Source organism: Serratia sp. HMSC15F11 (genome assembly GCF_001808215.1).
In the GTDB taxonomy this organism is placed as follows: domain Bacteria; phylum Pseudomonadota; class Gammaproteobacteria; order Enterobacterales; family Enterobacteriaceae; genus Serratia; species Serratia nevei.
The window spans coordinates 162,356-214,168 of record NZ_KV792465.1 but is presented as its reverse complement, the minus strand read 5'-3'; the positions used below and the strand labels follow the sequence as shown (position 1 = coordinate 214,168).

The following is a 51,813-nucleotide window of genomic DNA, read 5'->3' as shown; positions in this document are numbered from 1 at the left end:
TAATGTCTTCATAAGCCACATGAGGACATCCCTATGAAGAAGCGTTTACCAGCTCTGCCGTTTTGCTAAGTCGGGCTGAAATCACGGGCTGTCGGGACGCCTATAAGGTATATGAGCAGAATAGGAATTAATCATCTCGGCGGCGTCAGTCCGGAGGCCTTGAACAGGCCTCGTCGTGAGGACAGAATTTGTCTGCTGTCGTGGGTCAGTCCATAAGTCCACCGTTAGTCAAATCACGTGGGAGCGAACACAAACCCATTGAGCTCAATGTCTTCCTTCAACAATTGGTTAAGTAACCCGACGTTAATGAGTCTGGAAAGGTTAATCATACCAATGAGATCCGCGTCTTCATAAAAAGACTGTATCTGGGCAATCATCCCCTCAGGTTCCAGGAAACGCTCGCCCCCAACCATTGCATTACAGGCCTCATGTACTAGATAAAAATCATCGTAGGATAAGCTCCGGTACAGCATGCCGAGGGTGAAACCTGAAGATTCACCATGGAAAAAAGGCACTTTTTTACGTCTGGCAAAGGATTCTCCGACAGTAGGTTGGAGCCCTCGCCTCACAATCTCTTTATCTAATAGCAGAGTCTTCCGTAGAGAGTCAGGAATACTCATTGATAGCTTTATCAGTGAGTTAGATAAAAACGGGACGCGATTTTCAATAGAAAAAAGAGAAGATATCCGATCCTCGTTATGCAAGTTATAGTCATGAAGATCGCGGAGTTTTACTTTTTGATAAAATGACCAGTAGTCTTCGCTTCCAAGAAGGCTTTTGGCTGAAACAAAGGCTGAGTCAAAGAGTTTGTAGTCACTCAGTTCCTGCCAAGCTTTTAGGTTCATACATCCGGGAGATTCCAGGTCGTATTTTTCTTTCAAATAACGCAGAGAGTCTTCGACGCTCTGCCAAGGTTCATTATCATCAAATACAAATGATTGAGTATAGCCGCCAAACAGCTCATCGCTACCGTTACCCGATAGCACTACGCACACATCCGGAGTATGTTGTTTAATGTAAGAATAGATGCATGCCTTATAGATCTGTTCTGCGCCAAAATAGGGGCTTTCACTTGCCCACAGCAATGTTTTCCAATCTTTTGTGGGGACCGTTATTTGCGAGTCGACATAAACCTTATGCAACGGGACACCAAACTTTTCTGCTGCAGCAATGGCTCCGCTGGCATCTCCTGACTCTTCAGTGCCGGGCGACATAAGTGTATATGCAACCACATTAGCATCCTTTAGGGCGGCCAGTACTCCAATAGAGTCTATCCCCCCGCTGAGCAAGATTCCTGTGCGGCCGGAAGGCGAAAGTTGCTGGCGGCAACTGGCGTCAAAAGCTTTCGAGAATTCGGAAATAAAAAACTCTGGTGTCGTCAGCGATACGATGCTCTCCGGTATGTGGGAACTGTAGCGGATAATTTCAATATGCCCGGTTGACGTATTGTATTTCAGCATGCTTCCTGGAGGAACTGCTTTTACTTGTGAGAATACGTTACGGTATTTTAATGAATCATAACCGACATCGCCACGCAACCATGGATCATTTAGCATTTCAGCACAATCAATTATTTTCTCTTGAATAAACGGCAATATTCCCTTCGCCTCTGAGGAGAAGAAAAAGTCCCCCTTATCATCCACACTGTAAAACAAAGGTTTAATTCCAAGCGGATCTCTTATTAGAGATATTTCATTTTTCACCTTGTCATAAATAACAATAGAAAACATTCCTTCTAACTGTTCGGCAAATCGGTCACCATAGTAGTCATAAAGTGCAGGGATCATCGCACAGTCAGAATCATTTTGATAAAAAAAATCCGGGTGACGAGTTATTAATTCCTGATAATTATATATTTCAGCATTCGCAAATGAAATAACATTACCACTTTCATCTACCAAAGGTTGTGAACCATTATTTTTTGAAACAATAGATAATCGATTGAAAATGGCGGAAAAGCCTTCACAATTATACTGAGTGGTTTCATCGGGACCTCTAAATTTATATTTCTTCGCCGATACCAACAACTCTCGAACATATCTGGATGGAAATTTTGAATAGTACCCTATAATTCCACACATATTCTATTATCCTTTGGCGAAGGTTGCTACTTCCTTACCATCACTATGTTCGATAGTAAGGTGGATGCCAAATAACGCGGCATGATGATGAGCTAGATAGGATACATAGCTATAATAAACATTGATATCGACATCATAAAAGTAAAAAGCATCAGGTATATGGTTCTTATCTATCATATATAAACATGAAATCACTGAAATTGAATGTGTGGTTTCCACCATTTCTACGTCACTGTAGAGAAGACTACGTCCCTCGGAAAAATGCTTGGCATATTCTGAAATACTCGGTGCCTGCCCATTAAATAAGAAAATATCATAACCTCTTTCCTTTGCCTGTTCTGTAATCCATAGTGAAAGTTGTTCTGGCGTCATGGAGAATCTTCTGGCAATCGCGATAAGCATTACGGTATATGAAATGATAGCTTCACTGCGTGGGTCAAAATCAGAAATAGATTTTTTTTCTGTCATGATAGATAACTCATGTATTTTCTGAAAGCATAGTTAAGAGCTTGGTAATTGTCAAAAACCTCACCATAACTGCTGTGGTAATTATCGATAGTGAGTTTCTTTATAGCACGAACAACAATCTCACTAATTTCCTCTGAATTATATACATCCCCACTGGATATATATTCACGCAAGTCGGTCTCTTTGATAATTTCTTTTTTGAGTGCATCAAGAATAACTTCGAGCTTTGTAGGAACTGAATACGTGATATTTACCGCTAGGGTATCCATATCAGAGCAGGTAGCATGCCACCATCCACGGGGAACAAATAAAACACTCCCTGGTTTGAGAACCACTTCAGTCGCCTGCTTAAAGAAATTCGACGGAGGCTCCCCATGCCAGTACTGCTTCATTTCTGTAGATAAGTTAGGATAGTCTTTTAAATCAAGGTGCTCAAGAGGACGAATAGCATTTTCATTGGGCATAAAATACCATTTTTTTTCCCCGTGAATTTGGAAAACAAAATTCACGTAGGAATCAAAATGAGGTACGAGCCCCCCCTGTTTGTGCGCGGCGTAAATGATAGCCTTATGAAATACATTCTCGGGCAATGACAAAGTTTTTTTTAGCCTTTTCCCAATCTTATACAACTTTTCATAGGCCAAATCAGCAAAATCAAACTCCAGTGCTGCGCCTTCTAAATAAAGTTTAGCAGCCTTGTTTACATTAACCATTAAGCGATCCGACAGCCCTTCCGTGGTTTCCAACAAGTTTTTTCCGTAACACATGACCGGAAATTTATAATCCTGCAGAACGGTGTCTAAGGAAAATTCTCTGGGAAGACAGAGGAAGCTGAGTACATCATCTAACTCTGCATGTGACACGCGGTAATTCTTATCTGGCCAGCAGTTTTCAATAAAGTCACGTAGCCCGTTCACTCCAAATATAAATCTATTATCATTGACCACAACGTTCATTTTAATGTCCTCTGCAAGTTGGTATTTTCTGCCGCTCGCAACATCTGAAATAGGCAGATCGTAACCACAGAAAATATTGTTCCATCTATAGCTACCGCGATACCTGCGGAATATATATCAGAAAGAACAGTTAACATTTTTGCACCAACTGCGGCACCGAGGAAGCTGATAAGAATAAAACTTGAGAAAATAGCCCCTTTATATCTATCTTCCGTATTGTTTTGAATAATCAGACGAGTCATAGAGAACCCAATGCTTGTCCCAGCCCCCCATAAAACTCCAGCAACTAAACAAACATGAGGAGACTGCGCGAGACCGAACAAAATCACACCACAGCCACAAATAAACCAACCGATAACATAAAAAAAACTGTGGTTGGTTATTTTCAGCTTTCGTAAAAAAAAGAAACCGGTGACCAGCCCACCTAATGACCAAGCTATCTGCATACCCGCAATATAAAAATCATTACTGTTCTCTAGTTCCTTGACGTGTAGGGCAACACCGCCAATGAAAACGGCCATTGAACATAAGCCAATCATAAAATAAGTGATGCTCATCAGCAGTATCGTTTTATTGATTGTAATTTCTCTTAGTGCTTCTAACATGACTTTTTTATATTTTGGCTTTGTAGAGACCAAATTTACTTTCTCAGGAATCAAAGAAAGGAAAATGAGCCCCATAACACAAAGTACAAGTGCGATACTAAGGTAGGTTTTTGTGCTGTCGCTAATTAGTATATAAGATAACAATGAGCCTGTCAGGCCGAAGAAATAGTTCAATGTTGTTGTATTAATTGTCAGGTTTTTTATTCTGCCAACACTAATGTCAGGGATAATACTATCCAAGGTTGGTTTAATGAAACCAGTACCAAAACCGAATAGAACACTGTACACATAGACGTTTAGTATAGATAACGTAGAGGACAAATTAAAACTAAGTGACACGACAGAAGCTGAAAGCATTAAAAAACCAAAAACAGCAAGTTTTTTTGCACTAACAATATGACTAATAAATCCTGCAACGATAATTCCGATTACGATAGAAATATAAAACATAGAGAAAGCATCGGACGTCCTATTCATAATCCCTGAGCCTAAATACACGATAAGCCAAGGAAGAAAGTAGGCGTTAGCTGTCTCCATAAAATACCAGCATGAGCTATATCTATAATAGTTTTTTTCGTTATTGGTTAACATAGGGCTTCCTGTAAATTAGCTCCCATAATGTTGGCCGAGGACTGTCGATGATGAGCTGGTAGTCGTAATTGATGTAGTCAATACCAGCAACAAGCTCTTCTTCACTGAAATCGACAGGTCGAAGTTCATACGTACTCATGTTGGCGCATGCTAGGAACTGCTCAATAGTGGAGGTCTCGATACTCTCTTCGATCGCTTTTTTTACAATTTCCCTGTAAGAGTATTCATCCAGCTGTTGTTGAAACTGGGGCAGTAATGCTTTTACATCTGAATAGGAATCGACTAAGTAAAGCCCCCCCCCTTCCTTCAGTATGCGGACACATTCCTTCAGCCCCTGAATTGGGTCTTCCCAGTGATGAAAGCAGGAATAGGAAAAAACCAAGTCGAAGCATGCATCGGGATAAGGCAAGGAATGTACATCTCCTTGTACCAGTTTTACACGATCGCTCAAGTCATGAGAGGCGATCTTCTTGTTGGCAAGTGCAAGCATAAAGGGGTTAATATCTAAGCCATCAATTTGGCCGACATTCTTTTTCGCAAAAAATACTGTCAGATCGCCAGGGCCAATACCCAAATCGAGAGTTCTATTGACGTTACACTCGGTGAACAGTCGTTGCATTCTCTCCGCCAGCATCGGGTAGATGTGGAGCTGATATTTTTGGACAAACTCGTTGTATTTCAGGCAGGCGTTTTGACTAAGCATGTTCAGTTTCTCAATGTCGCATCTTCAATAATTTCTTCTTCTTGCATCTCCTGGATGAGATTTTCGACATCAGATATTATATCTGAAATGTTGGCGTCATACTCCCTAGACAGTGCATCAACTATCTGCATGTTACTAAGCCCATTAGTTATTTTCTTGAAAATAAACGCTGCAGTGGAGTTCAATGCAAAATCTGGTTCAATAATGATTGACTCGTTCACCTCTTTCCAGCTAACTCCTTCTGAAATAACAAAAAACCTCTCTTGCATTACGAAATCCTTTTATTAAACTGTAAACTTACCTCATGTGATAAAAGGGGTGCCAGTTGCCCCCCCTTTTATTTTTCTTCTTAAATCAATGACCGCCAACGGATACTGAGCGACGGATTTGAACTAAGCGTGGTTTAGCATAAGTCTTTTTCATTGCTCTATTCCTTTTGAAAGTAAATTGATATAGTCACCTGTATCACAACATTTTGTTAACAGGTCATTAATGTTTAGCAAGGATAATGTTTTCCTGCAAGTTTTTTTTTAAAACATTACAATTCATATGCAACCACCTGTTTTATATGCTTTTTTTTGAAAACCATTAAAATCATTTCAACATAAAACATTACAGTTAGGAAACCATTATGCTAAGAACTAATCTACTTGAAGATAATTCATGCCCAATTTTGAAATCTCTTATCTTGGAACATTGCGGCGGGGATTCAATGGTCGTACATGGAGAGGAGGTTATTCTCTCCTCACTTCCTGTTTTTGTATGTAGCGAAGGTAATAAGATTTGCGGGTTTTGTGTTTTTAAAGAGGATAAAGAAAGCATTGAAATAATTGCAATTAATGCATTAATATCAAGAAAAGGAATTGGTCTGACACTCATCGATGAAGTCAAACGCTATGCTGTAGCTCATGGTAAGATGGAAATAAAACTCACGACAACGAATGAAAATTTAGGAGCCATCGTTTTTTACAAAAAGATGGGTTTTAATTTGTATTCTGTAGATGTAGATGCCGTTACTAAAGCCAGGATGATAAAACCCTCAATCCCGTTATTCAGCGAAGAAGGAGTATTAATAAAAGATGAGCTACACTTTTCGTTTGCATTCAACAATAAACCCAATCATATCAAATAGATTTTTCTCCATCACTTGTTAGGGTGCAATTAAATACGAATTTAACAGGCGCCTCCAATAATTTATGGAGTATCCCTAGTACGTAGCCCTCCTAAACTTTAATCCTAATGCCATGATTTTTTGAACCACTACACCATCATGGCGATACTTCTGGCCTAGCAGAACTACTACACTAAATGATTTATCCAGAGTTGTAATTTCCCCGCCCCCCGAAAATATGCCTTGGTGTTGATGCATGTATTCTGGTCACTGCCTCTAGAAGGGGGGGATTTGAGCATCCAATGAGTTCAGCAGATTAATAATTCCGTATTGGGCGGCCCTGCCGTTCGACTAACTCACCTTCATACCACGCGACACTTCTGCAGCCAGTCTGCCCCACATTCCTCATTCAAAATCAGGTTGGATTGTATTCCCCGCTTAGTGCTACGTTTGTGTAGCGTATGCTCATGCGCTTTCAGCGTTTGCGGCACCGCTTAGCCTAACGCCCGTGCTTATAGCCTTGTGGCGGCCATACACAACAGATAGACGTGATACAGTTAGCGACGCGGATTCGGTAGAGGGATGTGGGCATTGCCGAACATCATGCCCTCTAAGGTGCCAATCACGCCCAAATTGTCACAAACATCGACCATAGGATCGGTATGCTGTTGATGTTCAGGACTTCCGCCGAACTATGCTGCGCCAGAAGCAGTATGCGGGCATCATTCGGGTTAGCCGGTGACGTAAGTACGATGACGGCCAGCTCTTCGGTGACCTTCGCCAACAGCAGAGAGGGTAATAACCTCAGGGAATGGCATTATAATCTGGCGGCGCAATATGCCGTTGTTACAGTCGCTGAACTGCTGCATCAGATTGTTGTGGATCACCTGTACCACCGCCCGTATATGCGGCATGTAGCTGGCGCGATATTTCAGGTTGATGGCCACCGCATCGCCGCCGATGATAGCTTTATACCCACCCATCACATCTCCATTTCTCCTGGTCAAGTAGGATATCAGCGATAAACCGAACACGCTGGCACGTTCGTACGCCGATTTTTGGTTATTGACGGGGCGTTGGTGGTGTAGTGCCCCGGGCATCAACCGGGCGATGGCCTCCATCAAGCTCTTGCCACTGCCAGAACTGAGGCGTATGGGGCTGCCACCCCGGCACACTTGCCAGTGGGAGCTGAATTACCTTGCAAGTATCTTGAGAAACAAAAGTATCACTTTGATAAAAAAGAACTCCCCCCACAATCAAGTTAGTATATTAGTACTGTGCCTTCAAAAAGTTATCGAAAAAGATTTATAGAAAAACTGTTCACCTACAGAACCGCAGGCACAAAAAAACCGACCTAAGCCGGTTTGGGGAGAGCTTGTCGTTATGATATTGGCCGTTCAGCGGCCGATAGGATGCCCTGGTGTTGCTGCATGTATTCGGGTCACTGCCACTATAGGCGGCGCGGCGATTGAGCGTCCAATGGGTTCGGCAGATCAATAAAGGCCTATTGATCGGCCCGGCCGATCGACCCGTTTATCGTCACACCGCCCCGCACTTCGGCAACCAATCCGCTTCACACTCTTCACTCAATATCAGGTTGGTCTGTATTCCCTGCTTGGTGCGGCGTTTCAGCAGCGTATGCTCATACTCTTTCAGCGTCTGCGGCACCGCCTGGCCGAACGCCGTCAGGTTCATCACGTGCTGATAGCCCCGTGCCGCCATAAACGACAGGTAGGCGTGGTAGAGGTAGCGGCGCGGATTCGGCGGGGTGATGTTGGCGTTGCCGATCATCATCCCTTCCGGAGTACCCAGCACCGTCAGGTAACCACAAAAATCGACCAGCGGATCGGCATGCCGTTTGATTTCCAGGGCTTCCGCCGAACTCTGCTGCGCCTGGAGCAGTGCACGCGCATCATTCGGGTTGGCGAAGCGCTGCATCAGGTGACGCACAATCACGGCCAGCTCTTCGGTGATCTTCGCCAGCAGCAGCGGATCGCGCTCCTCGGGGGCAATAGCCTCCGGGAACGGCAAAATAACCCGGCGGCGCGAGATGCCGCCGCTGCGGTCGCTGAACTGCATCGGGTTGTTGTTGACCGCCAAAATCACCGCCGGAATGTGTGCCGCGTAGGCGTCGCGGTATTTCGGGTCGATGGCGACCGCATCGCCGCCGGTGATGGCCTTGATACCGGCGCCGTCACCGCTCCACTTCTCCTGGTCGGGCAGAATAATCAGCGAGAAGCCGACCACGCTGGCTCGCTCGCGCGCCGACTCCAGGTTATCGATGGTGGCGGAGGTGGTGTTGTCCGCCCCGGCCAACAGCCGGGCGATGGCCGCCATTACGCTCTTGCCGCTGCCGCCGGGGCCGGTCACTTCAAGGAACAGCTGCCAGTCGTAACGGTTGGCCAGCACCATAAAGAGCGCCGCGAGGATGCGCTCCTGTTTATCGTGGTAGCCCCCGGCGGCCCGCGTCAGCCACTGCCAGAAGTGCGGCGCATGGTCGGCCAGGTTCTCCCCGGCGCGCGGCGGGGTGTAGTCCACGCTGTTGACGGTGCGCAGCCAGTGCTCTTGCCGGTGGGCGCTGAACTGCCCGCTCACGGTATCGAATACCCCGTTACGAAAGCCTATCAACCGGCGAGCCGGGTCGCCCATCTGCGGCACCATCAGCTTGAGGGTGTCCAGGATGCTGTTGATACCGGCGGCAGAGAACGGCGCACGCACCTTCTGGAACAACGCGGCAATCTCCCGGCTCAGCTGTCGGTGCGGCAGCACCTGCCAGGCGCCACGCGTATAGCGGCACAGCTCTTCACCCACCGGCGGCACCGCCAGGGTATTGCCGTAGTGCTCGGCCAGCAGTTCGGCCTTCTCGCTGGCGCTCATGGCTTTCAGGTCAGCATCGCTCAGCGTGTCGAACGGGCTGGGCTGCGGCGGCTGGCTGAGCGCCTGGAGCTGGGCGCGCGTAGACTCAGCGCCCTGCTGACAGTAGACGTCGTTCCAGTCGCCTTCCGTGGGCGGCAACGCCGGGATACCGCCGGTGAGTGTGGCCGCCTCGGCGGCACGGGTCTGCCCGGTACCACTGCGGTCATTATCGGCCGCCAGCAGCAGCCGTGCGTCCGGGTAGTGGCTGCGCAGCTGCTGCGCCACCGCCGCCAGGTTGTTGGCGCTGAGCGCCACGCACACCGTCTCACCGGTCAGGCGGTGCACGGTGAGGCCGGTGGCGTAGCCTTCGGTGAGCCAGATAACCGCGTTGTCCAGGCCGCAGAGGGTGTGGTAGGCGGCTTTCACCTGCCCGCCCGCCAACATGCGTTTATCCCCGTTGGCGTTAATCAGCTGCACGTTGACCACCTCGTCCCCGGTATTGTGCAGTGGCAGCAGCAGGTCGCCGGGGTGGAAGGTTATTCCGCCAACGCGCAGCGACTGGCCGTGCAGGGTCAGGGTGTCCACCTCCGGCCAGCCCTTGGCGCTCAGGTAGGCGTTGCCGGTCTGAGGCCGGGCAGCGGCCACCAGAGCCTGTGCCTGTCGCGCGGCCTTGCGCTGGGCCTCGGCCTTGTCTTGCCCGCCGGTCTTCTGTGATGCATGGCCGGTCTCAGCGGCCGGTGGCAAGGCGCTGGCGTTCTCCCCCATCACGGCGGCCACCTGTTCGGCAGCGGCCCGGGCAGACAGTGACAAGGCCTTTTCCACCAGGTTGAGGCCGTCACCGGCCCCGCACTGATTGCAGAACCAGGTGCCACGCCCGCCCTGGTTGTCAAAGCGGAAGCGGTCTTTACCGCCGCAGGTCGGGCACGGCTGCGGCTTGCCGTTCGGCTGTAAAGTAATACCGAGGGCCGGGAGTATCACCGGCCACTGGCCGGTGGCGGTGCGTACGGTCTGGGAAACGAAGTGGGCGCTCATGCTCTTCTCCTCAGTGTACGGTGGCGTTCTGCGATGCCGACAGGCGTTCACAGCACAGCTCGTCCATCATCTTTTGCCCCAGCGCGGTCAGGCGTGGCGCGGCCACCAGAACGTCCGGCTGCACCATGTCGCTCAGCATGGTGCACGCCATGTCCATGCCATCCTCTGCGCCGTACTGACGCACAAAGTGCCCCTCCAGACGCAGGGCAATCGTCATCTGCAGCTCGTCCAGCGTGTACCCGAGGCTCACCCGGTAAAAGGTGCAGGTGTCCAGATAGGCCTGCGCCACGGCGCGGCGGAAAACGGCGGTACGGACTTCAATCGGTAAACAGGATGCAGTGTTCATGCGGCGGTGGCCTCCATGCGGGCAAGAATTTGGGTTTCACAGGTGTTGACGACGTGGCCGAGCTGGTCAGTCAGCAGGGCAATAACCGAGGCAAACGATGCCTGTTGCACGGCATCGGGGCGATGCCCGCCGAGGTCGAGGGTGTCCAGCAGGTCGAGGAACAGCACGCCGGTGGCGTGCGCATGCTGAAGACGCAGAAAATCGGCGTGCGGGATAGGGTAATGGGTGTCGCGGTAATAGCGGTCGGCCAGCGTATTCATGCCACCGCCTTAACCGGCAGACGACCGGCAAAGGACAACACGTAATCACGGGCCAGCACGCGGCGGGCGTTGCGTTCGCTATCCGCCATGGTGCGCACGATACGCGGCGAAGCCGTCAGCGCAGAGCGGCGCACGGCCGCAAACAGAAAGCAGAATGTAGGATGAGTCGGGGTGAGGGTCGTAGCCATGGTGGCAGCCTCCATTGAGTCATGGTTATTGCTACCACCGAAGTTCCTACGCTTATGGGTGGTAGCCCAGACGGGGGTAGGAATACCGGCCTCAATGGATACCGGCCAGCCCGAAGGCTGCCCCGCCTGAGCCACCATTGTTTGATAGCCACAGTAGCATAGAAACCACTGTGCAAAAAATGATCGCACTAAGGCTGCGACATAAAAAAACACGCCTGGCGCGTGTTGTGTCGCCATTGAGTAACACGGGTTCCTACGCCCGGCTGCCGATTGTGTGGCAGCGGGAGGGCTATAGCGCAAGGCTGGACAAGGGGGCAAGCCGTAAGACGCCCCCGGACGTTCAATCGATCGCATAGTGATCAACAGTCGGTCAATTGGTCGTTGCGAGTATCGGCCGCCGCGCAGGTCAGCGGCACCGGCCCGGCACGGAACAGGCGAGGCTCCGCCTGGCGACTCGCCAGACGAATAACGCCGTGTTTTTCACTGCGGTGCTCCGGCAAGACGACGCCAGGCTCTTTACGCTGCAACAGGATAGCTTCCGCCACAAACAGCGCGTCGCGCTCATCGAGGGTGAAATGCTGGCGACCAAAGGTTAACTGCATCATACGGCGGCCTCCTGGTGACGGTTGGCGATACGTTCGTCCATCCACTGCTCGACCTCGGAGGCCAGCCAGGCGACGTTTTTACCGCCGAGGGAGACCTGAGCCGGGAACTGCCGGCGGCTCATCATCTCGTACACGGTGGAGCGGGACAGGCCGGTGGTGTAGAGCACTTCCGGCAGGCGGATAAAGCGCTCGCGTGGGGTGTAACCGCCAGGAAGCACCGGCGACGGGGTGGATGGGGTGGGGGTGGAAACGGTCAACATAAAAACGCTACCTCTTGGTGTCCGGCCAACGCTGGCCGGGACTGTGTGAACTTCGGTAGCGCCCTATTATGTGAATATTTACCGGGGTGGCAACAAGGCGTTGTTGTGTGATGGGATAGATAATTGCCTGATTTTTAATCACATGGCAAACAATGACAATCCTTGGCAAACAATGGCAAACGATGGCAAACCTTCTGGTAAGAAATAACGATGAATCAATGCGTAATTAATAGGGAAAAACCGCCAAACAGCGCTAGCCAGGGAAAAGGTCGTTTTGGGCCGGGTGAACAGTGGTGAACACCGGGTGAAGAGTTTATAGAAAACTGTTCACCCTCTTATTTGCTGATTTATCTATATTTTTTCTTTAGGTGAACAGTAGTGAATAGTTTTAGGTAAAACTAAAAATGGCTTGATGGTTTTCTCATCAGTGCTCAAGGCTGTTGTCCTGGGGACAGTCCAACCGGGATGAATGGCGATGTTGTACGGCGGTCAGCAGAATAGCTTCACATTGACTGACACCGGAGACACGACCATGAGCACCACCGCCTTACCGAAATACATCACCGATAAACTGCACGCCCTGCGTGACGCTCGCGCCGCCCACGACAAAAACTACCAGGCATTGACCGACGTCGTAACCGGCATTGCCCGCTGCCACCAACAGAAGAAAGACACCGAAGTGCAGAGCCAGGAGGCAGAAAGCCAGTGGCGCAACCTGTTTCGCAAACTGCGCGGAGAAATGACGCCGGAACTGCAAGCGCAGCACCACAGCCGGATTTCCAAGCGGGAGCTGGCGAAAGAGTTCGACGGACTGATTGAGGAGATGGAACTGGACAAAATGCAGCTTCACCTCAACTGCGGCGGCACGGCCCCGCAGGTGGTGGCCGCACACAAAGACGCCCTCACGACCTTTGCGGCTCATGCGATGCATCAGGCGGTGGATGCGCTGAGCAAGGCGCTTATCAGCCCTGACGTTATCAAGGCGTGCGCACTGGCTTCACGGGCTTACGGCGTCTATGCGGACAATCCGATGAAAATGATTGAGCTACAGGTACTGGGCACGCTACAAGGCCGCATTCGCGCTACCATGGCTACACAAAATATCGACCACCCGGTGCTTAATGAGATTGGCCTGACGATACCGCAAGAAACGGGCGCATTGCCGGAACTGCAAAGAAGTCCAGGCAAACGCATGCAGGCTGTCGCAGAACTGAAGGAAAAACGTCAACGCTTGCAGCAGAAGGGGGCCAAATCATGATGCGCTGCCCGCTGTGCACCCATGCATCCTATACCCGCACCAGTCGCTATATCACGGAGCGGACGAAAGAGGCGTATTACCAATGTCAGAGCCTGACCTGTTCTTGCACATTCAAGACGGTGGAAAGCGTCGATAAAATCCTGTGCCAGCCGATACAGGCGCAACCGGTCGATGAGAACGCCCTGCCACCGCCCGAGAAACAGACGTTGAACCGCTATCGCCGTTACAGCAGCAATCCTACCCTGCACTAATCACACTCCGCCCCGCCGCTCTCGACAGCATCGCGGGGCATTCCCCTTCCGCCTCGCCCAAAACAGCCTTTTTCCTGGCTAGCCAGCCTCAAATTGCGCGTGCATGCATAGGGTGCATGATTTTGCATGCAAGAAAATGCACTTTTCATCCCCTGCCGCACCAGTACTGGCGCGGCCTGCGGCCGTTCATGCAACTGCATGAAAAGCGACACATGAAGTGCGCAGGCGAGGCGGGGGAAGTATTGCGCGCCAGCGTGAAAACTATAAATCGAACTCCCTAGCATTAAACGCAGATGCACCGGAATAATTAAAACCCAGATTATATAAAATTTGGGTATCTATCCTTAACTGATCCCATAAAAGGGGATCAGTTATATTTTTTTTGTGTAGAAATGCGCCTTCACCAGATGCAAAGTCACGCACAAAACAGTAACTATCATCCTTTCTAACAATCGCTCCTCCCAGTTGTAATAAAACACCATCCTTACCAAAAATCGGCCCACGTATTTTACTTTTAACTTCTGGAGAAATATTTTTCCTTCTTGTTATAGCGAAGTAATGTTTAGAATCTTCATATTTTTTGTTTATATATAATTGGCGAGCATACCAAAATTGATTTTCGACATTTGAATCACCCTCTGTAAATGACCTTCTCCAATAGTACTCTGCAATATCATTATCTTGCGGATAAAAGTCAGTTATTATTTTCGCAAGACGACCATTACAAACCTTGTCAGCAGGATAATATTCCAAAACCTTCTCCATTATCCCTCTAGCCTTAGGCACGTCGTCATTTTTAATATATGCTTTCGAAAGCGCAATTGATATAAAGGTACTCGCACTATTCTTATTGAATGCTTTTTCTAACGATGCTATCGCACCTTTATTATCATTTAACAAGGAACTTAATTTAGATTCAGCCTCCAAAAGAAACTCTGAATTTGGATACTTCTGCAACCCTGAGTGCAATGTTGTTACAAACTCTTTGATTAATTCTTTTAATGTTTTTTCATCTATAGTTTGAGCGTTAAGAATTGTTGATATTTTTTCTAAATGTACTTTACATAAAGTATGGTAACTATGTGAGTTATTATTATCATAGCCACTTCTAATGTTATTTAATGCGTACTCACGAGCTCGGGAAAGAAATCTTTCTCGTTCTAAATCATTCCCCCCCCTTGCTTTTTGGAGTTCAAGTTCGGAACGTGTATGATTTATAGTTGGGTTATATGGTGCGATCTCAGCCGCAATGTCTAAATGTTGTTCTGCAAGTCTAAAATTGGGGTTTTTCCTTTTCATTTCAAAAATAGCTATTTGCTGGTGATAATAATCATCAAACTCTCCAATTTGTTTTGCAGAATCATATATCCTTCTAACGACTAATGGATCATTGAAAAGTGACATTAGGTTTTTAGCTTTGATAATTTCCCTATATGCCTTTTTATCTGATGAATATCCAATATCTAGAGAGTCAATCAAATCAAAATATAAATCCTCTCTATCTTCTTCAGTAAGCATCGTACGTGCAAAAACAAATTCTGCAATTAAAGGGTGCCTAGCTTGATATGCATAGTCATCATTATTAGAGGGGTTTATGACCTGAACAATATTTTCAAGAGGACTGAAAAATTTCTGTTTGAAAATCTCAAACGGTACGCCAAATATTCGATGTATGATACCAGTACGAACCGACACACCCAAACGGTTAAGAGCACAAATAGTTCTGTATATTAATCTAGCTTGCTCTGGCTCAATATTATTATACTCATCGAAGACAATATCTTCGAAGGACTTACCCATGGTAACTTCGTAAAGCGCAACTAATATTTGCCTTCCGGCTTTACTTCTAAATGCCTCCTCTTGTTTTTCACGAGCTAAATCTTTTATCAGCCCCAAACATTGAAAGCGTTCAAGCTTATCTAAAAGGTCTTTAATTTCCTTTTCTTTCAAGTAAGGTAATTTATACTCTCTTGAAACATAAGAATGCAATGGCTCACACTCCATATTCCATTCATTCCCTCTTTCGGAAGAAATAATAGTTAACTTTAAGTTTGACGAAGTCCCTCTCTTAATTAATGATATTACCTCTGAAATATGGAATGACACTTTATCTACAAATAAAAAAACTCGATCATTAGCTCTTTCACATATTTCAAATATGGAATTCAATTCTATTTTATTTGACGATTCCCAGTACAAAACTATGCGATTATATTCTATTGCAGAATCCCATGCGATACGTTTTAAAGTTATCGTTTTCCCAGCACCTGCATGTCCTTTGACTAAAAAGAAATCGACAGTTGTGCTTCTCTCAATTTCTTCAAGTAAAATAACCTCACTAATTATTGTGTCTGTAAGAGACCTGCGACAGTCATATGACTCCTTAATCGATTCCCAACCATATGAACTCCCTTTATAAAATTCGGAAGGACTAAGCTTATTCGTAGGCATATCTGAGCGGATAAAAACAAGCTCACTGGAGAGCAACTCTAGAGTTTTAGATGACAATTCCAAATCATTATTATTTAAAACACGCTCAATCTCATGCTGTTTTTTAACGCGAGAGACATTCCTCAACGCCACAGGAGCGGTCTGATCTAAAGAATTAATGAAATCCTCGAAAGTCCCTTTAAGAGGGGTTATTTTTTTCTTCTCCCACATACGTACTTCAGCATCAGACAATGACGGAGTGACAGTATAAAACCTTGGTCTCTCTTCTATCGTTTCGCTCAAGGATAACAGGGCTTGCCTGAGATCTGAGTCATCCAGACTATATCCTATGAAAACTATAGTATACTGATGCCCATGCTCATCTAAACGATTAAATAACCTATCTCTATTACGCTTATGCGTAACATATTGGTCAGGGGTTAATATTAATGGTATCGTTAGATCATCAGTTTTAGTAATGCATCCATGGAGTTTTACATAACAGATGGAATCAGTGGTTCGAAGTACTTCATCGACTCGGTCACTATTTTTATATATACATTTAATATTTTGAGTTTTATCTAACTGTTTTTGATAGGCTCTCTCGATCACTAAATCATAGTTTGTTGTATAAATGCCAACCCATCTAAAGGTCGGAATCTTCAAATGAAATTCAGCTGGTTCAAACTCATCGAAGTAATCCTTAACAAACTGCTGGACCGTATGAATATCGGTTTCTGATATTGCTAGCTCCGCTATAGAAGATAATGTCTTAGTGGTTTTCTCTTCTCCGAAATACTCTTTCGAAAGAATATTTGCCAAATCATTCCCTTTAGGTGCTTCTTTCCCACTCTGTGTTTTAGCCCCAATAGTGGCACCAGAACCTAAAAATAGAACAACACGACCTGAGTTGATGTTTTGACTTAAAATGTGAGGGATATCCATAGAGCCCATAACTCCAACAGTTATTGTTAGTAATAGTTGCTACACCACTACTGACAAAAAGTCCAGAATCTGATTTCATTCTTATGATCTATATACAATTATATAGCGATAAAAAACGAGTTTAATTTTCTTTAAAGGCATCATCTTTAGCAAAATCATATGCCGAGATGCTGTTTTGACGGTTTACGTCCAAAAAATCAGCCCACCACTGAATCATCAGCCGCCGCTCATCCAAATGCTCAGAAGTATGGATGTAAGCCGCACGCACATTGTTACGCTCAGAATGGCTTAGCTGACGTTCTATCGCATCATCGCTCCACAACCCGGACTCACCCAAAGCACCGCGCGCCATCGTCCGAAAACCGTGCCCACAGACTTCTGTTTTGGTGTCGTAACCCATTGCACGTAGTGCATTATTCACCGTGTTTTCGCTCATGACTTTATCGGGATCATGATCGCCGGGAAACAACCGCTTGTTTTCTCCGCTCAAAGTCCTCAGCTTCTCCAACAAAACCAACGCTTGGCGGCTTAGCGGGACAAGATGCTCTTCTTTCATCTTCATGCCACGATGTGAATAGCGCACACCTTTGATTTCTTCACGCTGCGCCGGAATGCGCCAGCAAGCTTTATCAAAATCGAACTCATCCCAGCGAGCGAAACGCAGCTCACTAGAACGCACAAAGGTGAGTAAAGAAAGCTCTACGGCGATGCGTGTCATGAGACGTCCCCGATAAGCGGCAAGCCGTGCGAGAAACTCAGGGAAACGATGAGGCGGCAATGCAGGATAATGCCGAGCTTTGGTTGTTGCCAATGCTCCGGGCATGTCGCTGGCAGGATTTGAATCAATGTAATCGTTCTGAACTGCATAACGCATAATGGCAGTTACACGTTGCTGTAAGCGCTGCGCTACGTCGTGCTTACCGCTGGCATCAACGGCCTTAATCGGTGCTAAGAGATGGCTGGTTTTAAGACCACGAATATCAGCCGCACCAATGTGCGGGAAAATATACAGTTCCAAATAACGAAGCACTCTCGCTCTGTGATCTTCACTCCAGCGTTTGTTGTTGGCATGCCATTCTCGGGCAATGGTCTCGAACGTGTATGCGCCCGCAGTTTCAGCCTGAGCTTCCCTTTCTTCTGCTTTTGGATCCAATCCTTGTACCAACAGCTTTTTGGCTTCGTCTCTTTTGCTACGAGCCTCGGCAAGACTGACCATCGGCCAAACACCGAAAGCAAGCCGATCCTCTTTTTTATCGTTAGGGCGGCGGTACTTCATTCGCCAATACTTGGAACCTTTCGTCGTAACCTCGAGATACAAACCGCCACCATCGGCCATTTTGTAGGTTTTCTCTTTGGGCTTTGCGGTCTCGACCTGGCGGGCGTTTAGCTTCATTTTGGGGGCACATTTTCTATCGAAGTGGAGATGCCCCCAATTATGCCCCCAGTGCCCCCTGGATTTCAACGGACGGTCTCGGACAACGGCGGACGCCAGAAAGGCTACTCTTATTGATTTTAAAGGATTTTTTGGACTTCGTCGGACGACTACGGAAGGGGGAATGGTGCCGAAGGCCGGACTCGAACCGGCACGTATCTCTACGGTTGATTTTGAATCAACTGCGTCTACCGATTTCGCCACTTCGGCACTGAAGTAGTATGCGGAAAACGGGTGCATTATACCTTCCCGCGATCGTCACGCAACACTTATCCGTTGTTCAATGAGTTAAGTGTCGAAAAAAGCGCCGCAGCGCACGTTTGCCCATCCTCTCGCATCGCCCCGCCGCTCAGCCGATTCACAAACTTTGTCGCATGTCACATTAATTATCACAGGATGGTGTTGCACAGCGAAATCTGGATGAGAGCCTATAATCAGAAATTAATCATTAAGTTAATAACAATCCCCACCCCAACCCCCACGCCGGCATTTGTGATAACTGTCGCTTACTTGTTAATCGCGATGGTTGAAGATGTTCCTCCATAACAAAAAATAACAGCTTCGCGGCGCCCCTGCCGCCGCCGGGGCCACAGGAGCGAACATGATCCCGTCTGAACGCCGCGATTACATCTATCGCTATGTGCATGAATACCAGCTGGCGAGCATCAGCGCGCTGTCTGAGCTGATGAGCGTCTCCCACATGACGGTGCGGCGCGATATCCGCGTGCTGGAAGAGCAAGGCAAGGTGGTCAGCGTCAGCGGCGGCGTACGCCTGAGCGAGGCGCTGCGCCAGGAGCTGGCCTATTGCGAGAAGGCGCAGCTGCACCACCGCCACAAACGCGAGATCGGCAAATACGCCGCCGGCTTGGTGGAAGACGGTCAGGTGGTCTATCTGGACGCCGGCACCACCACCTTCGAGATCGCCCGCAGCCTGGCGGAGCGTTTCAATCTGACGGTAGTCACCAACGATTTCTCCATCATCCAGCACCTGATGAATCGCCCGCAGCTCAGCCTGTTCCACACCGGCGGCCAGGTAGATCAGCGCAACTACTCCTGCGTCGGCAACAGCGCCGCCATGCTGTTGCGCAGCCTGAATATCGACGTGGCCTTCATCAGCACCAGCTCCTGGGATCTGGAGCACGGCCTCTCCACGCCGCACGAGGAGAAGGTGCTGGTCAAGCAGGCGCTGCTGGAGGTCGCCCGCCGCCGGGTGCTGGTCTCCGACAGCAGCAAGTACGGCAAATACGGCATGTTCCGCGTCTGTCCGCTGGAGGCGCTGAGCGACATCATCTGCGACGCCGCGCTGCCGCCGGAGGCGCAGCAGCTGCTGCGCGAGCGCGGTCTGCAACTGCACAACGTCCAACTCTGATAACAACAACGCTAGGGAAAGGAGCACCATATGAACATCGTCATCACCGGCGGCGCCGGTTTTCTCGGCCAGCGGCTGGCGAAAGCGCTGCTGCACGGCAGTTGCCCGCTGGCCTTCGACACGCTGATCCTGGCGGACATCACCCCGCCGCCCGCCCCGCTGCCGGATACGCGCCTGCAGTGTCTGGCGCTCGATCTGTCGCAGCCCGGCGCGGCGGAGCGGCTGATCGATGCCGACTGCGGCGTGCTGTTCCACCTGGCGGCCATCGTCAGCAGCCATGCGGAGAGCGATTTCGATCTCGGCATGCAGGTCAATTTCGACGCCACCCGCCAATTGCTGGAAGCGGCGCGCCACCGGGCGCCGGGCATGAAGTTCATCTTCACCAGTTCGCTGGCGGTGTTCGGCGGCGAGTTGCCGCCGGTGATCGACGATCGCTGTGCGGTCACCCCGCAATCCTCCTACGGCGCGCAGAAGGCGATGTGCGAGCTACTGATCAACGACTATGCGCGCAAAGGCTTCGTCGATGGCCGCGTGCTGCGCCTGCCCACCATCAGCGTGCGGCCGGGCAAGCCGAACAAGGCGGCATCGTCGTTCGCCAGCGGCATCATCCGCGAGCCGCTGCACGGTGAGCCGGCGGTGTGCCCGGTAGACGCCGAGCTGGCGCTGTGGCTCTCCAGCCCGGCTGCGGTGGTGAGCAACTTCATCCACGCCGCCACGCTGCCCGCTTCGGCGTTCGGCGCGCTGCGCACGCTCAACCTGCCCGGCATCAGCGTGCGCGTGCGGGAGATGCTCGAAGCGCTGCGCGCGGTGGCCGGTGACGCCGTCGCCGCACGGGTGCGATTCGAGCCGGACGCCGCCATCAACCGCATCGTCGCCGGCTGGCCGGGCGAGTTCGACACCCGGCGGGCACAGCAGCTGGGCTTTATCGCCGATGAAAGCTTCGAGCAGGCGATCCGCGCCTTTATCCGCGACGACATGCCGCAAGGCGGGGGCTGATCATGGCGATGTATACCCCAATCATCGGGCTGGCGGTGGCGGTGTTCGCACTGATCTTCCTCGTGCTGCGCACCCGCGTGCATGCGCTGATCGCCATGCTTATCGCCGCCTCCATCGCCGGCATTACCGGCGGCATGGGCGCCACGCAAACCGTCGACGCCATCACCAAGGGCTTCGGCTCCACGCTCGGCAGCATCGGCATCGTCATCGGGCTGGGGGTGATGATGGGCCGGGTGCTGGAGGTCTCCGGCGCCGCCGAGCAGATCGCCTACAGCTTTATCAAGTGGCTGGGCAAAAGGCGCGAGGAGTGGGCGCTGGCCATCACCGGCTATATCGTCAGCATCCCGATTTTCGTCGATTCGGCGTTCGTCATCCTTTATCCGCTGGTCAAGGCGCTGGCGAAAAAGGGCAAGCGCAACCTGCTGACGCTCGGCGTCGCGCTGGCCGGCGGGCTGATCCTCACCCACCACGCGGTGCCGCCGACGCCGGGGCCGCTGGGCGTAGCGGGCATCTTCGGCGTGGATATCGGCGCCATGATGCTGGCCGGGCTGGTGCTGGCCATTCCCTGCGTGATCGGCATCGTGCTGTATGCGCGCTGGCTGGGCGCGCGCTACCCGGACTTTATGCCGCAGGAAGAGGAAGCGCCGCAGGATCTGCGCGCCGCGCATCAGCAGTATCTGGCGGAGAAAGAGGGCAAGGCGCTGCCGAGCCTGATGCTGTCGCTGCTGCCGATCCTGACGCCGATCGGGCTGATCTTCGTCAACGCGGTCAACAATATGCTGGCCAAGCGCGAGGGCATGGGCTGGCTGGCGGAAAGCCTGTGGGGCCAAAGCTTCGCGTTTCTCGGCTCGCCGATGATCGCGCTGGCGATCAGCGTACTGTTGGCGGTGTACACCCTGATGCCGCACGCCAATAAACACGACACGCTGGAGCGCCTGGAAGAAGGCCTGCAGACCGCCGGCATCATCCTGCTGGTCACCGGCGCCGGCGGCGCGCTGGGGGCGGTATTGCGCGAGAGCGGCGCCGGCACGCAGCTGGCGGAGCAGGTTGCCGGGCTGCCGATCTCGCCGGTGCTGATCCCGTTCGTCATCGCCACGCTGGTGCGGGTGATACAGGGATCCGGTACGGTGGCGATGATCACCGCCGCCTCGATCTCGGCACCGATCGTCAGCCTGCTGCCCGGCGTCAATATGCTAGCGGCGGCGCAGGCGGCCACCCTGGGCGCGCTGTTCTTCAGCTACTTCAACGACAGCATGTTCTGGGTGGTCAACCGTATGATGGGCATCAAGGACGTGCGCCAACAGATGATGGTGTGGTCGGTGCCCACCACTATCGCCTGGGCTATTAGCCTGTGCGGCGTGGTGTTGCTGGACTGGCTGCTGTAACGCTTCCCCCCCAACGTCAACCCCAGGGCGCGATCTGTTAGATCGCGCCCCAAACGTATTCTTTCGCCCCCCCAATCGGCTCTTCTCAACCAATGCAGCCAGCATAAAATAATCCCCAGCCGCAATGGCAATGCTGCAAATAATTGCATACCCATGTGTCAGCCAATAAAGAATGAGGTTGCGTAACATTCCGAGAACACTATTTTTTCATTGGTGAAAATCAGGCAGGAAATAGAAAATCGAAATTTGGGTTATCGAAGAATAGAGGTTATTCCCGCTAGATGGGTTTTATCTTAAATCACCAGAAAATAGCGTACAGACCTAACAAAATGGCCAGTTAATGCCTAAAAACCAGCTGAGATCGCTTGCCTCTGCAGAGTTAATAGCTTTAAGATGGTGCAAGAAAATTTTCCCTGGTGTTGGCCAACATTGGCAACCTGGCCTTACGCGGTCAGGTTTTTTTTTGTATTTTTATCAAAAAATTACCGGAAAAGTGTACCGCCTTAAGGGATGAGAAACTAGTTAGACTAAAGTACAGCCCCTTACTAGACCTTTATCAGTTCATGCAGGTTATTATTTCATATCGCAGAGATTGGGGCAGGTACTCTATATTACGTCCTCAAGGTGAACCTACACGCGGGCAAATCAATACCGATTAACGTCCGTCATTTCCTGAATCGAAAGACGCTATTCGCTAGCCGATATTTTCTCCCTTTAGACATATCCCGCTGATGAGTTCTGCGCAGCCGTTGCCTCAGTACTCCACCGGTTTAATCAGCCGCAGCTCCATCCCCAGGCGCACGGCATGTCGGGCATTCGTTACCCCCAGCTTTTTGACTATGTTGGACATATGAAACTTGATGGTTCCGGTCTTGATGCCCAGGATCATCGCCGTTTCCTGGTAGGTTTTACCCACGCTGGCCCAATAGAGGATCTCGTTTTCCCTGTCGGTAAAGCGGACGTTACGCTCCAGCGCTGCGGCGTTTTTTGCTGACAGTGGTGACAGCGCCAGATAGGACTCATGCAGCGAGGACAGCAATACCGAAATGTCGCCTTTACGTTCGGTGAGTGCCTGGATGGCTTCCGCTCTCTGCTCAACGTTAAAGGCAAAGGAAAGCGTGACGAGATTGTCGTTGTAATCGTGCAGCACGAAGGTATAGCCGTGCGTCACACCAAACCCGCGGGCCTGTTCGAACAGTTCGGGAAAGTGCAGCCCCGCGTCGGCCATGATTTGCTCGTCCCAGGCGAAGGGGGTCAGGCGGTTGCGGGCGGTAAGCACCACCGGATCAATGTACTGCAACCCCTGCTCTTGATACTTTTTTACCCATTCACTCGGGTAGTTGGTGACGCCAAAGATGCAGGCAATGTCTTTTTTGGATAACACCACATACGCCCACAGGAGATCGCCCAACTCTCCAAGTGCCGCCTCCAGGCGCTTGCCGATGATATTGCTGAGATTATATTCGTCTTCCATTGGCTGCCTGCTCCCTCTCCCTGCATTGCCGCTGAGGTGACTATAACACGACAAAAACCGCAGGCGGGGGCATGCCCCCCAACAAAAAAGGCGCGGCCCCGCGGCCACGCCTTTCTTCACTACCGATCGCCCCGCTACTTGCGTTTGAGCAGCATATACACGCTGATCAGCAGGAACAGCATGCTCGGCAGCAGTGCGCCCAGCACCGGTGGCATGCTGTAGACCATGCTCAGCGGGCCGAAGATCTGGTCCAGCACGTAGAACAGGAAGCCGAAGCTGATGCCGGTCACCACGCGGATGCCCATCGGCACGCTGCGCAGCGGGCCAAAGATGAACGACAGCGCCATCAGCATCATCACCGCCACCGACAGCGGGGAGAAGATTTTGCTCCACATGTTGAGCTGGTAACGGTTGGATTCCTGGCCGCTCTGCTTCAGGTACTTCACGTAATTGTGCAGCCCGCTGATGGAGAGCGAATCCGGATCCAGCGCCACCACGCCCAGCTTGTCCGGGGTCAGGTTGGTTTTCCATTCGCCGGTCAGCGTCTGGGTACCGGTCACCTGTTTCGGGTTGGTCAGATCCGAGGTGTCCACCTGCGAAAGCTGCCACAGGCCGTTCTCGAAGCTGGCGGTAGCGGCATAGCGCACCGTCTCGAGGCGACGCTGATCGTTGAAGTGGTAGATGTTCACGCCGGAGAGTTCTTTATCGCCGGAGACGCGCTCAATGTAGATGAAGTCGTTGCCGTCCTTCGCCCACAGCCCGCTCTTGGTGGAGAGCAGCGAACCGCCGTACATCTGCTGGGCGCGGTAGTTGCGCGCCATCTGCTCGCCCTGCGGCGCCACCCACTCGCCGATCGCCATGGTCAGCAGCACCAGCGGAATGGCGGTTTTCATCCCCGAGCCGGCGATCTGCAGGCGGGTGAAGCCGGAAGCCTGCATCACCACCAGTTCACTGCGCGTCGCCAGCTGGCCCAGGCCGAGCAGCGCGCCGAGCAGCGCCGCCATCGGGAAGAAGATCTCGATGTCTTTCGGCACGCTCAGCAGGGTGTACATACCGGCGCTCAGCGCGGTGTATTCACCCTGGCCGACCTTGCGCAGCTGATCGACGAACTTGATGATGCCGGACAGCGACACCAGCATGAACAGCGTCATGATGATGGTGTTGAAAATCGTTTTGCCGATATACCGGTCTAATACGCCAAACATCAGGCCGCTCCTCTCAGGCGTGCGCGCAGCTTGCGCATCGGCACGGTATCCCACAGGTTCAGCGCCAGCGCGATCGCGAAGTAAACGCCGTTAACCAGCCACAGCCACAGCATCGGATCCAGTTTGCCCTTGCCGGCGTTGGAGCGCAGCGAGGTCTGCACCAGGAAGAAGATCAGATACAGCAGGATGGCCGGCAGCATGCTCAGCACGCGGCCCTGGCGCGGGTTCACCACGCTGAGCGGCACCACCAGCAGCGCCATCAGCGCCACCGATACCACCAGCGTCAGGCGCCAGTGGAACTCGGCGCGTGCGTCCGGATCGTCGGATTCCCACAGCGTCTGCATCGACATCTGTTCGGATTCGGTGTTGTCCGCCGCCACGGTGCGGTGGCCAATCACCGCCTTGTAGTCGGTGAAGTCGGTAATGCGGAAGTCGCGCAGCAGCGCGGTGCCTTCAAAGCGGGTGCCCTTGTCGAGCGTCACCACCTGCGAGCCGTCTTTCTGCTGCACGATGTTGCCGTGCTCGGCCACCACCACCGAAGGGCGTTGGTTGCCGTTCGGCCGCAGTTGCGCCAGGAACACGTCATTGAAGGTGCTGCCCTTCACGTTGCCGATAAACAGCACCGCGTTGCCGTCCTGCGAGGGTTTGAACTGCCCTTCCGCCAGCCCGGCGATGCTCGGGTTGGCCTTGGCTTCGTTCACCACCACGTCCTGAGAGCGCGAGGCCCAGGGGCCGGCCCAAAACACGTTCACCGCCGCGACCGCAGAGGTGAGCAGCGCCAGGATCATGGCGGCGATAATCAGGGTGCGCTTGCCCAGCCCGCAGGCGTGCATAACGGTGATTTCGCTCTCGGTATACAACCGCCCAAGCGTCATCAGCAAGCCGAGAAACAGGCTCAAAGGCAGGATGAGCTGCGCCATTTTCGGCACGCCCAACGCGAGCAGGGAGAGTACTAAGTTTGTCGGGATATTGCCGTCCACCGCGTCGCCCAACACCCTGACCAGGTTCTGACAAAAGAAGATCAGAAGCAGGATGAACAGGATGGCGATTTGGCTCTTGAGCGTTTCCCGTACCAGATATCTTATGATGATCACGCTTATTACGCCTGTGAAAACTTGTCTTTTTGCAGGAAAATCGATAATTTCATCGTTAATCCGCCATTTATTCTCATCATATGGCAACCTTCACAGCTAAAATAGTATTACAACATCAAGCCGTTTGGGTGTCCTATAGGAACTTGCTTATAGTCGCCAAAACAGAGCAATTTATGCCGTTCAGGTTAACATAATCCGTTAACTCAAATGGCAGGAGATCGTTACGGAGTCGGTTATTCTAGCCGTAGCGTCCGCCTTTGTCTTTAAGATTCAGGAGAGTGCATGGAGTTCAGTGTAAAAAGCGGTAGCCCGGAAAAACAGCGCAGTGCCTGTATTGTAGTCGGCGTTTTCGAACCGCGCCGCCTGTCCCCTATCGCAGAACAACTCGACAAAATCAGTGATGGTTATATCAGCGCATTGCTGCGCCGTGGCGAACTGGAAGGCAAGGTCGGGCAGACGCTGCTACTGCACCATGTGCCCAACATTCTCTCCGAGCGCATCCTGCTGATCGGCTGCGGCAAAGAGCGCGAGCTCGATGAGCGCCAATACAAGCAGGTGATCCAGAAAACCATCAATACCCTCAACGACACCGGCTCGATGGAGGCGGTCTGCTTCCTGACCGAGCTGCACGTGAAAGGCCGCAATACCTACTGGAAAGTGCGTCAGGCGGTAGAAACTGCCAAAGAGACGCTCTACACCTTCGATCAGCTGAAAAGCAACAAGGTGGAGCCGCGCCGTCCGCTGCGCAAAATGGTGTTCAACGTGCCGACCCGCCGTGAGCTCACCAGCGGCGAGCGCGCCATTCAGCACGGTCTGGCGGTGGCTTCCGGCATCAAGGCGGCCAAAGATCTCGGCAACATGCCGCCGAACATCTGTAACGCCGGCTACCTGGCCTCGCAGGCCCGCCAGCTGGCGGACGCCTTCAGCACCAATATCACCACCCGCGTCATCGGCGAACAGCAGATGAAAGAGCTGGGCATGAACGCCTACCTGGCGGTCGGCGCCGGTTCGCAGAACGAATCATTGATGTCGGTGATGGAATATAAGGGCAACCCAAATCCGGACGCTAAGCCGATCGTGCTGGTAGGCAAAGGGCTGACCTTCGACTCCGGCGGCATCTCGATCAAACCGGCCGACGGCATGGACGAGATGAAATACGACATGTGCGGCGCGGCGACCGTGTACGGCGTGATGCGCGTGGTGGCGGAGCTGAACCTGCCGCTGAACGTGATCGGCGTGCTGGCCGGCTGTGAAAACATGCCGGGCGGCCGGGCATACCGTCCGGGCGACGTGCTGACCACCATGTCCGGCCAGACCGTCGAGGTGCTCAACACCGACGCCGAAGGCCGTCTGGTGCTGTGCGACACCCTGACCTACGTCGAGCGCTTCGAGCCGGAGCTGGTGATCGACATCGCCACCCTGACCGGCGCCTGCGTGATCGCCTTGGGCCACCACATCACCGGCCTGATGTCGAACCACAACCCGCTGGCGCACGAGCTGCTAGGCGCTTCCGAGCAGGCCGGCGACCGCGCCTGGCGCCTGCCGATGGCCGACGAGTACTACGAGCAGCTGGACTCCAACTTCGCCGACATGGCGAACATCGGTGGCCGCCCTGGCGGCGCCATCACCGCCGCCTGCTTCCTGTCGCGCTTCACCCGCAAGTACACCTGGGCGCACCTGGATATCGCCGGCACCGCCTGGCGCTCCGGTAAAGCCAAGGGCGCGACCGGCCGCCCGGTGGCGCTGCTGTCGCAGTTCTTATTGAACCGCGCGGGTCTGAACGGCGACGATTAAATCTGAGCGGTAATTCAGGTATAATCCCAAGGGGCACAGCATGCTGTGCCCCTACATTTTTTTATCGGCAGCGGGGGATCCTTAATGAAACAGGCGACGTTTTATTTGCTCGACAACGCGGAACCGTCTGGTGCGCTCAGCGCCCATGAGGCCGTGGCCTGCGCCGTTGCCGCCGAACGCTGGCGTTCCGGCAAACGGGTGCTGATCGCCTGCGAGAGCCAGGAGCAGGCTCAGCGGCTGGACGAAGCGCTGTGGCAGCGCGAGCCGCATGAATTCGTGCCGCACAACCTGGCCGGCGAAGGGCCGCACTACGGCGCGCCGGTAGAACTGTGCTGGCCCGGCAAGCGCGGCAATGCCCCGCGCGATCTGCTGATCGCCCTGCTGCCGCAGTTTGCCGATTTTGCTACCGCTTTCCATGAAGTGGTAGACTTCGTTCCTTACGAAGACACTCTGAAACAGTTGGCGCGCGACCGTTACAAGGCCTATCGCAGCGTCGGCTTCCATTTGACCACGGCTACGCCGCCAACTCACTGAATACGATAAAGAATGGAAAAGACAAACAGTCAGCTCGACACCGCATACGACCCAAAACAGATCGAACAGAAGCTGTACGATCATTGGGAGAATCAGGGTTACTTCAAGCCGAACGGCGACACCAGCCAGGAAAGCTTCTGCATCATGATCCCGCCGCCGAACGTCACCGGCAGCCTGCACATGGGCCACGCGTTCCAGCAGACCATCATGGACACCATGATTCGCTATCAGCGCATGCAGGGTAAAAACACCCTGTGGCAGGCGGGCACCGACCACGCCGGCATCGCCACCCAGATGGTGGTGGAGCGCAAGATCGCTGCGGAAGAAGGCAAAACCCGCCACGACTACGGCCGTGACGCGTTCATCGACAAAATCTGGCAGTGGAAGGCGGAGTCCGGCGGCACCATCACCCGGCAGATGCGCCGTCTGGGCAACTCCGTGGACTGGGAGCGCGAGCGCTTCACCATGGACGAAGGCCTGTCGAACGCGGTGCGCGAAGTGTTTGTCCGTCTGCACAAAGAAGACCTGATCTACCGCGGCAAGCGCCTGGTGAACTGGGATCCGAAGCTGCGCACCGCCATCTCCGATCTGGAAGTGGAAAACCGCGAATCCAAAGGCTCCATGTGGCACCTGCGCTACCCGCTGGCCGACGGCGCGAAAACCGCCGAGGGCAAAGACTACCTGGTGGTCGCCACCACCCGTCCGGAAACCGTGCTGGGCGATACCGGCGTGGCGGTCAACCCGGAAGATCCGCGCTATAAAGATCTGATCGGCAAAGAGATCATTCTGCCGCTGGTCGGTCGCCGCATCCGCATCGTCGGCGACGAACACGCCGATATGGAAAAAGGCACCGGCTGCGTGAAGATCACCCCGGCGCACGATTTCAACGACTACGAAGTCGGCAAACGCCACGGCCTGCCGATGATCAACATTCTGACCTTCGACGGCGACATCCGCCAGGAAGCGGAAGTGTTCAACACCCTGGGCGAAGTCTGCACCGACTACTGCAACGAGATCCCGGCCGAGTTCCGCGGCCTGGAGCGCTTCGCGGCGCGTAAAGCGGTGGTTGCCGCCTTCGATAATCTGGGCCTGCTGGACGAGATCAAACCGCACGACCTGACGGTGCCTTACGGCGACCGCGGCGGCGTGGTGATCGAGCCGATGCTGACCGACCAATGGTACGTGCGCACCGCGCCGCTGGCCAAAGTGGCGGTGGAAGCAGTCGAACAGGGCCAAATCGAGTTCGTGCCGAAGCAGTACGAAAACATGTACTTCAGCTGGATGCGCGACATTCAGGACTGGTGCATCTCGCGCCAGCTGTGGTGGGGCCACCGTATCCCGGCCTGGTATGACGTGAACGGCAAAGTCTACGTGGGCCGCAGCGAAGAAGAAGTGCGCAGCGAGAACAACCTGGGCGCCGACGTGGTGCTGACCCAGGACGAAGACGTGCTGGACACCTGGTTCTCGTCCGGCCTGTGGACCTTCTCTACCCTGGGCTGGCCGGAGCAGACCGACGCGCTGAAAACCTTCCATCCGACCAGCGTGATGGTCAGCGGCTTCGACATCATCTTCTTCTGGATCGCGCGCATGATCATGCTGACCATGCACTTCATCAAGGATGAAAACGGCAAGCCGCAGGTGCCGTTCAAGACCGTCTACATGACCGGTCTTATCCGCGACGACGAAGGCCAGAAGATGTCCAAGTCGAAAGGCAACGTGATCGATCCGCTGGACATGGTCGACGGCATCTCGCTGGAAGATCTGCTGGAAAAACGCACCGGCAACATGATGCAGCCGCAGCTGGCGGAGAAAATCCGCAAGCGCACCGAGAAGCAGTTCCCGAACGGCATCGAGCCGCACGGCACCGACGCCCTGCGCTTCACCCTGGCGGCGCTGGCCTCGACCGGCCGCGACATCAACTGGGACATGAAGCGCCTGGAAGGCTACCGCAACTTCTGTAACAAGCTGTGGAACGCCAGCCGCTTCGTGCTGATGAACACCGAAGCGCACGACTGCGGCTTCAACGGCGGCGAGAAGGTACTGTCGCTAGCGGATCGCTGGATCCTGGCCGAATTCAACCGCACGGTGAAAGCCTACCGCGAAGCGCTGGACACCTACCGCTTCGATCTGGCGGCCAACATCCTGTACGAATTCACCTGGAACCAGTTCTGCGACTGGTATCTGGAGCTGACCAAGCCGGTGGTGAGCAACGGTAGCGAAGCGGAACAGCGCGGCACCCGCCACACGCTGATCACCGTGCTGGAAGCGCTGCTGCGCCTGGCGCACCCGATCATTCCGTTCATCACAGAAACCATCTGGCAGCGCGTGAAGCCGCTGACCGGCACGACCGCAGACACCATCATGCTGCAGCCGTTCCCGGCCTACGACGCCGCGCTGGAAGACGAGCAGGCGCTGAACGATCTGGAGTGGATCAAGCAAACCATCATCGCCGTGCGCAACATCCGCGCCGAGATGAACATCGCGCCAAGCAAAACGCTCGACGTGCTGCTGCGCAACTGCAGCGCCGACGCCCAGCGCCGCGTGCAGGAGAACCAAAGCTTTATCGCCCGTCTGGCGCGCCTGGAATCCATCGCGCTGCTGCCGGCCGGTGATAAAGGCCCGGTCTCCGTCACCAAGCTGGTGGACGGCGCCGAGCTGCTGATCCCGATGGCCGGTTTCATCGACAAGGACGCCGAGATCGCGCGCCTGGCGAAAGAGATGGGCAAGCTGGATGCGGAAATCGCTTCGATCGAAGGCAAGCTGGCGAACGAAGGCTTCGTGGCGCGCGCGCCGGAAGCGGTGGTCGCCAAAGAGCGCGATCGTCTGGCGGCCTGCAAAGAAGGCAAAGTGAAGCTGCAGGAACAGCAGGCGACCATCGCCGCGCTGTAATCCACCGGCTCACGCCAACGCCTGAAAAACAGCGGGGTCTTCCCCGCTGTTTTTTTATCGCCGTTGCATCCGGGCCGGGTTAGATGTTATTACAAGATATTACTGCTGCAGGGACGCCGCCGGGAAATAACCCCCGGCGCGTTTCGTGCTGCGATAAAAACGAAAAACGAACGTGGTCTCTTTCAATGGCGAGTGTAAACATGACAACAGCAACCCCGGCGCGCCTGCTGGTGCGCCCCATCACGGCGGAAGACAATCCCGCCATTGCTCACGTCATTCGCGAAGTCTCCGCCGAGCACGGCCTGACGGCGGATAAAGGCTATACCGTCTCCGATCCCAATCTGGACGCCCTGTATCAGCTCTACAGCCTGCCGCGCAGCGCTTACTGGGTGATCGAGGTGGACGGTCAGGTCGCCGGCGGCGGCGGCATCGCGCCGCTGCAGGGCGGCGCAGACGATATTTGCGAATTGCAGAAGATGTATTTCCTGCCGGTGTTGCGCGGCAAGGGATTGGCGAAGCGCCTGGCGCTGCAGGCGCTGGATTTCGCCCGCCAGCACGGCTTCCGCTGTTGTTACCTCGAGACCACTGCCAGCCTGACGCAGGCCGTCGCGCTGTACGAACACCTGGGCTTCGAACACATCGACCACGCGATGGGCGCCACCGGCCACGTCGATTGCGAAGTCACCATGCTGAAAACGCTGTAATCGTCCCCCGCCTCTCTATCATGGCGCAGCGTGCTGCGCCATTTTATTAATATCGCAATCAATCAGTAAAATTCGCTATAACGCCGTTTTTCAAGCAGATAAACTGACGTTAAAAACCACAATGTAAATTTAATGTGAAGTTCGTTAATAAATTAACGATCGCAAATTGACCGCTTTTTCCCCCGCGTTACTCTTCCAGTATCCCAATCGTGCACGGAGAGCTGTCATGTCGGAAAACACCTTTGATTACATCATCGTCGGCGCCGGTTCCGCCGGCTGCGTGCTGGCGGCGCAGCTGATCCGCCGCACCCAGGCGCGGGTGCTGCTGCTGGAAGCCGGCGGAGACGACAATAACCTGTTCATCAAGATGCCGGCCGGGGTGGCCAAGATCATCGCCAAAAAGAGCTGGCCCTACGAGACGGAGCCGGAACCGCACGCCAACAACCGCCGCATGCAGATCGCACAGGGCAAGGTGCTGGGCGGCAGCAGCTCGGTCAACGGCATGATCTACCTACGCGGCCAGCCGCAGGACTACGACGACTGGGCTGAACGCTACGGCTGCACCGGCTGGAGCTACCGGGAGGTGCTGCCCTATTTCAAACGCGCCGAGGCCAACGAAAGCCTGTCGGACGACTACCACGGCGCCGACGGGCTGCTGCCGGTCAGCGAAAACCGCTACCGCCACCCGCTCAGCATGGCGTTTATCCGCGCCGGCCAGGAGCTGAACCTGCCCTATCGCAACGACTTCAACGGCGACAGCCAGCACGGCGTCGGTTTCTACCAAACCACCACCCACAACGGCGAACGCGCCAGCACCGCCCGCACCTACCTGAAGGCGGTGCGTGACGAACGACGGCTGGTGGTGAAACTGAACGCCCTGGCGCACCGGCTGACCTTCGAGGGCAACGTCGCCACCGGCGTGGTCTACAGCCAGAACGGCGGCGCGGAAGTCACCGCGCGCGCCACCAAAGAGGTGATCGTCAGCGCCGGCGCGGTCGGTTCGCCGAAGCTGCTGATGCTCTCCGGCATCGGCCCGCGCGACCACCTGCAACAGCTGGGCATCGAGGTGCGGGCGGATCTGCCGGTGGGTAAAAACTTCCACGACCACCTGCACATGTCGATCAACGTCAGCACCCGCGAGCCGATCAGCCTGTTCGGCGCCGATCGCGGCCTGCAGGCGCTGAGCCACGGCGCGCAGTGGCTGGCGTTTCGCAGCGGCGTGCTCTCGTCCAACGTGCTGGAAGGCGCCGCCTTCACCGACAGCCAGGGCGACGGCCGGCCGGACGTGCAAATCCACTTCCTGCCGCTGCTGGACAGCTGGGACGACGTGCCCGGCGAGCCGCTGCCGAACATTCACGGCTTCACGCTCAAGGTCGGCTACCTGCAGCCGAAGGCGCGCGGCGAAGTGCTGCTGCGCAGCTGCAACCCGCGCGATCCGGTCAAGCTGCACGCCAACTACCTCGGCCACCCGGACGATCTGGCCGGCAGCGTGCGCGCGGTGAAGTTCGGCCTGGGCTTCCTGCAAACCGCGGCGCTGAAGCCGCTGATCAAAGATCTGCTGATGCCGCAGCCGGAGTGGACGCGCGACGAGGCGCAGCTGGAAGCCTTCGTGCGCAATTTCTGCAAGACGGTGTATCACCCGGTGGGCAGCTGCCGCATGGGGCCGTCGCCGCAGGACGCGGTGACCGATCCGCAGCTGCGGGTGCACGGTTTTGAACGGCTGCGGGTGATCGACTGCTCGGTGATGCCGCAGCTCACCAGCGGCAACACCAATGCGCCGACCATCATGCTGGCGGAAAAGGCGGTGGATCTGTTGCTGGGCGCGCCGCAGTAAGGGTGCGCCTCAACCTCAGGCCGCGGCGGGCACGCCGCTGTGAAAACGCAGCTCGCTGTCCGGCGACAGGATCAGCTCAGCTTCGAGGCGGCCGAAATGCGCCACCCGTTCGCTGATGTCGCCGCCGGCGATCTGTTCCGCCAGCGTCAGGTAGTCCTGATAATGGCGCGCTTCGGATCGCAGCAGCGAGACGTAAAAGCGGTTCAGCTCGTCGTCCAGGTGCGGCGCCAGCTTGGCGAAGCGTTCGCAGGATCGCGCTTCGATGTAAGCGCCGCAGATCAGTTTGTCGATCAGCGTTGCCGGATCGTGGGTGCGGATCTCGCGGATCATGCCCTTGGCGTAGCGGCTGGCGGTGATCTTGCGATACGGGATCCCGCGCGCCTGCATGATCTCCAGCACCTGCGAGAAGTGATGCAACTCTTCCTTGATCAACAGCACCATGCGATCCGCCAGATCCTGGCCGTAGGCCGAGCCGTTTTTCGGCAGGATCTTGCGGGTGAACTGGCCCTGGCGGAACAGCGTGTCCGGCGCGCCCTGCGCCTCGTGCAGAAACGCCTCGTAAGGGCGCAGCAGCGCCAACAGCGCGTCGCCGCTCTCTTTGTCCGCCACGTAGCGGCGGATCAGCCACATGCCGGTCTGCGCGGCCTTCAGCTCGCACACCAGGTGGTCAGTCAGCAACAGCTGCAGGTTTTCCGGACGGCGCGCGGCGTCAATCCAGGCGTCGGGAGTTTCACAGTGCAGGAAGCTTAAAATCGGGGCTAACAGGGATTGGTATGTCATGGCGTTTATCAGGGGCCGGCGAGAGCCGGCCCAAGTGAATAAGCGGGGTTAATCAGTGGCGTTTACCGTCGTCGTCTTCGTCGATGTAGTCGCCGTCTTCGTCATCCTCACCGTCTTCACCGTTCGGATCTTCGAAGTAGGTGCCCCAGCCGTCGTAATTGACGCCGCAGCGTTCCGCCAGCGCCACCAGCTGCTCGACCTGAGCGTCGATCAGCTCGGCGTTCAGGCCGACTTCGCTGATCACATCGCAGCACATCACCATCGAACCGTCTTCCACTTCCAGCTCTTCGGCGTCGGTCACTTCGTAGCCCAGCTTGAAGGCTTCAACGGCGGCCTGCTCCAGAACCTCAAATTTCTCGGCGGACAGATGGTGCTCGATGGTGTAGAGCGCGTCCGGATCGCTGCCGTCTTCCAGCAGTTCTTCGATGATCAGGCGGGTCTCTTCACGTTGTTCTTCCAGCAATTCGCGGTTTGCCATGCCTATATCCTCAAGTCAAATGGCCTTCATTCCTTCTATTTTCACACACCGCCGACATTGCTTCCACGATAAACGTGAAAGATTTCCTCGTCGGGGTTGAAATTGAATATTCATACATATAAAGTGAATTTTAATTCAATTAAACAATCAGGGAATCGGACTATGAGCACCGGCAATGCGTTATACCAACGTCACTTTCTGAGGTTAATGGATTTCACCCCCGCCGAGCTGCAGGCACTGCTGCGGCTTTCGGCCGATCTGAAGCAGGCCAAGAAGCAGGGGCAGGAACAGCGCCGGCTGCAGGGCAAAAACATTGCGCTCATCTTCGAAAAAGACTCGACCCGCACGCGATGCTCTTTCGAAGTTGCCGCATTCGATCAGGGCGCGCAGGTGACTTACCTCGGCCCGAGCGGCAGCCAGATCGGCCATAAAGAGTCGATGAAAGACACCGCTCGGGTGCTGGGCCGACTGTACGACGGTATTCAGTACCGCGGCTACGGCCAGGCGCTGGTGGAAACCCTGGCGGAACACGCCGGCGTGCCGGTGTGGAACGGCCTGACCGACGAGTTCCACCCCACCCAACTGCTGGCGGATCTGCTCACCGTACAGGAGCATCTGCCGGGCAAGGCGCTGAGCGAAGTGAAACTGGCGTACGTCGGCGACGCGCGCAACAACATGGGCAACACGCTGCTGGAAGCCGCCGCGCTGGCGGGCATGGATCTGCGGCTGGTGGCGCCGAAGGCCTGCTGGCCGCAGCCGGAGCTGGTGGCCGAATGCCAGGCGCTGGCGCAGCAAACCGGCGCGAAACTCACCCTGACCGAAGACATCGCAGAAGGGGTGCAGGACGCCGACTTCCTCTACACCGACGTCTGGGTGTCGATGGGTGAACCAAAAGAGACCTGGCAGGAGCGTATCGCGCTGCTGCGGCCGTATCAGGTCAACATGGCGATGCTGAAGTTGACCGGCAACCCGAACGTGAAGTTCCTGCACTGCCTGCCGGCGTTCCACGACGACCAAACCACCCTCGGCAAGCAGATGGCGCAGCAGTACGATCTGCACGGCGGCATGGAAGTGACCGACGAAGTGTTCGAATCGGCGCACAGCGTGGTGTTCGATCAGGCGGAAAACCGGCTGCACACCATCAAGGCGGTGCTGGTCGCCACGCTGAGCGAAACCCTCTGACACGCCTCCCCTCCGCCCTGGCGCCCCCGGCCAGGGCGGCTAATATATTCCCGGAATATCAAATAGCGGATTGGCCTTTGCCCGCCGCAGGCAAAGGTTCTACCGTGACAGGCCGACGGCACCCGCGCCGTAAAAACCAACGATAACAAACCGTTCTCAGCGCCGCCTGGCGGCGCCTTCAGGGGATACACACCGATGAAAGCCAAACTCTTGCCGCTGTTCCTGCTCGCCGCCCTGCCCGCCGCCGCGTTAGCCGCCACGCCGCCGAATACGCTGGTGGTGGTGCAATCGCTGGATGACATCGTCAGCCTCGATCCGGCGGAAGCCAACGAACTCTCCAGCATCCAGACGGTGCCCAGCCTGTACCAGCGATTGGTGCAGGCGGATCGCGACGATCCGGCCAAGGTGGCGCCGGTGCTGGCGGAAAGCTGGCAGGGCGATGCGGCGGCCAAAACGCTGACGGTGAAATTGCGGCCGCAGGCGGCGTTCGCCTCCGGCAACCCGCTAACCGCCGACGACGTGATCTTTTCCTACAGCCGCGCGATCAAAATGAACAAATCGCCGGCGTTCATCCTCAACGTGCTCGGCTGGCAGCCGGACAACATTGACGCGCAGCTGAAGAAGATCGACGAACATACCGTGCAGCTGCGCTGGACGGCAGACGTCAGCCCGGCGGTGGCGCTGAATATCCTCTCGACGCCGATCGCTTCGATCGTCGACAGCAAGGCGGCGCTGGCCAACGTTAAAGACGGCGACTTCGGCAACGCCTGGCTGAAAATGCACTCCGCCGGCAGCGGCCCGTTCAAGATGCGCGTCTATCAGCCGCACCAGGCGATCGTGCTGGACGCCAACCCCACCACGCCGGGCGACAAGCCGCAGTTGAAAAACATCATCATTAAAAACGTGCCGGATCCGGCCACCCGCCGCCTGCTGATCCAGCAGGGCGACGCCGATATCGCCCGCGAACTGGGCGCCGATCAGACCGACACGCTGAAAAACCAGCCGGGCGTCAAGGTGCTGGAGATCCCGTCCGCCGAGCAAAACTACCTGGTGTTCAACACCGGCAACGGCGCCAATCCGCTGCTGAACAACCCGGCCTTCTGGGAAGCGGCGCGCTACCTGGTGGATTATCAGGGCATCACGAAGGATCTGCTGAAGGGCCAATACTTCGTGCACCAGAGCTTCCTGCCGGTCGGGCTGCCGGGCGCGCTGGAGACCAACCCGTTCAGCTACGATCCGGCCAAGGCGAAAGCCATCCTGGCCAAGGCGGGCATCACCCACGCCGCCTTTACGCTTGACGTGGAGAACAAGCCGCCGTTCATCACCATCGCGCAGGCGCTGCAGGGCAGCTTCGCCGCCGCCGGCGTGAAGGTAGAGCTACTGCCGGCCGCGGGCAGCCAGGTTTACTCCCGCGTGCGCGCCAGGCAGCATCAGGCGGCGATCCGCCTGTGGATCCCGGATTACTTCGACGCCCACTCCAACGCCAGCGCCTTCGCCTACAACGACGGCAAAAGCAGCACGGTGGCCGGGCTGAACGGCTGGCAGATCCCGCAGTTGAACCAGCAGACGCTGGCGGCGCTGGCCGAAGCCGATCCGGCCAAGCGCCGCGCGCTGTACACCGCCATGCAGCAGGAGCTGCAGCGCAGTTCGCCTTACGTGTTTATCGATCAGGCCAAAACCGAAGTGGTGCTGCGCGACAACGTCAAAGGTTACCAGCAGGGGCTGAACGCCGACATGGTCTACTACGATCGCGTCAGCAAATAGCCGGCGGGCGGCCATCGCCGGCCAATCGATTGCGGGGCGGCAAAAAACGGCGTTTTAGCGCTTGCAGTGGCGAAAAGCGCGAGTATAATGCGCCACAATTTGCCAGGAGAAAGCATGAAAAACGACGTTTGTTTTGTTAGCCACAATCGACAAAACCGACTGCCTATCGGCGGCCAGCTGCCGTTGTTTCTCCTGTTGCTAAACCGATCGTTTCAAGCCCCTCATTGAGGGGCTTTTTTTTGCCTTGAGAATATCCCAAAGTCCCGCGCCACGGGCACGCGTCGAGGAGGAGTGAAAAATGGCCAACCCGCTGTATCACAAACACATCATCTCTATTAACGATCTCAGCCGCGAGGATCTGGAGCTGGTGCTGCGCACCGCCGCCGGTCTGAAAGCCAACCCGCAGCCGGAACTGTTGAAACACAAGGTGATCGCCAGCTGCTTCTTCGAAGCCTCGACCCGTACCCGCCTGTCGTTCGAAACCTCGATGCACCGCCTCGGCGCCTCGGTGGTGGGCTTCGCCGACGGCAGCAACACCTCGCTCGGCAAGAAAGGCGAAACCCTGGCCGACACCATCTCGGTGATCAGCACCTACGTGGACGCCATCGTGATGCGTCATCCGCAGGAAGGCGCGGCGCGCATGGCCGCTGAATTCTCCGGCAACGTGCCGGTGCTCAACGCCGGCGACGGCGCCAACCAGCACCCGACCCAGACCCTGCTGGATCTGTTCACCATCCAGGAAACCCAGGGCCGCCTGAGCAACCTCAGCATCGCCATGGTCGGCGACCTGAAGTACGGCCGCACCGTGCACTCGCTCACCCAGGCGCTGGCCAAGTTCGAAGGCAACCGCTTCTACTTCATCGCCCCGGACGCGCTGGCGATGCCGGCCTACATCCTGAAAATGCTGGAAGAGAAAGGCATCGAGTACAGCCTGCACAGCAGCATTGAAGAAGTGGTGCCGGAGCTGGATATTCTCTACATGACCCGGGTACAGAAAGAGCGTCTCGATCCTTCCGAGTACGCCAACGTGAAGGCGCAGTTCGTGCTGCGCGCTGCGGATCTGGCCGGCGCGCGCGCCAACCTCAAGGTGCTGCACCCGCTGCCGCGCATCGACGAGATCGCCACCGACGTGGATAAAACGCCGTACGCTTACTACTTCCAGCAGGCGGGCAACGGCATCTTCGCCCGCCAGGCGCTGCTGGCGCTGGTGCTTAACGCAGATTTGGCTCTTTAAGGGGGAACCGCCATGACTCACGACAATAAACTGCAGGTCGAAGCGATCAAATGCGGCACGGTGATCGACCACATTCCGGCGCAGATCGGTTTCAAACTGCTGACGCTGTTCAAGCTGACCGCCACCGACCAGCGCATCACCATCGGCCTGAACCTGCCCTCCAACGAGCTGGGCCGCAAGGATCTGATCAAGATCGAGAACACCTTCCTGACCGAGCAGCAGGCCAACCAGCTGGCGATGTACGCACCGAAGGCCACGGTAAACCGCATCGATAACTATGAAGTGGTGCGCAAACTGACCCTCAGCCTGCCGGATCACATCGACGGCGTGCTGACCTGCCCGAACAGCAACTGCATCAGCCGCAGCGAGCCGGTGGCGTCGAGCTTCAGCGTGAAGCCGCGCGACGGCGAAGTGCACCTGAAGTGCCGCTACTGCGAGAAAGAGTTCGAGCATCAGGTGGTGTTGCAGGCCGACTGAATTCTGCCCTTTTAGCGGGAGCGGCGCTGTTAATCTGCGCGTCACTCCCTATAATGGATGCCTGAAAATAACTCTACCCACGTTGCTACCCACCGAATTTTACGCTGCGGCCGACCGCGCGGCGGCGTGAAAGACAACGGGTCTATCAGGAGAAAACATGTCACGTAATATCAGCACTGAACTCGCCCCGGCAGCCATTGGTCCTTACGTGCAGGGCGTTGATTTGGGCAGCATGATCATCACTTCCGGCCAGATCCCGGTCGATCCGAAAACCGGCGCCGTCGCCGACGACGTGGCCGCTCAGGCGCGCCAGTCGCTGGAAAACGTCAAAGCGATCGTCGAAGCCGCCGGCCTGATCGTTGCCGACATCGTGAAAACCACCGTGTTCGTGAAAGACCTGAACGACTTCGCCACCGTCAACGCCGCGTACGAAGCCTTCTTCACCGAGCACAGCGCGCCGTTCCCGGCCCGCTCCTGCGTGGAAGTGGCGCGTCTGCCAAAAGACGTGAAGATCGAAATCGAAGCCATCGCCGTGCGTCGTTAATCGACACGCACGCGAATCACGGCCAGTGCAGACTGGCCGTTTTTATTGATAAGAATTTTATTAATTCAATTAATTTATAGCGATAGCGTAATATCGCTCACATTTACAATTCCACAATAAAAATACGCCTATACTTGTTTTTCACCCGGCCGGGTCATTGCTGTTTCATTTCTTTCACCCCGTGAATAATGACAGGAGATAACCATGGCACCTAGCGTATTGGATTATTTTATCCGACAGGTTTCCCGTTATCAGGAAAAAACCGCCATCGTCGGCGATAATAAACACCTGACCTACCGTCAATTGGATGAAGCCAGCAGCGCACTGTGCACGCGCCTGAAACAGGAAGGGGTTCGGCCCGGCGATGCCGTGCCGCTGGTCGCGCAGCGTACGGTGGAATTGCCGATCGGCATGATGGCGATCGCCAAGGCCGGAGCCTGCTATATTCCCATTGACGCCCGCTATCCCGAGCGGCGCATTCGCAATATTATCGAACAAAGTGGCTCACCGATAATTCTGTTCAGCAATCATGAAATTCATAAAAGTATCGCCACTCCCTCACGTAAAACCCTTTCCATTGATAATATTTCCCTGAATAAAGATTACGAAGATCTATTTCCCCCGCCAGACTCCGACGCGCTTGCCTATATTATTTTCACCTCCGGCACCACCGGTACGCCTAAAGGCGTGATGATTGAACATCGTTCGCTGTTAAACCTGCTCCTCTGGCATAACCAACGGTTCGCTATGGATGAACACAGCCGCTCCACGCTGATTGCCGGCGTCGGTTTTGACGTGGCGCAATGGGAAATCTGGGCGCCGCTGATCTGCGGCGGCACCCTGTATCTGCCGCACGAGGAGACCCGCCTGCAGCCGGACGCATTGCTGGCCTTCTTCGCCCGTCATCGCCTCACCCACGCCTTTGTCCCTACGGTATTGGTGCCGGAGGTCATCGGCGCGCCGCAGCCCGCCGGGCTGGCGCTGAAATACCTGTTCACCGCCGGTGAAAAGCTGAACCCAGTCGCGCTGCGCGGCATCGGCTATGCAGTGGTGGATTACTACGGCCCGACGGAGGCCACCATCTTCGCCACTTACAACCGCGTGCGCTGTGCGACGCAGAACCCGCCGTCCACGATTGGCCGGCCCATCGCCGATACCCAGGTCTTCATCCTCGACGAACGGCTGCAGCCGGTTGCCGACGGCGAACCTGGCGAGCTTTGCATCAGCGGCACCTGCCTGGCGCGCGGCTACCTGAACGCCCCGCAGCTGACCGCCGAACGTTTTGTCACTTCGCCGCACATCGGCAGCCAACGCCTGTACCGCAGCGGCGATCGGGCGCGCCGCTTGCCGAACGGTGAGATTCAGTTCCTCGGGCGCCTCGACGCGCAGATCAAAATCCGCGGCAATCGCGTGGAGCTCGGTGAAATCGGCAGCCTGATGACGCAGGTCTCCGGCGTAAAAACCGCCATCGCCCTCGTCAATCAAACGGACAATCCGAGCGACAAGCGGATCCTGGCGTTTTTGACCGGTGAAGATCCCGGCGGCGATCTCATTGCACGGGTTAAACGGCAGCTTCAGGATCAGCTACCCGCCTACTCTCTGCCCGCCGAGTACCGGCATCTGGATCGGTTGCCGATCAACGCCAACGGTAAAATTGACCAGGCGGCGCTGTTGGCCCTGGCGCCCGAGGCTCGGCCGGCCCCTGCTGAACCGCTCGACGGCCACCAGCGGATCGTCGCCGATCTGTGGCGCACGCTGCTGAAAGTGGATCACATCCGCGCCGACGATGATTTTTTCGCGCTGGGCGGACATTCTCTGATGGCGGCCAGGTTAGCGACAGATTTGGGTAAAGCGTTCGCGGTCAAAAGCTATGTGCATGACATCTATGAATATCCGAGCCTGGAGCAACTGACGCAGGCGATGTTGCAGCGCCAGGAGAGCAAGCCTCGGCGTCAAGACGGCGATCCGACACGCGCCCTGCAGGATGATGTCTTTCTGCCGCCAGGCATCACCATCAACCCGACGTTCGATACGCGGCAAATCAGCGCCCCGCGCGCCATTTTACTGACCGGCGCCACCGGTTTCGTCGGTGCACATTTGCTGGCCGAGCTGCTGCGCACCACCGACGCCGCACTGTATTGCCTGGTGCGCGACGGCGCCGAAACGCCGCCGATGCGGCGGCTGGAAGCGGTGCTGCAGCGCTACCGGATCGCGCTGAACGCCAGCCAGCACGCGCGCATTCATATCGTGCCTGGCAACGTCGCGGAACACGACTTTTCGCTGACGCCTGCGGCCTACAGGGCGTTAAGCCAAGATATCGACCTGGTTTACCATTCGGCCAGCGCGGTGAATTTTATCCAGCCCTATTCCTACATGAAGCGCGACAACGTGCAGGGCCTGCGGGAAATCATTCGCTTCGCGGCCCATACCCGCACCAAACCGCTGATGCTGCTGTCCACCATCTCCGTATACAGCTGGGGGCATCTGCATACCGGCAAGCGGGTGATGCGTGAAAACGACGATATCGATCAAAACCTGCAGGCGGTAAGCCGCGATATCGGCTATGTGCGCAGCAAATGGGTGATGGAGAAGATCGCCGATCTGGCGGCGGCGCAGGGCCTGCCGCTGATGACCTTCCGCCTGGGCTACGCCACCTGCCACAGCCGCACCGGCGTCAACGCCGATTATCAATGGTGGGGGCGGCTGGTGAAAACCTGCATCAGCAGCGGCACGGTGCCGGATCTGCGGGATCTGCGCGAAGGATTGACCACGGTAGATTACATGACGCAGGCCATCGCCCACGTCTCACGCAATCCTCAGGCGTTGGGGCATAAATTCAACCTGATCCACCAGGGCGACAATAACCTGACGCTGCGCGAGTTTTTCAGCCTGCTGGAGCGCGAGTTCGGTTATCGTTTCCACCCTCTGCCTTTCGCGCAGTGGCGGGCGCAATGGGAAAACGACAGCGACGCGCCGCTGTACCCGCTGCTCAGCCTGTTCAAAGATCCTATGGTAGACGAGCTATCGACGGTGGAGCTCTATCAAGACACCTATCGGTGGGATTGCAGCAACCTGCAACGCTTCCTGCAGGGCAGCGGCATCGATGAGCCGCACTTCACCCGCCAGCTGCTGCTGAATTACCTGCAGCACGCCATCGGGTATGCGCCGCTTTCGCTACGAGCGTAACAAAACCGGGGCTCAGCTCGTCGAGCCCCGTCACCCTCACTCCATTTTAAGCCCGCGCAGCAGCGCCTCCAGCGGGTACACCGCCGCAATCACCACTTCGTCGCGCGTCTGCGCCGCCGCATCCAGCCGGTGCTGCGCTTGCTCTGCCTCGGCCCGGCTCAGCGGTTTGCCCTGCTGATGGCGATCCAGCAGCGTTAAGCCCAGCGTGGCCAACGCATCGACGTCCTGCGCCACCGGCGCCAGATCGCGCAGCGTGCGGTTGCCCGCGATCGCCGTCTGCAGTGCCGCGCCGTTCGCCTGCCAGCGCTGCAGTCGTTCGCGCAGCGCCTGCGCCGCCGCCTTATCGCGCTTATCCTGCAACAAGGCCGCGACCTGGGCATGCATGTCGCGCACCGCGCCGCTCTCCGGCGGCAGCGCATCGGCAAAGCGGTTCAGCAGTTCGAACTGGTGATAGTTGCCGGCCTGGAACTTCAGGTGCTGGCGGGTGTAATACTGCGCCGGCTCCACCGCCTCGGCCAGGATCTGCAGCGGCAGGATCTGCACGCTGTTGCTCAGCCGGGTGAATTCACGCGCCGTTTCCGCGTGCTGCTGCAGGCCGACCGACACCACCGACCAGGCGTCGATCGCCGCCAGCCGCCGGTACATGTTGCTTTCGTCGGTGACGTCCTGCGCCGACCACAGCCGCTCCGCCACCGCGAAGGCGCGCGGCCACAGCTTGAGATCGAGCAGCGGCGCGCGCACGTTTTCCGCCCACAGCGCCGCTTCGCCGCCGAGCATGTTGGCCTGCCCTTTCTCGTCCGGCACCACCGGCATCTTGCCCGCCGGCACCGCCGCCAGCTTGTCGCCGCGGGTGGGGTAACGCACGTTGCCGACCAGCGTATAGCCGCTGAGCTTGTCCTGCTGCAGCGTGAACACCGGCCGCGTGTCGCCCATCCAGGTATCGACGCGGAACGTCACCTGCTGCGGCGTGCGCCAGACGATGTCGTGCACCGCGCGGCGCGATTTGCCGTTGAAATCGATAAAGCCGCGCCAGCCCTGCTTACCCTCGATCAGCGTGAAGCTGCCCTCCACCGCGCTGCCCTTCAGACGCGGCATGCTGAAGCGCCAGCTTTGCGCCTGCTCGCCGGGCTGCACCGCCGTCTCGATCCCCAGCGGCTGCGGCAGAATTTCATTGCGGTAGTGATAGGCGGTGCTTTGCGGCTGATCGAGATAGAAACCGGTGGAGAGAATGCCCTGATAGCCGTCCTGGGCGCTGGCACCCAGCGAGTCTTGCCCCTGCCAGGATTGAATGACGATCGAACGCGGCAGCGACGGGTGGTAGATCTCGTCCCAGCCGACCATCTGCCGCTGGTGCTTCTCGAGGATCTTTTCCAGCTTCTGGTTGAAGTAGGCCTGCAGCGCATGGGTATCCGCCAGCCCGTTCTGCTGCATAAACGCCTGAATCGACGGCGACGCCCGCCACTGGCCGGCGTCCACCTCATCGCCGCCGATGTGCAGATAAGGATCGGGGAAGATCGCCGCCAGCTCGCCGACGATCGTATCGACAAACTGATACACCTCGTCGCGGGTCGGATCGAGCGTCGGTTTATGCACGCCCCACTCGCGCTCCATGCGATACGGCCCCGGCGCGCTCATCAAGTCGGGATAGGCCACCGCAATGCTGGAAGCGTGCCCCGGCATGTCGATCTCCGGCACCACGCGAATGCCGCGCGCCGTGGCATAAGCCACCACCTGCCGCATCTGCTCGCGGGTGTAGAACTGGCCGTCGCTGGCCTGCTGTTGCAGCTTGGGGTAATGCTCGGAGGCGAAGCGCCAGCCCTGATCGTCGGTCAGGTGCCAGTGGAACACGTTAAGCTTGGCCGCCGCCATGCCGTCGAGCTGGCGGAGAATGTCCGGCAGCGGCAGGAAATGGCGCGCCGAATCCAACAAGACGCCACGCCACGGGAAGCGCGGCACATCGCGGATATCCACCAGCGGCAGGAAGGTGTTTTGCCCGTCGGTCTGCAGCAGCTGCAGCAGGGTCTCCATGCCGCGCAGCGCGCCGAAGCGAGTGTTGGCGGTCAGCGTGGCGCCCTGCGGCGTGACCGCCAGCCGGTAACTTTCGTCGCTTCCCGGCAGCGGCTGCGCCGCCACCCGGTCCTTGATCACCACCTTGATCGCCGCGCCGTTCGCTTCTTCCATCGGCGCCAGCGTCCAGCCGGTCTGCAGTTCGATGCGCTGGCGCCAGCGCGGCAGCGCGTCGCCCAAGTCGTCACCCTGGACGCTTAACGACAACTGGTGATCCAAAATCAGCTTGCCCGCCGGTTGCGTCACTTCCACCTGCTGCGGCCAGGGCATCAGCGGCAGATCGCCCGCCGGCTGCGCCAGCGCACCGCAAGAAAACCATAACGATGAAGCCAGTAGCGTATAACGGAAAGGTCTGTGCATCGGAAATTCCTCAGAGGAAAAAAACAAAATATCCCTAATGAATTTCAAACCACCGCTAGGCGGCAAGCGCCCGCATCCCCAGGCGCTTAGGTCTGCTAAGTAACTGGGGGGCGGGCGTACAGCCAACAACGCGGTGGCTTGAAAGGCGCAGGGGAAAACAGCCAACGCTGTAGATAAAGACTCAGCACAGAACAGATGTCCAACCGTTGCGGTGAAAAAGCGGACGGGATCACAGTTGCCCCCTCCCGGCCGGAGGGGGCGAGCGGGTTATTGCCAGCCGTAGCGGCGCACGAACCAGCCTTTCACGCACTGGGTCAGCACCATGTAACCGGCGAGGATCAGCACCAGCCACGGGAAGTAGCCGAGCGGCAGCGCCTGCAGCTGCAGGAAGCCGGCCAGCGGCGAGAACACCAGGCCGATGCCGGTGGCGATCACCGCCAGCGTCATGATGCACAGCGGCCAGGACGGGCGGCTCTGGATAAACGGAATTTTGCGCGTGCGGATCATGTGCACGATCAGCGTTTGCGACAGCAGCCCTTCCACGAACCAGCCGGACTGGAACAGCGTCTGCATTTCCGGCGTATTGGCCTTGAATACCCACCACATCAGGCTGAAGGTCAGCACGTCGAAGATCGAGCTGATCGGCCCAAAGAACACCATAAACCGCCCCAAATCGGCGGAGTTCCAGCGCTGCGGCTGGGTGATCTGATCGTCGTCGACGTTATCGAACGGGATGGCGATCTGCGAGATGTCGTACATCAGGTTCTGAATCAACAGGTGCAGCGGCAACATCGGCAGGAACGGCAGGAAGGCGCTGGCGATCAGCACGCTGAACACGTTACCGAAGTTGGAGCTGGCGGTCATCTTGATGTATTTCAGCATGTTGGCGAAGGTACGGCGCCCTTCGATCACCCCCTGCTCCAGCACCATCAGGCTTTTTTCCAGCAGGATGATGTCCGCCGCTTCCTTGGCGATGTCCACCGCCGAATCGACGGAGATGCCGATATCGGCCGCGCGCAGCGCCGGCGCGTCGTTGATGCCGTCGCCCATAAAGCCCACCACGTGCCCCTGGCGGCGCAGCAGTTTGACGATGCGCTCTTTGTGCAGCGGCGTCAGCTTGGCGAACACCGTGGTGCGCGCCGCCGCCTGCGCCAGCTGCTCGTCGTCCATCAGCTCGATCTCGCTGCCGCGCAGCAGGTGCTCGGCCGCCAGCCCGACGTCACGGCACACTTTGGCGGCCACCAGCTCGTTGTCGCCGGTGAGGATCTTCACCGTGACGCCGTTCTGTTTCAGCGCCGCCAGCGCCGGCGCGGTGCTCTCCTTCGGCGGATCGAGGAAGGCGACGTAGCCTTCGAGGATCAGATCCGACTCGTCCGCCACGCCGTATTCGTGGGTTTGCGCCGGCAGGATCTTGTTGGCCACCGCCACCACCCGCAGCCCCTGCTGGTTGAGATCGTCGGTGATGCGGCGAATGCGCACCAGCAGCGCCTCGCTGAGCGGGATCACCTCGTCTTCATGGCGCACGTGGCTGCAAATCGCCAGCATCTCTTCCAGCGCGCCCTTGCACACCAGCTCGTGATACTCGTTGTCCTTGGCTACCACCACCGACATGCGGCGGCGCACGAAGTCGAACGGGATCTCATCCACCTTGCGGTAGTGCTGCAGCGCTTCCGGCTGCTGATTTTGCTCCGCGCAGCTCAGCACCGCCACGTCGAGCAGGTTTTTCAGGCCGGTCTGGTAGAAGCTGTTCAGCCAGGCGTAGCGCAGCACCCGCTCGCTGCTGGCGCCGAACACGTCGGTATGGCGCTCCAGTACGATCTTGTCCTGGGTCAGGGTGCCGGTCTTGTCGGTGCACAGAATGTCCATGGCGCCGAAGTTTTGGATGGCGTCCAGGCGTTTGACGATCACCTTCTGGCGCGACAGTTTCACCGCCCCTTTGGCCAGCGTCGAGGTGACGATCATCGGCAGCATTTCCGGCGTCAGCCCGACCGCCACCGACAGCGCGAACAGCGCCGCTTCCCACCAGTCGCCCTTGGTGTAGCCGTTGATCAGCAGCACGATCGGCGTCATCACCAGCATAAAGCGGATCAGCAGCCAGCTGACCTTGCTGATACCGCTCTGGAAGGCGTTCGGCTGCTCATCCTGGCTGGTGACGCGCTGCGCCAGCTGGCCGAAATAGGTGTTGCCGCCGGTGCCGATCACCATCGCCAGCGCGGTACCGCTGACCACGTTGGTGCCCATGAAGCACAGGTTCTGGCAATCGAGCGGATCGGCCGCCAACGTCTGCGGCGCCGCGGATTTTTCCACCGGCAGCGATTCGCCGGTCAGCGCCGCCTGGCTGATGAACAGATCCTTGGCCGACAGCACGCGCAGATCCGCCGGGATCATGTCGCCGGCCGCCAGCTTGATGATATCGCCCGGCACCAGCTGCGCGATCGGCAGCTCCACGTGCTCGCTCTTGCCGGTGAGCGCATCGCTGCGGATCACCGTGGCGGTGTTGCTCACCATGGCCTTCAGCGCGTCGGCCGCCCGGTTGGAGCGTGCCTCCTGGATGAAGTTCAGCAGCGTGGAGATCAGCACCATCAGCGCGATCACCAAGGCGCCGGTCAGATCCTCGGTGGCATAAGAAATCATGCCGAGCGCGGTCAGCAGCAGGTTGAACGGGTTGCGGTAGCAGTGCCAGAGGTGCTGCCACCAGGCCTCTTTCTGCTGATCGTCGATGACGTTCTCGCCGCAGCGCTGGCGCACCTGCTCCGCCTCATGGGCGGTGATGCCTTCCGGGTGGCTGTGGAAACGCTCAAACAGCTGCATCGTCTCTGCGGCGGCGCATTCCAGCCGCTGCTGCGCCAGGCCGGCCGGCATATCGCGCGCAGCGCCGCCGACGCTGTCCAGCAGGCTGTCGCGGCGCACCAAACGGCGCGGAAGGCCGCGGGCGAACAGGCCCAGCAGCTGACGGGGGAGTTTTTTCAGTTTCATGGTTCGCACCTCGTCGCCCGGTGCCTCACGGCAGCGGGTAAACGGGGATCGTCATCGGCCGGGCGGATGGCGGGCACGCCAAAAAGCCTCTGCCAATGCAGATCCTTATTCTTTTTTTCAGCAGCAGGAGCGAACGACGAAGCGCGCGCCACCGGTTACCGTGTGTACTTCACCGGTAAAACAGCAGCGCCAGGCGGAGAGGTTTTACCGGTGAACCGAGTGAGTGTCTAAAGCAGTCGGGTCGGGGTCCATATGGGGTATAACCTCCGGTAAAGGGAAAAACAGAGCGGCACGAGCGGCCGTTCATCGCAATGTCACAATCCCGTTTTGCATCAAGATCCGCGTCGGAAAATGAGCTATGCTGACGGGCATTGTTTTACAGGCCTTTATGTTACGCCTGTCCACTTCAACGAAAAGTAAACCATGCAAAACCGGCTGACCATCAAGGACATCGCACGCCTGAGCGGCGTAGGCAAATCCACCGTCTCACGCGTGCTGAACAATGAAGGCAGCGTGAGCCCGCAAACCCGCGAACGGGTGGAAGCGGTGATCCGTCAGCAAGGGTTTACTCCCTCCAAGTCGGCGCGCGCCATGCGCGGCCAGAGCGACAAGGTGGTGGGCATCATCGTTTCCCGTCTCGATTCACCGTCGGAAAACCAGGCGGTGCGCACCATGCTGCCGCTGCTGTATCAGCAGGGCTTCGACCCGATCGTGATGGAGAGCCAGTTCGAAACCCGCCTGGTGCAGGAGCACCTGCACGTGCTGCGCCAGCGCAACGTCGACGGGGTGATCCTGTTCGGTTTCACCGGCCTGACTGCGGCGATGCTCAAACCGTGGCAGGAAAAAATGGTGGTGATGGTGCGTGAATACGACGGCTTTTCGTCCGTCTGCTACGACGACGCCGGCGCGGTGAACCTGCTGATGGACCGCCTGCACCGGCAAGGGCACCGGCATATCGGCTATCTGGGGGTGCAGCTCAGCGACGCCACCACCGGCCAGCGCCGCTATCAGGCCTACCTCGACGCCTGTGAACGCCTCAAGCTCACGCCGCGCGCCACGCTGGGCGAGCTGAGCTACCAGAGCGGTTTCCAGCACGCCGCCGAAGTGATCGACTCGCACACCAGCGCGCTGATCTGCGCTTCCGACAGCATCGCCCTGGGGGCGATCAAATACCTTCAGCAACAGCCGGCGCACGCCATTCAGGTGTGCGCCATCGGCAACACCCCGCTGCTCAGCTTCCTGTTCCCCGATACCCTGTCGGTCGAGTTCGGCTACGGCAGCGCCGGCCTGCTGGCGGCGCAGCAGCTGCTGGCGCAGCTCAGCGGCGAACAGGGGATCCGCCGCCTGGTGGTGCCCAGCAAACTTTCCTGACGAACTGCTTGGAATTTGACCATTTTTTGTCATTTTGTGATCCTCGCCCCAAACCGGGAACGTTCCCATTTCATTCAAAAAGCCGAGTGGCTAAGCTTTGATCATTACTCAGTCAACACCTCTGCAGGTATCCCATAATGAGCAAAGTAAAACAGCAGGATATTGATCGCCTGATTGTTTTGGTCGGCGGCCGCGAGAACATCGCCACCGTCAGCCATTGCATTACCCGGCTGCGTTTCGTCCTCAATGACCCCAGCAAGGCCAGCCCCAAAGAAATCGAAGAGCTGCCGATGGTCAAAGGTTGCTTCACCAACGCCGGGCAGTTCCAGGTGGTGATCGGCACCGACGTCGGCGACTACTATCAGGCGCTGATCGCCAGCACCGGCGTCAACGAGGCCGACAAAGAACAGGCCAAGGTCGCCGCGCGCCAGAACATGACCTGGACCGAGCGCACCATCTCCCACTTCGCCGAGATCTTCTTCCCGCTGCTGCCGGCGCTGATCAGCGGCGGTCTGATCCTCGGCTTCCGCAACGTGATCGGCGACATCCCGATGTCCGGCGGCCAAACGCTGGCGCAGATGCACCCGGCGTGGAAAACCGTTTACGACTTCCTGTGGCTGCTCGGTGAAGCGATCTTCATGTTCCTGCCGGTGGCCATCTGCTGGTCGACGGTGAAAAAGATGGGCGGCACGCCGGTGCTCGGCATCGTGCTGGGCGTCACCCTGGTGTCGCCGCAGCTGATGAACTCCTACCTGCTCGGCCAGCAAACGCCGGAAGTGTGGAACTTCGGCTGGTTCGTTATCCAGAAAGTCGGCTATCAGGCGCAGGTGATCCCGTCGATCCTGGCGGGCATGGCGCTGGGCTGGATCGAAACCCGGCTGAAAAAGATCGTCCCCGACTATCTCTATCTGGTGGTGGTGCCGGTGGTTTCGCTGCTGCTGGCGGTGTTCCTGGCGCACGCGCTGATCGGGCCGTTCGGCCGCATGATCGGCGACGGCGTCGCCTGGGCGGTGAAAGCGGTGATGACCGGCAGCTTCGCCCCGGTGGGCGCCGCGCTGTTCGGCTTCCTGTATGCACCGCTGGTGATCACCGGCGTGCACCAGACCACGCTGGCCATCGACATGCAGATGATCCAGAGCATGGGCGGCACCCCGGTATGGCCGCTGATTGCGCTGTCCAACATCGCGCAGGCCTCGGCGGTGCTCGGCATCATCATCATCAGCCGCAAAGCCAACGAGCGTGAAATTTCAGTGCCGGCGGCGATCTCCGCCTACCTCGGCGTGACCGAACCGGCGATGTACGGCATCAACCTCAAATACCGCTTCCCGATGCTGTGCGCGATGATCGGCTCCGCCATCGCAGGCCTTATCTGCGGCCTGGACGGCGTGATGGCCAACGGCATCGGCGTCGGCGGCCTGCCGGGCATCCTGTCTATCAAGCCGCAGTTCTGGCTGATTTACTCGCTGGCAATTCTGGTGGCGATCGTCATCCCGCTGGTGCTGACCATCATGGTCTACAAGCGCAAGGCCGCCCGCGGCGAGCTGCCGGTTTAATTGACGCAAAATACGCAACATGAATGTAGGGGCTGGAAATACCCTATAGCTTTCGAGCTGCAGCTAGGCGGCAAGGGTGCAACAAATCGGTCGGGAACCGATTTGAACAGCGCCTGCGCTGGCCCAAAGGGCGAGCCTCCGGACGAGGCTCGTAATCCCCAGGAGCTTACTCAAGTAAGTGACTG

41 protein-coding genes and 1 tRNA gene are annotated in these 51,813 nt (G+C 56.4%); 19 read left to right on the top strand and 23 right to left on the bottom strand.

Features of this window, described 5'->3' with window-relative positions; translation table 11 throughout:
• Positions 1-233: 233 nt before the first annotated feature.
• Genes HMPREF3138_RS14465 through HMPREF3138_RS14440 form a run of 6 tightly spaced genes read right to left on the bottom strand, consistent with a single transcriptional unit; the run spans position 234 to position 5,673 of the window.
• Positions 234-2,081: an asparagine synthetase B family protein gene (locus tag HMPREF3138_RS14465; protein ID WP_075204063.1), complete on the bottom strand. Its 1,848-nt coding sequence runs from the start codon at positions 2,079-2,081 to the stop codon at positions 234-236.
• A 6-nt stretch (positions 2,082-2,087) separates the two neighbouring features.
• A complete protein-coding gene (locus tag HMPREF3138_RS14460) occupies positions 2,088-2,549 on the bottom strand; it encodes a hypothetical protein (RefSeq protein ID WP_038882984.1) in 462 nt (153 codons plus the stop codon).
• Positions 2,546-3,505, bottom strand: a complete 960-nt coding sequence (locus HMPREF3138_RS14455; protein WP_050572131.1) for a JmjC domain-containing protein — start codon at positions 3,503-3,505, stop codon at positions 2,546-2,548. Before HMPREF3138_RS14455 ends, HMPREF3138_RS14460 begins: the two co-directional genes overlap by 4 nt.
• Positions 3,502-4,701: an MFS transporter gene (locus tag HMPREF3138_RS14450; protein ID WP_038882982.1), complete on the bottom strand. Its 1,200-nt coding sequence runs from the start codon at positions 4,699-4,701 to the stop codon at positions 3,502-3,504. The genes HMPREF3138_RS14455 and HMPREF3138_RS14450 overlap by 4 nt, the downstream gene beginning before the upstream one ends.
• The gene (locus tag HMPREF3138_RS14445) at positions 4,688-5,404 is read right to left on the bottom strand and encodes a class I SAM-dependent methyltransferase (protein WP_049193166.1); all 717 of its coding nucleotides are present in this window, start codon (positions 5,402-5,404) and stop codon (positions 4,688-4,690) included. The genes HMPREF3138_RS14450 and HMPREF3138_RS14445 overlap by 14 nt, the downstream gene beginning before the upstream one ends.
• Positions 5,405-5,406: 2 nt before the next feature.
• A complete protein-coding gene (locus HMPREF3138_RS14440) occupies positions 5,407-5,673 on the bottom strand; it encodes a PqqD family protein (RefSeq protein WP_038878971.1) in 267 nt (88 codons plus the stop codon).
• 362 nt (positions 5,674-6,035) lie between these two features.
• Here HMPREF3138_RS14440 and HMPREF3138_RS14435 point away from each other — a divergent pair, with 362 nt between their 5' ends.
• On the top strand, positions 6,036-6,536 hold the full coding sequence (locus tag HMPREF3138_RS14435) for a GNAT family N-acetyltransferase (RefSeq protein ID WP_083301487.1): 501 nt from the start codon (positions 6,036-6,038) through the stop codon (positions 6,534-6,536).
• 710 nt (positions 6,537-7,246) lie between these two features.
• Here HMPREF3138_RS14435 and HMPREF3138_RS14430 read toward each other — a convergent pair.
• The 7 genes from HMPREF3138_RS14430 to HMPREF3138_RS14400 form a co-directional block, all read right to left on the bottom strand.
• Positions 7,247-7,636, bottom strand: a complete 390-nt coding sequence (locus tag HMPREF3138_RS14430; protein WP_038878973.1) for a hypothetical protein — start codon at positions 7,634-7,636, stop codon at positions 7,247-7,249.
• Between the two features lie 418 nt (positions 7,637-8,054).
• The gene (locus tag HMPREF3138_RS14425; protein WP_038878975.1) at positions 8,055-10,403 is read right to left on the bottom strand and encodes a primase-like DNA-binding domain-containing protein; all 2,349 of its coding nucleotides are present in this window, start codon (positions 10,401-10,403) and stop codon (positions 8,055-8,057) included.
• Positions 10,404-10,413: 10 nt separating this feature from the next.
• Positions 10,414-10,749 (bottom strand): DUF5375 family protein, encoded by a 336-nt coding sequence (locus HMPREF3138_RS14420; RefSeq protein ID WP_038878977.1) that lies wholly within the window; start codon positions 10,747-10,749, stop codon positions 10,414-10,416.
• Positions 10,746-11,009, bottom strand: coding sequence for a hypothetical protein (locus tag HMPREF3138_RS14415; protein WP_038878978.1), 264 nt, complete (start codon positions 11,007-11,009; stop codon positions 10,746-10,748). The genes HMPREF3138_RS14420 and HMPREF3138_RS14415 overlap by 4 nt, the downstream gene beginning before the upstream one ends.
• On the bottom strand, positions 11,006-11,551 hold the full coding sequence (locus tag HMPREF3138_RS14410; RefSeq protein WP_049193178.1) for a host cell division inhibitor Icd-like protein: 546 nt from the start codon (positions 11,549-11,551) through the stop codon (positions 11,006-11,008). Before HMPREF3138_RS14410 ends, HMPREF3138_RS14415 begins: the two co-directional genes overlap by 4 nt.
• 5 nt (positions 11,552-11,556) lie before the next feature.
• Positions 11,557-11,802 (bottom strand): hypothetical protein, encoded by a 246-nt coding sequence (locus tag HMPREF3138_RS14405; protein ID WP_033638862.1) that lies wholly within the window; start codon positions 11,800-11,802, stop codon positions 11,557-11,559.
• Complete coding sequence (locus tag HMPREF3138_RS14400; RefSeq protein WP_038878982.1) at positions 11,799-12,062, bottom strand: helix-turn-helix transcriptional regulator; 264 nt, start codon at positions 12,060-12,062, stop codon at positions 11,799-11,801. The genes HMPREF3138_RS14405 and HMPREF3138_RS14400 overlap by 4 nt, the downstream gene beginning before the upstream one ends.
• Before the next feature lie 532 nt (positions 12,063-12,594).
• Between HMPREF3138_RS14400 and HMPREF3138_RS14395 the strand changes: the two genes are divergently transcribed.
• Complete coding sequence (locus tag HMPREF3138_RS14395; protein ID WP_038878986.1) at positions 12,595-13,320, top strand: hypothetical protein; 726 nt, start codon at positions 12,595-12,597, stop codon at positions 13,318-13,320.
• Complete coding sequence (locus tag HMPREF3138_RS14390; RefSeq protein WP_038878989.1) at positions 13,317-13,571, top strand: ogr/Delta-like zinc finger family protein; 255 nt, start codon at positions 13,317-13,319, stop codon at positions 13,569-13,571. Before HMPREF3138_RS14395 ends, HMPREF3138_RS14390 begins: the two co-directional genes overlap by 4 nt.
• Positions 13,572-13,832: 261 nt before the next feature.
• On the opposite strand, the gene HMPREF3138_RS25595 is transcribed toward HMPREF3138_RS14390, so the two are convergent.
• The 3 genes from HMPREF3138_RS25595 to HMPREF3138_RS14375 form a co-directional block, all read right to left on the bottom strand.
• Positions 13,833-16,946, bottom strand: coding sequence for a P-loop NTPase (locus tag HMPREF3138_RS25595; RefSeq protein WP_160313037.1), 3,114 nt, complete (start codon positions 16,944-16,946; stop codon positions 13,833-13,835).
• A gap of 121 nt (positions 16,947-17,067) precedes the next feature.
• Positions 17,068-18,339, bottom strand: coding sequence for a tyrosine-type recombinase/integrase (locus HMPREF3138_RS14380; RefSeq protein WP_038878993.1), 1,272 nt, complete (start codon positions 18,337-18,339; stop codon positions 17,068-17,070).
• A 164-nt stretch (positions 18,340-18,503) separates the two neighbouring features.
• Positions 18,504-18,588 (bottom strand) — tRNA-Leu (locus HMPREF3138_RS14375).
• A gap of 391 nt (positions 18,589-18,979) precedes the next feature.
• Here HMPREF3138_RS14375 and HMPREF3138_RS14370 point away from each other — a divergent pair.
• From HMPREF3138_RS14370 to HMPREF3138_RS14360, 3 genes are read left to right on the top strand one after another with little or no spacing between them, the layout of a single operon-like run.
• Positions 18,980-19,747, top strand: coding sequence for a DeoR/GlpR family DNA-binding transcription regulator (locus HMPREF3138_RS14370; RefSeq protein ID WP_033636886.1), 768 nt, complete (start codon positions 18,980-18,982; stop codon positions 19,745-19,747).
• 30 nt (positions 19,748-19,777) lie between these two features.
• Positions 19,778-20,743: a D-erythronate dehydrogenase gene (denD, locus tag HMPREF3138_RS14365; protein ID WP_038878995.1), complete on the top strand. Its 966-nt coding sequence runs from the start codon at positions 19,778-19,780 to the stop codon at positions 20,741-20,743.
• A complete protein-coding gene (locus HMPREF3138_RS14360) occupies positions 20,743-22,128 on the top strand; it encodes a GntP family permease (RefSeq protein ID WP_074027173.1) in 1,386 nt (461 codons plus the stop codon). The genes denD and HMPREF3138_RS14360 overlap by 1 nt, the downstream gene beginning before the upstream one ends.
• A gap of 754 nt (positions 22,129-22,882) precedes the next feature.
• On the opposite strand, the gene HMPREF3138_RS14355 is transcribed toward HMPREF3138_RS14360, so the two are convergent.
• From HMPREF3138_RS14355 to lptF, 3 genes are all read right to left on the bottom strand, one after another.
• The gene (locus HMPREF3138_RS14355; protein WP_038878999.1) at positions 22,883-23,602 is read right to left on the bottom strand and encodes a LuxR family transcriptional regulator; all 720 of its coding nucleotides are present in this window, start codon (positions 23,600-23,602) and stop codon (positions 22,883-22,885) included.
• A gap of 134 nt (positions 23,603-23,736) precedes the next feature.
• Positions 23,737-24,807 (bottom strand): LPS export ABC transporter permease LptG, encoded by a 1,071-nt coding sequence (gene lptG, locus HMPREF3138_RS14350; protein WP_070559127.1) that lies wholly within the window; start codon positions 24,805-24,807, stop codon positions 23,737-23,739.
• Complete coding sequence (lptF, locus tag HMPREF3138_RS14345; RefSeq protein ID WP_038879002.1) at positions 24,807-25,901, bottom strand: LPS export ABC transporter permease LptF; 1,095 nt, start codon at positions 25,899-25,901, stop codon at positions 24,807-24,809. Before lptF ends, lptG begins: the two co-directional genes overlap by 1 nt.
• A gap of 282 nt (positions 25,902-26,183) precedes the next feature.
• Between lptF and pepA the strand changes: the two genes are divergently transcribed.
• From pepA to HMPREF3138_RS14320, 5 genes are all read left to right on the top strand, one after another.
• Entirely contained in the window at positions 26,184-27,695 is a 1,512-nt protein-coding gene (gene pepA, locus HMPREF3138_RS14340) for a leucyl aminopeptidase (RefSeq protein ID WP_004933352.1), read from the top strand.
• Between the two features lie 84 nt (positions 27,696-27,779).
• The gene (locus HMPREF3138_RS14335) at positions 27,780-28,229 is read left to right on the top strand and encodes a DNA polymerase III subunit chi (protein ID WP_016929275.1); all 450 of its coding nucleotides are present in this window, start codon (positions 27,780-27,782) and stop codon (positions 28,227-28,229) included.
• Between the two features lie 12 nt (positions 28,230-28,241).
• Entirely contained in the window at positions 28,242-31,118 is a 2,877-nt protein-coding gene (locus HMPREF3138_RS14330; protein WP_038879005.1) for a valine--tRNA ligase, read from the top strand.
• A gap of 200 nt (positions 31,119-31,318) precedes the next feature.
• Positions 31,319-31,822, top strand: coding sequence for a GNAT family N-acetyltransferase (locus HMPREF3138_RS14325; RefSeq protein ID WP_004933360.1), 504 nt, complete (start codon positions 31,319-31,321; stop codon positions 31,820-31,822).
• 226 nt (positions 31,823-32,048) lie between these two features.
• Complete coding sequence (locus tag HMPREF3138_RS14320; RefSeq protein ID WP_038879008.1) at positions 32,049-33,656, top strand: GMC family oxidoreductase; 1,608 nt, start codon at positions 32,049-32,051, stop codon at positions 33,654-33,656.
• Between the two features lie 15 nt (positions 33,657-33,671).
• On the opposite strand, the gene miaE is transcribed toward HMPREF3138_RS14320, so the two are convergent.
• Both miaE and rraB read right to left on the bottom strand, forming a co-directional pair.
• Positions 33,672-34,436, bottom strand: coding sequence for a tRNA isopentenyl-2-thiomethyl-A-37 hydroxylase MiaE (gene miaE / locus HMPREF3138_RS14315; protein ID WP_015376459.1), 765 nt, complete (start codon positions 34,434-34,436; stop codon positions 33,672-33,674).
• Between the two features lie 52 nt (positions 34,437-34,488).
• On the bottom strand, positions 34,489-34,914 hold the full coding sequence (gene rraB / locus HMPREF3138_RS14310; protein WP_025305115.1) for a ribonuclease E inhibitor RraB: 426 nt from the start codon (positions 34,912-34,914) through the stop codon (positions 34,489-34,491).
• A 162-nt stretch (positions 34,915-35,076) separates the two neighbouring features.
• Here rraB and argF point away from each other — a divergent pair, with 162 nt between their 5' ends.
• The 6 genes from argF (at position 35,077) to HMPREF3138_RS14280 (ending at position 43,301) form a co-directional block, all read left to right on the top strand.
• Positions 35,077-36,096: an ornithine carbamoyltransferase gene (argF, locus tag HMPREF3138_RS14305; protein WP_038879014.1), complete on the top strand. Its 1,020-nt coding sequence runs from the start codon at positions 35,077-35,079 to the stop codon at positions 36,094-36,096.
• A 195-nt stretch (positions 36,097-36,291) separates the two neighbouring features.
• Positions 36,292-37,860, top strand: coding sequence for an ABC transporter substrate-binding protein (locus tag HMPREF3138_RS14300; protein WP_038879017.1), 1,569 nt, complete (start codon positions 36,292-36,294; stop codon positions 37,858-37,860).
• A gap of 298 nt (positions 37,861-38,158) precedes the next feature.
• Positions 38,159-39,094: an aspartate carbamoyltransferase gene (pyrB, locus tag HMPREF3138_RS14295; protein WP_038879020.1), complete on the top strand. Its 936-nt coding sequence runs from the start codon at positions 38,159-38,161 to the stop codon at positions 39,092-39,094.
• A gap of 12 nt (positions 39,095-39,106) precedes the next feature.
• The gene (gene pyrI / locus HMPREF3138_RS14290; protein WP_038879023.1) at positions 39,107-39,571 is read left to right on the top strand and encodes an aspartate carbamoyltransferase regulatory subunit; all 465 of its coding nucleotides are present in this window, start codon (positions 39,107-39,109) and stop codon (positions 39,569-39,571) included.
• A gap of 157 nt (positions 39,572-39,728) precedes the next feature.
• On the top strand, positions 39,729-40,115 hold the full coding sequence (gene ridA / locus HMPREF3138_RS14285; protein ID WP_004933379.1) for a 2-iminobutanoate/2-iminopropanoate deaminase: 387 nt from the start codon (positions 39,729-39,731) through the stop codon (positions 40,113-40,115).
• 204 nt (positions 40,116-40,319) lie between these two features.
• A complete protein-coding gene (locus HMPREF3138_RS14280; protein ID WP_038879026.1) occupies positions 40,320-43,301 on the top strand; it encodes a non-ribosomal peptide synthetase in 2,982 nt (993 codons plus the stop codon).
• Between the two features lie 36 nt (positions 43,302-43,337).
• On the opposite strand, the gene HMPREF3138_RS14275 is transcribed toward HMPREF3138_RS14280, so the two are convergent.
• Both HMPREF3138_RS14275 and mgtA read right to left on the bottom strand, forming a co-directional pair.
• Positions 43,338-45,728 (bottom strand): beta-N-acetylhexosaminidase, encoded by a 2,391-nt coding sequence (locus HMPREF3138_RS14275; protein WP_038879028.1) that lies wholly within the window; start codon positions 45,726-45,728, stop codon positions 43,338-43,340.
• A 267-nt stretch (positions 45,729-45,995) separates the two neighbouring features.
• Positions 45,996-48,704: a magnesium-translocating P-type ATPase gene (mgtA, locus tag HMPREF3138_RS14270; protein ID WP_038879031.1), complete on the bottom strand. Its 2,709-nt coding sequence runs from the start codon at positions 48,702-48,704 to the stop codon at positions 45,996-45,998.
• Between the two features lie 423 nt (positions 48,705-49,127).
• Here mgtA and treR point away from each other — a divergent pair, with 423 nt between their 5' ends.
• Together treR and treB are read left to right on the top strand one after the other, a co-directional pair.
• Positions 49,128-50,075: a trehalose operon repressor TreR gene (gene treR, locus HMPREF3138_RS14265; RefSeq protein ID WP_038879034.1), complete on the top strand. Its 948-nt coding sequence runs from the start codon at positions 49,128-49,130 to the stop codon at positions 50,073-50,075.
• Between the two features lie 137 nt (positions 50,076-50,212).
• On the top strand, positions 50,213-51,628 hold the full coding sequence (gene treB, locus HMPREF3138_RS14260) for a PTS trehalose transporter subunit IIBC (protein ID WP_019453304.1): 1,416 nt from the start codon (positions 50,213-50,215) through the stop codon (positions 51,626-51,628).
• Positions 51,629-51,813 lie beyond the last annotated feature (185 nt).

Coding starts and splice junctions, on each gene's coding strand:
- HMPREF3138_RS14320 (WP_038879008.1), top strand. CDS start 32,049: ATGTCGGAAAACACCTTTGATTACATCATCGTCGGCGCCGGTTCCGCC.
- HMPREF3138_RS14400 (WP_038878982.1), bottom strand. CDS start 12,062: ATGTTGACCGTTTCCACCCCCACCCCATCCACCCCGTCGCCGGTGCTT.
- HMPREF3138_RS14405 (WP_033638862.1), bottom strand. CDS start 11,802: ATGATGCAGTTAACCTTTGGTCGCCAGCATTTCACCCTCGATGAGCGC.
- treR (WP_038879034.1), top strand. CDS start 49,128: ATGCAAAACCGGCTGACCATCAAGGACATCGCACGCCTGAGCGGCGTA.
- HMPREF3138_RS14440 (WP_038878971.1), bottom strand. CDS start 5,673: ATGCAAGAGAGGTTTTTTGTTATTTCAGAAGGAGTTAGCTGGAAAGAG.
- HMPREF3138_RS14445 (WP_049193166.1), bottom strand. CDS start 5,404: ATGCTTAGTCAAAACGCCTGCCTGAAATACAACGAGTTTGTCCAAAAA.
- HMPREF3138_RS14460 (WP_038882984.1), bottom strand. CDS start 2,549: ATGACAGAAAAAAAATCTATTTCTGATTTTGACCCACGCAGTGAAGCT.
- HMPREF3138_RS14430 (WP_038878973.1), bottom strand. CDS start 7,636: ATGGAGGCCATCGCCCGGTTGATGCCCGGGGCACTACACCACCAACGC.
- HMPREF3138_RS14435 (WP_083301487.1), top strand. CDS start 6,036: ATGCTAAGAACTAATCTACTTGAAGATAATTCATGCCCAATTTTGAAA.
- HMPREF3138_RS14355 (WP_038878999.1), bottom strand. CDS start 23,602: ATGGAAGACGAATATAATCTCAGCAATATCATCGGCAAGCGCCTGGAG.
- HMPREF3138_RS14280 (WP_038879026.1), top strand. CDS start 40,320: ATGGCACCTAGCGTATTGGATTATTTTATCCGACAGGTTTCCCGTTAT.
- denD (WP_038878995.1), top strand. CDS start 19,778: ATGAACATCGTCATCACCGGCGGCGCCGGTTTTCTCGGCCAGCGGCTG.
- HMPREF3138_RS14370 (WP_033636886.1), top strand. CDS start 18,980: ATGATCCCGTCTGAACGCCGCGATTACATCTATCGCTATGTGCATGAA.
- HMPREF3138_RS14410 (WP_049193178.1), bottom strand. CDS start 11,551: ATGCGATCGATTGAACGTCCGGGGGCGTCTTACGGCTTGCCCCCTTGT.
- pyrB (WP_038879020.1), top strand. CDS start 38,159: ATGGCCAACCCGCTGTATCACAAACACATCATCTCTATTAACGATCTC.
- HMPREF3138_RS14455 (WP_050572131.1), bottom strand. CDS start 3,505: ATGAACGTTGTGGTCAATGATAATAGATTTATATTTGGAGTGAACGGG.
- miaE (WP_015376459.1), bottom strand. CDS start 34,436: ATGACATACCAATCCCTGTTAGCCCCGATTTTAAGCTTCCTGCACTGT.
- rraB (WP_025305115.1), bottom strand. CDS start 34,914: ATGGCAAACCGCGAATTGCTGGAAGAACAACGTGAAGAGACCCGCCTG.
- HMPREF3138_RS14425 (WP_038878975.1), bottom strand. CDS start 10,403: ATGAGCGCCCACTTCGTTTCCCAGACCGTACGCACCGCCACCGGCCAG.
- HMPREF3138_RS25595 (WP_160313037.1), bottom strand. CDS start 16,946: ATGGATATCCCTCACATTTTAAGTCAAAACATCAACTCAGGTCGTGTT.
- argF (WP_038879014.1), top strand. CDS start 35,077: ATGAGCACCGGCAATGCGTTATACCAACGTCACTTTCTGAGGTTAATG.
- lptG (WP_070559127.1), bottom strand. CDS start 24,807: ATGTTTGGCGTATTAGACCGGTATATCGGCAAAACGATTTTCAACACC.
- HMPREF3138_RS14415 (WP_038878978.1), bottom strand. CDS start 11,009: ATGAATACGCTGGCCGACCGCTATTACCGCGACACCCATTACCCTATC.
- mgtA (WP_038879031.1), bottom strand. CDS start 48,704: ATGAAACTGAAAAAACTCCCCCGTCAGCTGCTGGGCCTGTTCGCCCGC.
- HMPREF3138_RS14420 (WP_038878977.1), bottom strand. CDS start 10,749: ATGAACACTGCATCCTGTTTACCGATTGAAGTCCGTACCGCCGTTTTC.
- pyrI (WP_038879023.1), top strand. CDS start 39,107: ATGACTCACGACAATAAACTGCAGGTCGAAGCGATCAAATGCGGCACG.
- HMPREF3138_RS14380 (WP_038878993.1), bottom strand. CDS start 18,339: ATGAAGCTAAACGCCCGCCAGGTCGAGACCGCAAAGCCCAAAGAGAAA.
- HMPREF3138_RS14395 (WP_038878986.1), top strand. CDS start 12,595: ATGAGCACCACCGCCTTACCGAAATACATCACCGATAAACTGCACGCC.
- HMPREF3138_RS14335 (WP_016929275.1), top strand. CDS start 27,780: ATGAAACAGGCGACGTTTTATTTGCTCGACAACGCGGAACCGTCTGGT.
- HMPREF3138_RS14465 (WP_075204063.1), bottom strand. CDS start 2,081: ATGTGTGGAATTATAGGGTACTATTCAAAATTTCCATCCAGATATGTT.
- ridA (WP_004933379.1), top strand. CDS start 39,729: ATGTCACGTAATATCAGCACTGAACTCGCCCCGGCAGCCATTGGTCCT.
- pepA (WP_004933352.1), top strand. CDS start 26,184: ATGGAGTTCAGTGTAAAAAGCGGTAGCCCGGAAAAACAGCGCAGTGCC.
- HMPREF3138_RS14325 (WP_004933360.1), top strand. CDS start 31,319: ATGACAACAGCAACCCCGGCGCGCCTGCTGGTGCGCCCCATCACGGCG.
- HMPREF3138_RS14450 (WP_038882982.1), bottom strand. CDS start 4,701: ATGTTAACCAATAACGAAAAAAACTATTATAGATATAGCTCATGCTGG.
- HMPREF3138_RS14300 (WP_038879017.1), top strand. CDS start 36,292: ATGAAAGCCAAACTCTTGCCGCTGTTCCTGCTCGCCGCCCTGCCCGCC.
- HMPREF3138_RS14390 (WP_038878989.1), top strand. CDS start 13,317: ATGATGCGCTGCCCGCTGTGCACCCATGCATCCTATACCCGCACCAGT.
- HMPREF3138_RS14275 (WP_038879028.1), bottom strand. CDS start 45,728: ATGCACAGACCTTTCCGTTATACGCTACTGGCTTCATCGTTATGGTTT.
- treB (WP_019453304.1), top strand. CDS start 50,213: ATGAGCAAAGTAAAACAGCAGGATATTGATCGCCTGATTGTTTTGGTC.
- HMPREF3138_RS14330 (WP_038879005.1), top strand. CDS start 28,242: ATGGAAAAGACAAACAGTCAGCTCGACACCGCATACGACCCAAAACAG.